Annotated in this window: 53 protein-coding genes and 11 pseudogenes (1 of these 64 running past the window's edge); 36 read left to right on the top strand and 28 right to left on the bottom strand. The window is 60.5% G+C overall.

The features are described 5' to 3' along the window. Window positions 1-120 precede the first annotated feature (120 nt). The 4 genes from MUN79_RS22155 to MUN79_RS30290 all read right to left on the bottom strand — a co-directional run bounded on the left by MUN79_RS22155 (window position 121) and on the right by MUN79_RS30290 (window position 2,620). Complete coding sequence (locus tag MUN79_RS22155; protein WP_244674717.1) at window positions 121-330, bottom strand: hypothetical protein; 210 nt, start codon at window positions 328-330, stop codon at window positions 121-123. A 401-nt stretch (window positions 331-731) separates the two neighbouring features. After that, entirely contained in the window at window positions 732-1,289 is a 558-nt protein-coding gene (locus MUN79_RS22150) for a hypothetical protein (RefSeq protein ID WP_244674716.1), read from the bottom strand. Window positions 1,290-1,545: 256 nt separating this feature from the next. Next, window positions 1,546-2,142 carry a hypothetical protein gene (locus tag MUN79_RS30295; RefSeq protein WP_262922921.1) on the bottom strand — a complete coding sequence of 199 codons (597 nt, stop codon included), beginning with the start codon at window positions 2,140-2,142 and terminating at the stop codon, window positions 1,546-1,548. Further along, a complete protein-coding gene (locus MUN79_RS30290; RefSeq protein WP_262922920.1) occupies window positions 2,042-2,620 on the bottom strand; it encodes a chemotaxis protein CheB in 579 nt (192 codons plus the stop codon). Before MUN79_RS30290 ends, MUN79_RS30295 begins: the two co-directional genes overlap by 101 nt. A gap of 252 nt (window positions 2,621-2,872) precedes the next feature. Between MUN79_RS30290 and MUN79_RS22140 the strand changes: the two genes are divergently transcribed. The 7 genes and pseudogenes from MUN79_RS22140 (at window position 2,873) to MUN79_RS22105 (ending at window position 7,961) form a co-directional block, all read left to right on the top strand. After that, complete coding sequence (locus MUN79_RS22140) at window positions 2,873-3,121, top strand: hypothetical protein (RefSeq protein ID WP_244674715.1); 249 nt, start codon at window positions 2,873-2,875, stop codon at window positions 3,119-3,121. After that, entirely contained in the window at window positions 3,103-3,408 is a 306-nt protein-coding gene (locus tag MUN79_RS22135; protein WP_262922919.1) for a chemotaxis protein CheB, read from the top strand. Before MUN79_RS22140 ends, MUN79_RS22135 begins: the two co-directional genes overlap by 19 nt. Further along, window positions 3,306-4,385 carry a CheR family methyltransferase gene (locus MUN79_RS22130; RefSeq protein ID WP_311136795.1) on the top strand — a complete coding sequence of 360 codons (1,080 nt, stop codon included), beginning with the start codon at window positions 3,306-3,308 and terminating at the stop codon, window positions 4,383-4,385. Before MUN79_RS22135 ends, MUN79_RS22130 begins: the two co-directional genes overlap by 103 nt. Before the next feature lie 109 nt (window positions 4,386-4,494). Further along, a complete protein-coding gene (locus tag MUN79_RS22125) occupies window positions 4,495-5,772 on the top strand; it encodes a PAS domain-containing protein (RefSeq protein WP_244674714.1) in 1,278 nt (425 codons plus the stop codon). A gap of 206 nt (window positions 5,773-5,978) precedes the next feature. After that, window positions 5,979-6,929, top strand: coding sequence for a PAS domain-containing protein (locus MUN79_RS22120; RefSeq protein WP_244674713.1), 951 nt, complete (start codon window positions 5,979-5,981; stop codon window positions 6,927-6,929). Beyond that, window positions 6,911-7,584 (top strand): annotated as a pseudogene (locus MUN79_RS22110) (PAS domain-containing protein). The gene MUN79_RS22120 and the pseudogene MUN79_RS22110 overlap by 19 nt, the downstream one beginning before the upstream one ends. A 50-nt stretch (window positions 7,585-7,634) precedes the next feature. Next, window positions 7,635-7,961, top strand: a complete 327-nt coding sequence (locus MUN79_RS22105; RefSeq protein WP_244674711.1) for a sensor histidine kinase — start codon at window positions 7,635-7,637, stop codon at window positions 7,959-7,961. Window positions 7,962-8,017: 56 nt separating this feature from the next. On the opposite strand, the pseudogene MUN79_RS32010 reads toward MUN79_RS22105, so the two are convergent. From MUN79_RS32010 to MUN79_RS22065, 10 genes and pseudogenes are all read right to left on the bottom strand, one after another. Beyond that, window positions 8,018-8,610 (bottom strand): annotated as a pseudogene (locus MUN79_RS32010) (putative immunity protein). Between the two features lie 34 nt (window positions 8,611-8,644). Further along, window positions 8,645-9,037, bottom strand: coding sequence for a RidA family protein (locus MUN79_RS22095; protein WP_244674709.1), 393 nt, complete (start codon window positions 9,035-9,037; stop codon window positions 8,645-8,647). Window positions 9,038-9,118: 81 nt separating this feature from the next. After that, window positions 9,119-9,547 (bottom strand): WYL domain-containing protein, encoded by a 429-nt coding sequence (locus tag MUN79_RS22090; protein WP_244678416.1) that lies wholly within the window; start codon window positions 9,545-9,547, stop codon window positions 9,119-9,121. Window positions 9,548-9,564: 17 nt separating this feature from the next. Next, a pseudogene (locus MUN79_RS32295) lies at window positions 9,565-9,609 on the bottom strand (hypothetical protein); the annotation flags it as partial. 44 nt (window positions 9,610-9,653) lie between these two features. Next, window positions 9,654-9,779: a hypothetical protein gene (locus MUN79_RS30285; RefSeq protein ID WP_262922918.1), complete on the bottom strand. Its 126-nt coding sequence runs from the start codon at window positions 9,777-9,779 to the stop codon at window positions 9,654-9,656. A gap of 196 nt (window positions 9,780-9,975) precedes the next feature. Continuing rightward, a pseudogene (locus MUN79_RS22085) lies at window positions 9,976-10,080 on the bottom strand (hypothetical protein); the annotation flags it as partial. A 510-nt stretch (window positions 10,081-10,590) separates the two neighbouring features. Continuing rightward, the gene (locus tag MUN79_RS22080; RefSeq protein ID WP_244674708.1) at window positions 10,591-11,019 is read right to left on the bottom strand and encodes a hypothetical protein; all 429 of its coding nucleotides are present in this window, start codon (window positions 11,017-11,019) and stop codon (window positions 10,591-10,593) included. A 5-nt stretch (window positions 11,020-11,024) separates the two neighbouring features. Next, a complete protein-coding gene (locus MUN79_RS22075) occupies window positions 11,025-12,548 on the bottom strand; it encodes a hypothetical protein (protein ID WP_244674707.1) in 1,524 nt (507 codons plus the stop codon). Window positions 12,549-12,694: 146 nt separating this feature from the next. Then, complete coding sequence (locus MUN79_RS22070) at window positions 12,695-12,931, bottom strand: TVP38/TMEM64 family protein (protein ID WP_244674706.1); 237 nt, start codon at window positions 12,929-12,931, stop codon at window positions 12,695-12,697. Between the two features lie 100 nt (window positions 12,932-13,031). Next, window positions 13,032-13,346 (bottom strand): TVP38/TMEM64 family protein, encoded by a 315-nt coding sequence (locus tag MUN79_RS22065; RefSeq protein ID WP_244674705.1) that lies wholly within the window; start codon window positions 13,344-13,346, stop codon window positions 13,032-13,034. A 273-nt stretch (window positions 13,347-13,619) separates the two neighbouring features. Here MUN79_RS22065 and MUN79_RS31375 point away from each other — a divergent pair, with 273 nt between their 5' ends. From MUN79_RS31375 to rpiA, 8 genes and pseudogenes are all read left to right on the top strand, one after another. Then, window positions 13,620-13,934 (top strand): trehalase-like domain-containing protein, encoded by a 315-nt coding sequence (locus MUN79_RS31375; RefSeq protein WP_311136563.1) that lies wholly within the window; start codon window positions 13,620-13,622, stop codon window positions 13,932-13,934. After that, window positions 13,934-14,899: a glycoside hydrolase family 15 protein gene (locus tag MUN79_RS31370; protein WP_311136562.1), complete on the top strand. Its 966-nt coding sequence runs from the start codon at window positions 13,934-13,936 to the stop codon at window positions 14,897-14,899. Before MUN79_RS31375 ends, MUN79_RS31370 begins: the two co-directional genes overlap by 1 nt. Then, on the top strand, window positions 14,868-15,401 hold the full coding sequence (locus MUN79_RS31365; protein WP_311136561.1) for a glycoside hydrolase family 15 protein: 534 nt from the start codon (window positions 14,868-14,870) through the stop codon (window positions 15,399-15,401). Before MUN79_RS31370 ends, MUN79_RS31365 begins: the two co-directional genes overlap by 32 nt. A gap of 111 nt (window positions 15,402-15,512) precedes the next feature. Next, a pseudogene (locus tag MUN79_RS22055) lies at window positions 15,513-16,039 on the top strand (beta/alpha barrel domain-containing protein); the annotation flags it as partial. Between the two features lie 328 nt (window positions 16,040-16,367). Then, a pseudogene (locus MUN79_RS32000) lies at window positions 16,368-17,203 on the top strand (endo-1,4-beta-xylanase); the annotation flags it as partial. Continuing rightward, on the top strand, window positions 17,110-17,409 hold the full coding sequence (locus MUN79_RS22045) for an endo-1,4-beta-xylanase (RefSeq protein WP_244678376.1): 300 nt from the start codon (window positions 17,110-17,112) through the stop codon (window positions 17,407-17,409). The pseudogene MUN79_RS32000 and the gene MUN79_RS22045, both read left to right, overlap by 94 nt. Beyond that, a complete protein-coding gene (locus MUN79_RS22040) occupies window positions 17,409-17,867 on the top strand; it encodes a hypothetical protein (protein WP_244674703.1) in 459 nt (152 codons plus the stop codon). The genes MUN79_RS22045 and MUN79_RS22040 overlap by 1 nt, the downstream gene beginning before the upstream one ends. A gap of 35 nt (window positions 17,868-17,902) precedes the next feature. Further along, window positions 17,903-18,658: a ribose-5-phosphate isomerase RpiA gene (rpiA, locus tag MUN79_RS22035; protein ID WP_244674702.1), complete on the top strand. Its 756-nt coding sequence runs from the start codon at window positions 17,903-17,905 to the stop codon at window positions 18,656-18,658. Between the two features lie 14 nt (window positions 18,659-18,672). Here rpiA and pgl read toward each other — a convergent pair whose 3' ends face one another. The 6 genes from pgl to MUN79_RS22010 all read right to left on the bottom strand — a co-directional run bounded on the left by pgl (window position 18,673) and on the right by MUN79_RS22010 (window position 25,530). Beyond that, window positions 18,673-19,404 (bottom strand): 6-phosphogluconolactonase, encoded by a 732-nt coding sequence (gene pgl / locus MUN79_RS22030; RefSeq protein ID WP_244674701.1) that lies wholly within the window; start codon window positions 19,402-19,404, stop codon window positions 18,673-18,675. Window positions 19,405-19,409: 5 nt separating this feature from the next. Then, a complete protein-coding gene (gene zwf, locus MUN79_RS22025) occupies window positions 19,410-20,864 on the bottom strand; it encodes a glucose-6-phosphate dehydrogenase (protein WP_311136559.1) in 1,455 nt (484 codons plus the stop codon). A gap of 221 nt (window positions 20,865-21,085) precedes the next feature. Then, on the bottom strand, window positions 21,086-21,904 hold the full coding sequence (locus tag MUN79_RS31350) for an NADP(+)-dependent, decarboxylating phosphogluconate dehydrogenase (RefSeq protein ID WP_311136558.1): 819 nt from the start codon (window positions 21,902-21,904) through the stop codon (window positions 21,086-21,088). Between the two features lie 2 nt (window positions 21,905-21,906). Next, on the bottom strand, window positions 21,907-22,461 hold the full coding sequence (locus tag MUN79_RS31345) for an NAD(P)-binding domain-containing protein (protein WP_311136557.1): 555 nt from the start codon (window positions 22,459-22,461) through the stop codon (window positions 21,907-21,909). A 368-nt stretch (window positions 22,462-22,829) separates the two neighbouring features. After that, window positions 22,830-25,010, bottom strand: a complete 2,181-nt coding sequence (locus MUN79_RS22015; RefSeq protein WP_244674700.1) for a bifunctional alpha,alpha-trehalose-phosphate synthase (UDP-forming)/trehalose-phosphatase — start codon at window positions 25,008-25,010, stop codon at window positions 22,830-22,832. A gap of 193 nt (window positions 25,011-25,203) precedes the next feature. Beyond that, window positions 25,204-25,530 (bottom strand): DUF6686 family protein, encoded by a 327-nt coding sequence (locus tag MUN79_RS22010; RefSeq protein ID WP_244674699.1) that lies wholly within the window; start codon window positions 25,528-25,530, stop codon window positions 25,204-25,206. 491 nt (window positions 25,531-26,021) lie between these two features. On the opposite strand from MUN79_RS22010, the gene MUN79_RS22005 reads away from it, so the two are divergent. The 5 genes and pseudogenes from MUN79_RS22005 (at window position 26,022) to MUN79_RS21985 (ending at window position 33,613) form a co-directional block, all read left to right on the top strand. Further along, complete coding sequence (locus MUN79_RS22005) at window positions 26,022-27,683, top strand: glycoside hydrolase family 28 protein (protein ID WP_244674698.1); 1,662 nt, start codon at window positions 26,022-26,024, stop codon at window positions 27,681-27,683. A 60-nt stretch (window positions 27,684-27,743) separates the two neighbouring features. Beyond that, window positions 27,744-29,676, top strand: a pseudogene (locus MUN79_RS31995) (glycoside hydrolase family 88 protein). 285 nt (window positions 29,677-29,961) lie between these two features. After that, window positions 29,962-31,008: a pectate lyase family protein gene (locus MUN79_RS21995; RefSeq protein ID WP_311136794.1), complete on the top strand. Its 1,047-nt coding sequence runs from the start codon at window positions 29,962-29,964 to the stop codon at window positions 31,006-31,008. A 325-nt stretch (window positions 31,009-31,333) separates the two neighbouring features. Continuing rightward, complete coding sequence (locus MUN79_RS21990) at window positions 31,334-32,266, top strand: T9SS type A sorting domain-containing protein (protein WP_244674696.1); 933 nt, start codon at window positions 31,334-31,336, stop codon at window positions 32,264-32,266. Between the two features lie 159 nt (window positions 32,267-32,425). Then, entirely contained in the window at window positions 32,426-33,613 is a 1,188-nt protein-coding gene (locus tag MUN79_RS21985; protein WP_244674695.1) for an MFS transporter, read from the top strand. A 72-nt stretch (window positions 33,614-33,685) separates the two neighbouring features. Here the strand turns inward: MUN79_RS21985 and MUN79_RS21980 are convergent, their stop codons facing one another. The 5 genes from MUN79_RS21980 to MUN79_RS21960 form a co-directional block, all read right to left on the bottom strand. Then, window positions 33,686-34,072: a T9SS type A sorting domain-containing protein gene (locus MUN79_RS21980; RefSeq protein WP_244674694.1), complete on the bottom strand. Its 387-nt coding sequence runs from the start codon at window positions 34,070-34,072 to the stop codon at window positions 33,686-33,688. After that, entirely contained in the window at window positions 34,039-34,470 is a 432-nt protein-coding gene (locus MUN79_RS21975) for a hypothetical protein (RefSeq protein ID WP_244674693.1), read from the bottom strand. The genes MUN79_RS21980 and MUN79_RS21975 overlap by 34 nt, the downstream gene beginning before the upstream one ends. A gap of 35 nt (window positions 34,471-34,505) precedes the next feature. Continuing rightward, window positions 34,506-34,979: a hypothetical protein gene (locus tag MUN79_RS21970; RefSeq protein ID WP_244674692.1), complete on the bottom strand. Its 474-nt coding sequence runs from the start codon at window positions 34,977-34,979 to the stop codon at window positions 34,506-34,508. 256 nt (window positions 34,980-35,235) lie between these two features. Next, on the bottom strand, window positions 35,236-35,394 hold the full coding sequence (locus tag MUN79_RS21965; RefSeq protein WP_244674691.1) for a hypothetical protein: 159 nt from the start codon (window positions 35,392-35,394) through the stop codon (window positions 35,236-35,238). Between the two features lie 227 nt (window positions 35,395-35,621). Then, complete coding sequence (locus tag MUN79_RS21960; protein WP_244674690.1) at window positions 35,622-36,644, bottom strand: LacI family DNA-binding transcriptional regulator; 1,023 nt, start codon at window positions 36,642-36,644, stop codon at window positions 35,622-35,624. A 278-nt stretch (window positions 36,645-36,922) separates the two neighbouring features. Here MUN79_RS21960 and kduD point away from each other — a divergent pair, with 278 nt between their 5' ends. From kduD to MUN79_RS21885, 16 genes and pseudogenes are all read left to right on the top strand, one after another. Next, window positions 36,923-37,693 carry a 2-dehydro-3-deoxy-D-gluconate 5-dehydrogenase KduD gene (gene kduD / locus MUN79_RS21955; protein WP_244674689.1) on the top strand — a complete coding sequence of 257 codons (771 nt, stop codon included), beginning with the start codon at window positions 36,923-36,925 and terminating at the stop codon, window positions 37,691-37,693. 21 nt (window positions 37,694-37,714) lie between these two features. Further along, a complete protein-coding gene (gene kduI, locus MUN79_RS21950) occupies window positions 37,715-38,626 on the top strand; it encodes a 5-dehydro-4-deoxy-D-glucuronate isomerase (RefSeq protein ID WP_244674688.1) in 912 nt (303 codons plus the stop codon). 12 nt (window positions 38,627-38,638) lie between these two features. Further along, the gene (locus MUN79_RS21945; RefSeq protein WP_244674687.1) at window positions 38,639-38,989 is read left to right on the top strand and encodes a cupin domain-containing protein; all 351 of its coding nucleotides are present in this window, start codon (window positions 38,639-38,641) and stop codon (window positions 38,987-38,989) included. Window positions 38,990-39,103: 114 nt separating this feature from the next. Beyond that, window positions 39,104-40,084: a pectinesterase family protein gene (locus tag MUN79_RS21940; RefSeq protein ID WP_244678375.1), complete on the top strand. Its 981-nt coding sequence runs from the start codon at window positions 39,104-39,106 to the stop codon at window positions 40,082-40,084. 2 nt (window positions 40,085-40,086) lie between these two features. Next, window positions 40,087-41,090: pseudogene (gene pelA, locus MUN79_RS31990) on the top strand (pectate lyase). A gap of 10 nt (window positions 41,091-41,100) precedes the next feature. Beyond that, the gene (locus MUN79_RS31330) at window positions 41,101-41,649 is read left to right on the top strand and encodes a hypothetical protein (protein ID WP_311136554.1); all 549 of its coding nucleotides are present in this window, start codon (window positions 41,101-41,103) and stop codon (window positions 41,647-41,649) included. Beyond that, complete coding sequence (locus MUN79_RS21925; RefSeq protein WP_311136553.1) at window positions 41,577-42,755, top strand: mannitol dehydrogenase family protein; 1,179 nt, start codon at window positions 41,577-41,579, stop codon at window positions 42,753-42,755. Before MUN79_RS31330 ends, MUN79_RS21925 begins: the two co-directional genes overlap by 73 nt. Further along, window positions 42,643-44,277: a UxaA family hydrolase gene (locus tag MUN79_RS21920; RefSeq protein WP_311136793.1), complete on the top strand. Its 1,635-nt coding sequence runs from the start codon at window positions 42,643-42,645 to the stop codon at window positions 44,275-44,277. The genes MUN79_RS21925 and MUN79_RS21920 overlap by 113 nt, the downstream gene beginning before the upstream one ends. A gap of 135 nt (window positions 44,278-44,412) precedes the next feature. Then, window positions 44,413-45,863 (top strand): annotated as a pseudogene (gene uxaC / locus MUN79_RS21915) (glucuronate isomerase). 67 nt (window positions 45,864-45,930) lie between these two features. Then, window positions 45,931-46,941, top strand: coding sequence for a sugar kinase (locus tag MUN79_RS21910; protein WP_244674684.1), 1,011 nt, complete (start codon window positions 45,931-45,933; stop codon window positions 46,939-46,941). A gap of 89 nt (window positions 46,942-47,030) precedes the next feature. Continuing rightward, complete coding sequence (locus MUN79_RS21905; protein WP_244674683.1) at window positions 47,031-47,687, top strand: beta/alpha barrel domain-containing protein; 657 nt, start codon at window positions 47,031-47,033, stop codon at window positions 47,685-47,687. A 29-nt stretch (window positions 47,688-47,716) separates the two neighbouring features. Beyond that, entirely contained in the window at window positions 47,717-49,054 is a 1,338-nt protein-coding gene (locus MUN79_RS21900) for an MFS transporter (RefSeq protein ID WP_244674682.1), read from the top strand. A 13-nt stretch (window positions 49,055-49,067) separates the two neighbouring features. Beyond that, on the top strand, window positions 49,068-49,544 hold the full coding sequence (locus MUN79_RS21895) for a nuclear transport factor 2 family protein (protein WP_244674681.1): 477 nt from the start codon (window positions 49,068-49,070) through the stop codon (window positions 49,542-49,544). Window positions 49,545-49,824: 280 nt separating this feature from the next. Beyond that, window positions 49,825-50,373 (top strand): annotated as a pseudogene (locus MUN79_RS31985) (class 1 fructose-bisphosphatase); the annotation flags it as partial. Next, window positions 50,356-50,855 (top strand): annotated as a pseudogene (locus tag MUN79_RS31980) (hypothetical protein). The pseudogenes MUN79_RS31985 and MUN79_RS31980, both read left to right, overlap by 18 nt. Window positions 50,856-50,957: 102 nt before the next feature. Beyond that, window positions 50,958-52,502 (top strand): aldehyde dehydrogenase family protein, encoded by a 1,545-nt coding sequence (locus MUN79_RS21885; RefSeq protein ID WP_244674680.1) that lies wholly within the window; start codon window positions 50,958-50,960, stop codon window positions 52,500-52,502. 111 nt (window positions 52,503-52,613) lie between these two features. Here MUN79_RS21885 and MUN79_RS21880 read toward each other — a convergent pair whose 3' ends face one another. The 3 genes in view from MUN79_RS21880 to MUN79_RS21870 are tightly spaced (at most 24 nt apart) and all read right to left on the bottom strand, a layout consistent with a single transcriptional unit that may run on beyond the window. Beyond that, the gene (locus MUN79_RS21880; protein ID WP_244674679.1) at window positions 52,614-55,070 is read right to left on the bottom strand and encodes a hypothetical protein; all 2,457 of its coding nucleotides are present in this window, start codon (window positions 55,068-55,070) and stop codon (window positions 52,614-52,616) included. A 24-nt stretch (window positions 55,071-55,094) separates the two neighbouring features. Next, window positions 55,095-56,228: a DUF4249 domain-containing protein gene (locus MUN79_RS21875; protein WP_244674678.1), complete on the bottom strand. Its 1,134-nt coding sequence runs from the start codon at window positions 56,226-56,228 to the stop codon at window positions 55,095-55,097. Further along, a protein-coding gene (locus tag MUN79_RS21870; protein ID WP_244674677.1) for a TonB-dependent receptor crosses the window boundary here: on the bottom strand, window positions 56,229-57,091 show its end. Its footprint extends 1,909 nt past the window's final position; only the last 863 of its 2,772 coding nucleotides appear in the window; the start codon falls outside the window, past its right edge — the gene reads right to left on this strand; the stop codon is at window positions 56,229-56,231. It abuts the gene before it with no gap.

The following is a 57,091-nucleotide window of genomic DNA, read 5'->3' as shown; positions in this document are numbered from 1 at the left end:
TAACCGGTAATCAGGCTAGGTGCCAGACTATCGGGCGCTCAACTTGCTGGGAGCAGTTGAACCGGCTCCGCGCAATAGGTCGTGTAAGGGTAAGAAAAGGCAAATAGAACGGTCAAAACTCTAGGCCTGGGCCGCCGCGCCGTAGGGCAGCAATTCATTCGACCAGGCCACGCTGCGCTGGTCAGCGGTGGAGTCTTCCTGGTCAATCTGGAATACTTTGTCGAGGTGGAGCACGCGCAGGGCGCGCAGCAGCCGCGAATCCACGTTGCGCAGCAGCACCCGGGCCCCGGACGCCTGCAGGGTGAGCAGCTGGGAGGTGAAGTAGGCCACGCCCCGGGTGCGCAGGCAGCGCAGGTTCTGGCAGTCGATGAGCAGGCGGGGCGGCGCAGCTTGTTGTAGCGCATCAGCAGGCGGGCCAGCTCCATGGGCTTGATTTCGTCGAAGTTCACCCGGATTAAATAGGGCGTGAAATCGTTGGCGGCGGAGTTTGCTAAGTTGTTCATGGTTGTGGCGGGTGAAAGGGCGGAAAGACAGTTCCCACTGGGCTCCAGAAGCAAGGAACCCAACCCCTACGGTCGGTACAGTTGAGGTCGTAACTGTCGGAAAGTAAAAATAGTCAACACGTTACGAAAATAACAGGGTATTTACCGCATTTCGCGCTGTGGTTACTACGGATTAGCTTATCCGGGTTTGGCGTAACCAGACTCGGGCCGGCAAAGCCCTAGACCAGGCTAGGCCAGGGCCTGAGCCAGGCGGGCCGGACGCACGCGCATGCGGCCCAGCTCCCAGGTGTGGCTGCCGGTGTGCAGGCGGTCCAGACTGAACGCCCCGCGCAGGCTGCGGCCCGCGAAGGTGAGCTGCAGGTGGCCGGCGCGCAGTTCTTTCTCCAGGTGCCGGGCCTGGTCGGCGGGGCATTTGCGCAGCAGGCAGGTGCCTTCGTCGATAATCTGGGCGGGTAGGGGCAGCGTGCCGGTAGCTTCTACCAGGTAGGCCGAGGGCATCGATTGAGATTGGGTCAGGGAGGAGGCCGGCAGAATCCAGTGGGCCAGCTGCCGCTCCCGGCAAAACAGGGTCAGGTGCAGGTAGGAAGCCTCCTGGGCGGACTGGCGCAGCACAAACCGCAGCGTATCGGTGGCCAGGCTGCAAGGATTCACTATCGAAGGAGTGTCGAAGGAGTAGGCCGGGCGCCGGCCGGCTTCGGGCTGACGGCGCCGAGTTACCGGGGATAAGTCCAGAAAGGAAACCTGACCCAGGCAGCTGGGTAATGCCGTAGTAAACTGGTGATTCATAGCTTCAAAGTGTGTGTAGGGTACTAACGAGGGCGGCGGGTAGCAACACGAAGTAGAGAAAAGAGAGACTACCGAAAAAAAGTAAACTGGGGGAGGGAATTGTTCAAAGTAAACGAGGGGCAGCCTTTTTTTGCTCAGGGTATTCTACGGAAAAGCTGCGCCGTAAACACTGATTTTCAGCTCCGTACTAGGCGCACTTCTGCAATAGGCACAAAAAAAAGCCCGAGGCTGGCCCCGGGGCTTTCATAGTAAACGCTTACTGACTGAGCCGGCACTGGCTAGGTGCGCGGGTCGCCAGGCCGTTGGTGTCGGCTGGGTGGTCGGGCCCGCTTGTCCCGTTGGAAGAGCCCGAGTGCTTGGGAGTCCCGTTGAGCAAAAACTCGCGCAGGCGGTTGATGTGCATCTTCATTTCCTCGATGCGTTCCTCCTGCTGCACGCCGTAGGGGCCTTCGCTGCGGCTGGCCATGTTGGTGAGCAGGTTTTTGCGCTCCTCTAGCATGCGCAGGGCCACCCACAGGCTTTCTTCCAGCCCGTGCTGGGTGCGCTGCAGCAGCATGTCGGCCGTGAAGGCGTGACCCGTGTGGCAGCGGTAGCGCAGCAGCTTGCCGTGCTTGAGCTCGAAGAGGGAGCCCCCGCAGTCGGGGCAGGTCATGGGCACGGGGCGGGCCAGGCGCGTTACTTCATCAATAGTTCCCACAACTCTTTCCGCAATAGCGGCCTCCAGTTTGATGTCCTCCGGAATGTTCTGAACACTAGCTAAGGGCATGCGGGTCAGGCGGGTGAGCAAAAATCCCATTTCCTTCAACGGCACCACATAGTCGATGTCTACGTTGCTGAGCGCACTCTCGGGCATGCTCGGAAACTCGGCCTCGTGCGGGTCCTGCACCACCGTCAGGCCCCGCTGCGCTTGACGAACTCCAGGCCGGCCGTGCCGTCGTGGAGCATGCCGGTGAGCACCACCCGATAACGTTGGGGCCGTAGTAAGCCGCCGCTGAGCGAAACAGGGCGTCGGCGGCCGGGCGGTAGTGGTTTTCGTGCGGGCCTTTGGTTACCAGGATGTAGCCGTCCTTTACCAGCAGGTGCCGGTCGGGCGGGGCCAGGTACACGGTGTTGGGCTCAATCAACTCGCCGCCCTGGGGCAGCAGGCAGCGTAGGTCGGTTTGGCGGGAGAGGCGGTCTACCAGGTGCTCACCCGAAGAATCGGGGGCAAAGTGCTGCACGATGAGTACGGCCGCCGGCAAGTCGGCCGGAAGCTGGGCCACCAACTGGCAGAGTGCCGGCATACCGCCGGCCGAGGCACCAATAACGATGACGTGGGTAGGATGGTCCACGAAGTAGAAATAAGAGGATGAAAGGCAGTGGCAAGCCACCGACAAAAGCAGGAAAGTCTTTTAGATGTACGCAGCCCCACGCCTTCTGGATATGGTGGCGCTTGCCGATGTGTAGCAGGCGGAAGCAGCCTTTGAAACCCCACCAGTGACTTTTTTGTGCGTACTTTTGAAGAATTGTCGTAAGCCCTTAGTGCGCGCAAACCCTCAGCGGACGCTTGACCGAAGCCGCCTCAGCTACGACTCCGCTCAAAGATGAAGACACCCGCCCAAGCCAATTCCGACGAGGAGGAAACCATCCTGCCCGTTGACCCCGCCGACTTACCCCTGGAGCCCCAGCCTTCGCCGCAGCAGCTGCGTGAGGTGGAGCGCCAGGAAAAGCCGAACGAAAAGTTTACCATCGTGGGGCTAGGCGGCTCGGCAGGCTCGGTAGGGGCGCTGGAAAAGTTTTTCCAACACATGCCCCCGGCAGTGGCATTGCCTTCGTGGTGGTGCTGCACCTGATGCCCGATCAGCCCAGTCAGCTGGCCCAGGTGCTGCAGCAAAGCACGAGCATGCCGGTGCTGGAAGCTACCGACGGGCAGAAGGTGCGGCCCAATCACGTTTACGTGATTCCGCCCGACCGTGACTTGAGCATTCTGCACGGCACGCTGCTGCTGTTTGCCCCGAACAGCCCCGGGGCAAGCGCCTGCCCATCGACTACTTCTTCCAGAGCCTGGCCAAGGACGCCCGGGAGCGGGCCGTGTGCATCGTCTTGTCGGGCCTGGGCACCGACGGCACCGTGGGGCTGAAAATGGTGATGGAAAACTTCGGGATGGTGATGGTGCAGGCTCCCGATACGGCCGAGTACGACAGCATGCCCCGCTCGGCCATTGCCACCGAGTTTGTGGACTACGTGCTGCCCGCCGAGCAGCTGCCGGCCAAGCTCCTCGAATACGTAAACAAGCCCCTGGGAGCCCGGCCCCGGCGCGAAGTGGCCGAGTCGGCCTCCCAGCCGGCCCACGCCCTGCAGAAAATCTTTACCCTGATCCGGACCCAGACCGGGCACGACTTCAGCTTCTACAAGCGCAATACCGTGTTTCGGCGCATCGAGCGGCGCATGAACTCCCACCAGATTCAGGAGTTTACCCACTACGTGCGCTTTTTGCAGGAAACTCCCTCGGAGGTAGAGGCCCTGTTCAAGGAGCTGCTGATCGGCGTCACCAAGTTTTTCCGCGACAAGGAGGCTTTCGATTTGCTGAAGGTGCGGCTGCTGCCCGTTCTGCGCGCCAAGCCCGCCGACAGCGTGGTGCGGGTGTGGGCCCCGGGCTGCTCTACCGGGGAGGAAGCCTATTCCCTGGCCATGACCCTGCTCGAAGCCCTGGACGGCATCGACCCCACGCGCCACCTCAAAATCCAGATTTTCGCCACCGACATCAACAACGAGGGCATTGACTTTGCCCGCGCGGGCCTGTACCCGGCCAACATCGAAGCCGACGTGAGCCCGGCGCGGCTGGAGCGGTTTTTTCAGAAAACCGACGGCCACTACCTGATTCGTAAGGAAGTGCGCGACCTGGTCATCTTTGCCCTGCACAACCTGAACAAGGATGCCCCCTTCACCAGGCTTGATTTGGTATGCTGCCGCAACCTGCTGATTTACCTCTCGGCCGAGCTGCAGAAAAACATTATTCCCATCTTTCACTACGCCCTCAACCCCAACGGCTTGCTGTTCCTGGGCCGTCCGAGAACCTCACCGGGTTTCAGGATCTTTTTCAGCCCCTGGACGTGAAGTGGAAGATTTCGCGCCGCTCCGAAACTACTTCGCCCCTGCCGCGCATCGTTAATTTCCCTTTTTCCCTGACCCCCAAACGGCCTCCAACGCCCCCGCCAACAGCGCTATGCACCCTATTGCTCCCCGTAAAGACGGCCCATTCGCTTCCTTGGTGCAGAAAGTGCTGCTGCGCACCTACACGCCGCCGGCCGTGGTCATCAATGCCCGGGGCGAAATCCTGTACGTGAACGGGCGCACCGGCCGCTACCTGGAGCCAGCCCCGGGCCTGGGCAGCATGAACCTGTTTGAAATGGCCCGCGAAGACCTCAACTACGAGCTTAGCGGCCTGGTGCACAAGGCCAACGCCACCCACGAAGACGCCGTGGCCGACAACGTGCGGGTCAAGACCGAAAGCGGCTACCAGCTGCTGCGCATCACGGTGAAGTACCTGGAGGAAGTCGACACGCTGGCCGGCCTGCTGCTGGTCGTGTTCGAGGACCAGCCCACGCCCCGCAAGGTGCGCCTGAGCAAAACCAGCCTCGGCGACGGAATGAACAAGGATGCGGCAGCCGCCCTGGAAAAAGAGCTGCACTACACCAAGCGCCGCCTACAAATCACCATCGAGGAAATGGAAAGCAGCGTGGAGGAGCTCAAAAGCACCAATGAGGAACTGCAAAGTGCCAACGAGGAACTGCAAAGCACCAACGAGGAGGCCATGACCAACAAGAAGGAAATGCAGAGCCTCAACGAGGAGCTCATGACCCTGAACATGCAGTACCTGAGCAAGACCGAGGAACTCTCGATGGCCGCCAACGACATGAAAAACCTGCTCGACGCCACCGAAATTGCCACCATCTTCCTCGACAATGACATGGTCATCAAGCGGTTTACGCCCTCGGTAAGCCGTATCATCAAGCTGCTGCCCTCGGATGCGGGCCGGCCCATCACGCACTTTGCCAGCAACCTGCGCCACGAAAACCTGGCCGCCGACATTCAGCAGGTGCTCGACCGGCTGGTGAGCATCGATTCCAACATCCAGACCACTACGGGCGAGTGGTACGCCATGCGCATTCTGCCCTACCGCACCCTCGACAACTACATCAGCGGCACGGTCATCACCTTCACCGATATTTCGGGCCTGAAGCACCTGGAGGAGCAGTTGCAGGAAACCTCGCGCTTTGCCAACAGCATCATCGAAACCGTGCGGGAGCCCCTGCTCGTGCTCGACCAGCACCTGCATATTCTCACGGCCAGCCGCTCGTTTGCCCAGATTTTTGGGGTGGATGCCGACGCCGTGCGCCACCTTTCCCTCGCCAAGCTGCAGGGGGCGCCTGGAACCAGCCCGAGCTGCGCCGCCACCTGCAAACCCTGCTGGATAAACAGGCCGAGGAGTTTAACAACCTGACCCTGACGCTGCACCTACCCGGAGCCGAGCCGCAGGAAGTACTGGTGCACGGCCGCCGGATCATGAGTGAGGGGCACGAAACCGGCCGCCTGCTGCTGGGCGTGGAGCCCCGGGAAGCCCAGCACTAGGTGGCGTACTTGAGCGGCAATAACTCATTCAATAAGGCGGAGCTTCCGTAGTACAGGTAATTTCCCTAGCTTGACTGTATGAACACGCCTGATTCCCCGTCGGCCGCCTCGGCGCACGCGGCCCTGCAAGAGCTGCGGAGTCAGGCCGAAAAGCGCAAAAGCCTGCTGACCCAGAGCCTGAGCGAAGGACTGCCCGAAGACGTGCAGCGCCTCGTGCAGGACTTGCAGGTGCATCAGATTGAGCTGGAAATGCAGTACGAGGAGCTGCTGCTGGCCCAGGCCGAGCTCGAAACCATGCGCGCCCAGTACGTAGACCTCTACGACTTCGCGCCGGTGGGCTACTTCAGCCTCGACCTGCACGGCGTTATCACCCAACTTAACCTGAAGGGCAGCCAGCAGCTGAGTTCGGTGCGCCAGCGCCTGATCGGGCGGCGCTTCGCCTGGTTTGTCGACCCGGAGTACCGCGCGGAGTTTCAGGAGTTGCTGCTTCGGGTGCAGGCCAGCGAGCAGCGCCAGACGCTGGAGCTGATTTTGCGGCGGGAAGACGGCACCGTGTTTTACGCCCTGCTCGAAGGCCTGGCCGTGGCCCGGGAGCCCGAGGCGCAGCCCACCCACTGCCGCGTGGTCGTTATCGACATTACCCGGCAGCATGAAGCCAAAAAGGCCCTGGAAGCCAGCGAAGCCCGGTTTCGGCGGCTCTTTGAGCACAGCTCCGACGCGGTGGTGCTGCTCCAGGACAACTACTACCTCGACTGCAACACGGCGGCCATGCAGCTGCTCGCCGCCCTGGACCGGGAGGAAGTAGTGGGCCACCACATCACCGATTTTTTCCCGGAACGCCAGCCCGACGGTACCCTCAGCCTGCAGCTCATCAACGCGGTGGTGCAGGAAGCCATGCGGCAGGGCTCGGCCAAAATGGAGCTGCTCATGCAGCGCATCACCGGCGAGGAAGTGTGGGTAGAGGCCGTTATTACCCTGTTTGCCCTCCAGAATAAGGCCCCTTGCTGCACGTGGCCTGGCGCGACGTGACGGCCGCCCGCGCCGCCCGGGTGGAGCTGCTGCGCCAGAAGGAATTCTCGGAAAGCCTGCTCGACAACAGCGTGGACGGCATTCTGGCCTTCGACCAGGAGTTGCGCATTACGGCCTGGAACCGGGTGCAGGAAGAGTTTTCGGGCCGCTCCGAAGCCCAGGTGCTGGGCAGGGCGTGCTGGAGCTTTTCCCCGAATACGCCGGCGGCGAGCAAGAAGAAGGAATGCGCCAGGTGCTGCAGGGCCGGCGCATGATGCGCCAGGACATGCCGTTTCATTCCAGCCAGGGCTATTTCGAGTCGTATTTCGTGCCTTTGGCCTCGCCCGAGGGCCACATCAGCGGGGCCCTGGTCCACATCCGCGACGTGACCGAGCGGGTGCGCCTGGCCGAGGAAGCCACGGCCCTGAAGCTGCGCCAGCAGCAGGAAGTGCTGGCCGCCATCCTGACCACCCAGGAGGAGGAGCGCAAGCGTATTGCCGAGGCCCTGCACAACGGCGTGGGCCAGCTGCTGTACGCGGCTAAGCTCAACCTGGAAAACCGCTCGGGCACCGGCCAGAACCGTGAAGCCGCTCTGAGCTTGATTGACGAAGGCATCAAGGCCACGCGCACCATCTCGCACGAGCTGACCCGGGCATCCTCGAAGACTTCGGCCTGAAAATAGCCCTGGAGGAGCTCACCAAGCGGATTCCCAAGCAGCAGCTGCACGTGCACCTGCAGCTGCACGGCCTGGAGCAGGAGCGCCCCCGCCTCTACGACGTGGCTGCCTACCGCATCGTGCAGGAGCTGCTGGCCAACATCATCAAGCACGCCAAAGCCCACGAAGCCTACGTGTACGTGGTGTACGAAGAAGGCCACCTGCACATTTCGGCCGAGGACGACGGGGTGGGCTTTACCCAGCCCGCCGCCAACGAAAAAACCGCCAAGGGCATCGGCCTGGCCGGCATCCGCAACCGCCTCGACCTGCTGGGCGGTACCCTTACCGTGGATTCCCGCCCGGCAAAGGCTCCATTATCACCATCGAAATCGAGGTAAAGTAGAGACTTGTACAGGCTGAGGCGCCGGTAGCTTCCTAACCTGTTACCGCCCCGTCAGCAGCTGAATGCAAACCAGCAGATGGGGTTTCGTAGCCTTTGGTCGTCCAGCACCAGCTCCCGAATAGCGTCCGGCAGCTGGTCGCGCTGCCACTGGCACTCCTGCTGCCCAATGCTGTCCTTCTCCTTGTCTAATACCGTTTCTCTTACTGCCTTGATGGCGTAGGCCGCGGCTCCCAGCTCATGCGCCGCCACGTGCGCTACCGCCACTGCCTGTCCGGCTGCCAGGGCGGCAAACCGGGCCGCTTCCGGCATTCCTTTGCCCGCGGCATTGGCGGCAAAAGCAGCCTGGTGCGCCTGTTTCATGGTCGCCTCGCCTCTGACCCAGGCCCGCGCTAGCTCCAGGGCTTGCCGGGCCGCTGGTCGTCGGGGTTGGCCTGCTCAAAGAGGTGGAGTACGTGCTCGGCACAAGCTACTGCCCACTCGGCCAGCAGCTGATGGTGGGCATCGGTGAGCGTACCGCCCGGCGGATGGTGATAAATCGAGGGTCTCTTTCTTTCGGTAAAATCATAGCGGCTAGCGTAATAGGCCGGTTGGCAACGCCTAAAGTACCGGATAAAGCACAGCAACGCTCCCCAGGGCCGACCCACTAGCCAGCCCTGGGGAGCGTTTTTGGTCAGGAGCTTACTTTACTACAGTAGCTTCCAGCTCCACGGTGAGGCCCGCAAACAGGCCCTGCACTTCCAGCAGCGTCGTGGCTTGCTTCACGCCGTGCCGGGCTATCCAGGCCTGGTACACATCCGAGCAGGTCGTGAAAAACTCCGTTACGGAAGTGGTGTACACGTTCAGCCGCACGATGCCCGAGCATTCATACCCCGCTTCGCCGATGAGCTGCTCCAGGTTCTGGAAGGTTTGCTGCAGCTGGCTGCGCATATCGGCCGAGCTGGGCCGGCCCTCCGCGTCGAGAGCCACCTGCCCGGAGCAGTAAAGGGTGCCGGCGGGCTGTTTGATTTCGACGGCCTGAACCGAATTGGTTTGCTCTCCCCATTTCCACGGGTCTACGGTGCGCTTTTCCATTTTTTTACTTTGTGAGTTGGGGTAAAAAGGTGTTTGTCACTTGACTCTACAAAGGTCTCGGCGCCTACTGACAGCCCTGTGTCAGCATGTTTTGGGGGTACAAAATATTTCATACACCCGCCGGGCCAGCTCGCGCAGGTGCTCTTCCAGCACGGCGGGCTCTAGGATGGTAACGGCCCCGGCGTAGGGCAGCAGCCAGGTGGCCAGGTAGGGCAGGTCCCCGATTAGAAAGCTCATTTCCAGGCTGCCATCCGGCAAAATGTGCTCCTGGGTCCAGCCGTACTGGTACTTGGTATCCTGCAGCTGTCGGGCCAGGGCGGGCAGCACCGCGTCCGGCTGAAAGCGGAGCACGACCTTTTCCCGGGCTGGCGCTTGGCTTGTTTGGCCCAGTGCTGCTGCAGGGTTTCGGGCGGGGGTAAAGACTTCCTCCCGCAGCTCCAGCGCTTCGATACGGTCGAGGCGGAAATCCGGAAGGTCTTGCGCAGCCGGCAATACGCCAGCACGTGCCACACCCGGCTGCGGTACAGGCTGACGGGCTCAATGTCGCGGGCGGAGGGAGCCTGAGCGTCGGCGGAGTGGTAGCGCAGGTGCACCACGCGGCTGGCGGCCACGGCCGTCACCAGCAGCTGGTAGGCCGCCGGAAAGCCGGCCGGGTCGCGGGGCTGAGCACATGGATGCGGGGCGCCAGGGTTTCGAGGTGGTCCCGGTCGGGGCGGCGCAGCACGGCACGCAGCTTGTCCATGGCCGCCCGCTGAGCTGGGCCGTGGGCGCGTCGGTGAGCTGGGCGGCCAGCTTTTCGGCTGTGAGCAGGGCCGTAGCTTCTTCGCGGGAAAACATGACCGGCGGCAAACGGTAGCCTTCCACCAGCGAGTACCCGATTCCCTGCTCGCCAATGAGGGTACACCGGCTTCTTCCAGGGTGCGCAGGTCGCGGTAGATGGTGCGTAAGCTCACGCCAAACTGCGCGGCCAAAGCCGGCCCCGTCACGGTGCGCTTGGCCTGCAGCTGGATCAGAATAGCCGTTACCCGGTCAAATCGGTTCATCGCCTGGATATAAAAATAAGAGGTATTACTTCGGGAGGCAGTTGCTGCTAAGCAAGGCAAACAAGTCCCGGCTATAAGATTGCCAGAAACGCGTTTGGAATACCATAGTACCCATCAGGGCCAGGCATGCTATACTGCAAAAGAACAGTGTCATTGCGAGCAAGACGAAGCAATCCGTCCTCTAAAATGTGCTGAGTTACCTGAAGTGAAAAGCTCTTTACTATTGCGGTAGTAAAGGGCTTTCTGGGTAAAGGATGTTTGTCACTAGTAGAGGACGGATTGCTTCGCAAGCTCGCAATGACACGGGTTAGCTGAACATCAAACTCGCCATTTCACCAACTCACCTTACAGCCGCACGCCGATGCCGGGCCGAGGAGGAAGAAGGGCTTGCCGGCGGAAAGCAGGTAGCCGCCGCCCAGGTAAAGCGGGAAGGTGAGCTTAGCGTCGCGGCGAGTGGGTAGATGGAGCCCAGAATAACCACGCCCAAGTCCCGGTTGCCGCCGTTTTTGCTTAGGTCGAAGGCGTTGAGGGCCACGAAGCCGGCTCCCACTTTATACGGGCGCAGGCGGTTGATTTTCTCGGGTGGTAAAAGCTCAGCTGCCCCAGCATGGCCAGCGAGATACCGCCGAAGGAAGTGTAGCTCGACTCGCCCTTGTACTTGGTAAGCAGGCCGCCGGGGAAGCTCACGTCGATGTCGAACTTGATGCGGCGCTTAAGCACCAGTTCCAGCTTCTGGGTGAAGCCCGGCTCCTGGTACTGGCTCTGGTTGTGCTTGATGGTGATGATAATTGTGCTCCAGTCGTCCAGGTCGTAGGTTTTGCGGGAGCTCAGGATGTTGTTGAGGCTGATGTTGCCCACCTGGCACTGCTTGTCCTGGTAGAAGGCGGCCCGCACCGAGTTGTCGCCGGGGCAGACCACCACGTTGTCGATGGTGCGCATCTCAATCAGCTCCCCTTGGCGTTCTGGGTCCGGATGTCGAAGGTCAGGTACTGCTTGCCGTAGAGCTGGGCTTCGGTGTCGATGCCGTTGGGGTTGAAGCTGAAGACCACGTCACTGATGGTCCGGTCGTAGAGCACCGGCCCGTTGAGGCGGTTGATTACCCGCGGGCTTTCCCCGAAGTTGACAGCCACGAAATCGAGCGGGTGGGGGCGCTGAAACTCCTTCACGGCCAACGCATAGCCTGTGGGTTGGCCGGCGTTGAAGATGGTGATGCGGCGCTTGTCAATAGTCTGAGGCACCTGCACGCGGTACACCACGGCCGCGTCCGAGCGGATCGACGAGTCGGAAGGCACCACGGTCAGGTCCTCGAAGTGGAAGCGGGCCTTCTGCAAGGACTCGCCCTCCAGGCGCACGTCCACGGTTTCGCCGGGGTTCACGTTGAGGCTGGAGCTCCAGTCGCCGCCCCGGTGCCGCACCTGCACGCTGCTGATGGCCGTTTTGGGCGAGATGTTGAAGTTGGTAATGTACTTGGGCTGGTCGTTTTCCTTGATGTAGAGGTAGCTGTCCGTCTGCCGGTGGGTGTTGTACACGCGCAGCCAGCACAGCACCCGGTCGTTGGTCAGGTACTGGCGGGTAAAGAGCTCGGCCATCAAAGCGCCGCCGGCTTCTTCTTGATCCTCAATGCGGTAGGTGCGCTTCAGGTCAAAGGTGCGGCCGTTGTCGAGGATGATTTCCACGCCCTTGCGGCGGGCGGCCTCGTCCATGGTTATTTCCTTTTTATCGACGCTCAGAAAGCGCAGCCGCGAGGCCTTCACCGTAAATTCCTGGCGCAGCGGAGCCAGGGCGTAGCTCAGGCGGCGGTTGTTGTCGGTCAGGAAGGGCCGCTCGGTCTGGGGGCGCACCGTGAGCAGGCGGGTGCCTAGCTCGTTGGGAACCACGCGCAGGCGCAGCTGGCCTTTTTCCTGCACAATGCGGTAGTCGATGTCCTGGCCCTTGGTCCACTCCGTCGAGACGCGGATGTTCTTGGGGTTATTGCTGCTCAAATCGAACACCTTTTCCTCGCCCACAAACAGCTCCGTGTCGTTGGGCTTAAACTCCAGGGTGGTGCGCGTAATGGGCAGCAGGCTTACCGTCTGGGTCAGCGGAGGCCGGCCGGCACTGTCGCTGGCCTGGGTGAAGGTGAGCTGCAGGAAGCGGGCCGCGGGCAAGTCCTTGAACCGGATTTTGGTGCGGTAATACTGGTTGCCGACGGCCGTAAGCGAGTCGAGCAGCACGAAGTCAGCGGATCGGCGCAGGCGCACGGGTGCTTTGGTCTGCCAGCTCAGCGGGTAGAGCAGCAGCTCGGCGGTTTCATCGTCCTGCCGGTAGTAGAAGTACAGGTTAGGCTCGCCCTGCACGGCAATGGTGTGGCGGCTCAGCGAGTAGCGCGTGGTGTCGGTGCGCAGCGTCAGCTCGCGCAGCAGGGGAGTAGAAGGGAACGGAGTTGTTTGGGCCTGGCCCGGCAAGGAGAGGCACAGGAGGGCGGCCAAGCCGGCAAGCCAGCTAAAACCCGGAAGAAAACGCACGGGGCACTGCATCAGAAGTGAGGGGAGCGGGAAACCGGCAATTCGGCCCCCATTTAAGCTCGCAAAGGTAGCAGCCGCCGAATCCTATTCCGGGGTTTTCGTCCAATTTGTTAGTTTTTCTGGGCCAACGCCGATTCTGGCCGTTTTTTGCCCCGGCGCTTGTCCCACCACACGTAGGCCCCAAACAGCAGAATGCTGATGCCCGACACCCAGAGCAGGCCACTTTTGAGCCGGTCACTGTTTTCGCCCAGCCAGGCCAGCAGGGCAATAAGGGGCGCTACGCCGGCCACCGTAGCCAGCATAAACCGCCAGTAGCCCAGGCGGGCCACCCCGGCCACAAAGCTCACCGCGTCGTCGGACAGAGCGGGGAGAGGCGGGCAATGACGACGGCCCAGGTGCCATAGCGCTGCACTTCCTCCACCATCTTCTTCTCGTTTTTCTCGCCAATCAGTCGGCCAATAAATGCCTCCCGGCCGAGTGGCCCAGCCAGTAGCCCACCGACGAGGCCACCACAATGCCAGCCAGGGCCAGCAAGGAGCCCCACCAGGGCCCATAAGCCAGAATAGCCACCAGAATCAGTAGCACCACGTTTACCACGACCAGAAACATCTGGGCCACCATGCCGGCCACAATCACCACCGGGCCCCAGTAGCCGAACTGCTTGATCCAGGCCGATACCTTCTCTTGCTCGCCGCTCTTGAGCACGGTGAAGGCTTCCTTGGCCCCGGTTTGAAACGCGGGCCACAGGAAATAGCAGGCCACCAGGGCCAGCAGCAGGCCCCGGCCAGGTAGAGCGGCAGGCGGCTGGATTTTTTGGACGGGGCAGAAGACGCGGAGTTAACCAACAGAGCAGGGACGAAAGGTGAGCAAATAGCGCCGAAACGGCCGGGTGAGCGGCCCGCCGACGCGGGGTGCTTGGTCTTTACGCAGCGCCTCGTTGGTGGTTGGCGGCAACCCGACCGGCGCCAATGGGTACTAAGGAGCTCCAAACTCCGTGACAAGCGCCCCGATGGGCCTTCACCTGACTTCTCGGCCATGAGCAAACATACCTACGACATGGGCCTGGTGGGCAACTGCGCCTACCTCGCCCTGATCAAGCAAGACACCTCCGTTTCCTGGCTCTGCTGGCCCCGCTTCGACAGCAGCTTCGTTTTTGGCCCCCTGCTCGACACCCGCAAGGGCGGCGAGTTCAGCATCAAGCCTGCCGAAGACGCCGACTACCGCACCCGGCAGTACTACCTGGAAAACACCAACGTGCTGTGCACCGAAATCGAAAACGCCGAGGGCCGCTACCGCGTCACCGACTTTGCCCCGCGCTTTGCCCAGTACGACCGGCACTACAAGCCCTGATGTTTATCCGTAAGATCGAGCCCCTGGCCGGCTTGCCGCGGGTAAAGGTGGTTTGCAACCCCGTGGCCGAGTATGGGGAGCAGCAGCTCACGCGCCGCCGCAGCTCCAACCACATTGCCTTCCTGGGCATGGAGGAGGAAGTGCGCCTGACTACCGACATTCCCCTGACGTATATTCTCGACGGCGAAGGATTCGTGCTCAACGAAACCCGCTATTTGGTCCTGACGTACGGAGCTCCGCTGGAAGCCAGTCTGCACAGCACAGTCGAGGAGTTTTTGCGCAAAACCGTGCAACACTGGCAGCACTGGGTGAAAAGCACCAGCATCAGCAACTTCTACCAGACCCAGGTGATTCGCTCGGCTCTGGCTTTGAAGCTACACCAGTACGAAGACACCGGCGCTATCATTGCCGCCACGACTACGAGTTTGCCCGAAGCGCCCGGCAGCACCCGCAACTGGGACTACCGCTTCTGCTGGATGCGCGACACGTACTACATCCTGACGGCCTTCAACAACATCGGGCACTTCGAGGAGATGGAGAAGTACTTCCACTACATCGCCAATATCTCGACCAAGGTGCGCGACAAATACCAGCCGCTCTACAGCATCAGCGGGGCCGCTAAGCTGGTGGAAAAAGAGCTGCCGCTGGAAGGCTACCTCGGCAACCAGCCCGTGCGCATCGGCAACGACGCCTACACCCACATTCAGAATGACGTCTACGGGCAGGTACTGGTGGCCTTGCTGCCGCTCTACGTGGATCGGCGCTTCGTGGGCAAGGAGCGGGCCGACTCCGAGCGGATGATGTACGACGCGCTGCGCCTGATCAAGGAAACCATGGACATGCCCGACGCCGGGCTCTGGAGTTCCGCCACATTGCGCAGCACCACTGTTACACCTTCCTCTTTCACTGGGCCGGGCCCACGCGGCCCGCAAGGTGGCGCGCTACCTCGGCAACCGGGACATTGAGGACATGGCCGAGCAACTGGCCCACACCGCGGCCCAGAAAATCGAGGAGTGCTACGATGCCGAGCGGGGCGTGTACACCAACGCCATTGGCTCGCCCCACCTCGATGCCAGCGGCCTGCAGCTGATTCTGATGGGCTACCTCGACCCCAACTCTGACCGGGCCAAAACCCACCTGCGGGAGTTGGAAAAGGAGCTGAAGACGCCCGAGGGCCTGTTTTACCGCTACCGCCACCCCGACGACTTCGGTACGCCCGAAACCACCTTCCTGATCTGCTCTTTCTGGTATGTGGAGGCCCTAGCCTGCGTCGGCCGCCTCGACGATGCGGCCCGGGAGTTTGAAAAGCTGCTAGGCTACACCAACCACCTGGGCTTGCTCAGCGAAGACGTGGACGCCCGCACTGGTTCGCAGTGGGGCAATTTCCCCCAGGCCTATAGCCATGTAGGCTTGGTCAACGCGGCTTACCGCATTTCCAAAAAGCTCGACCGGCCTAATTTCCTGTAGCCCTCCGGCAGTCGGAGGCCGGGCAGCAGTCGAGTGCGAAGCGCTTATGCTAGGCCCGGCCTCTGCTGAGGCTATTTGCCTGGCTTTCCCATTTCGTTGTTTTCATTCTCTATGGCTCGTTTTACCAAGGCAGATGCCGTGAACCAGGCCCTGCAAAGCCCGCTGATTCCGGTATTTTACCACGCCGAAGAACCTTACGCCCGGCGCGTCCTGCAGGCTTGCTACGAAGGCGGCGTGCGGCTCTTTGAGTTTACCAACCGTGGTCCAAATGCCTTCGACATCTTCACCGATTTGCAGCAGTTCGTGGAAGCCGAGTACCCGGACCTGCTACTCGGGGCCGGCACCATCTACACGGTGGAAGAAGCCGAGCGGTTCATCAGCGCCGGCGCCGACTACATCGTGCAGCCCGTCATCGGCGCTGAAGTAGCCGCGCTGTGCCAGCAGTACGATTTGGCCTGGCTACCCGGGGTTTCTACCCTGAATGAAGTATACCAGGCTAGCCAGCTCGGGCCACGTTTGCCAAGCTGTTTCCCTCCGCCATCCTCGGGCCCGACTACCTCAAGGCCATCAGCGCCCCGTTGCCGAAAGTGCGCTTTATGGCCACCGGCGGCATTCAGCCCGCCCCCGAAACCATGGCCGCCTGGATGCAGGCCGGCGCCACCTGCGTAGGCGTTGATTCACGTTTGTTGAAAACCGAGGACCCGGCGGCCTTGACGGCCCAGGTGCGGGAGTTGCTGGCTGCCATGCAGCCCCCGACTGCTGCAACGGCTCAATAGGGCACAAACAGCAATTCTTTGCTCAGGAAAATGAGCTGGGGAGCGACAATATCCCCTGTGCGCGTAGTGGATTTAACCCCGTTTCAGAATAGCTTTAAGGCGAGGGCGGCTTTCAGCAAAGAAGGCCGCTGCTTGGTAGTTATTTTAAAACAAGCCACCGGCCGTTCCAGCCCCTTCCAGTAGCTTTCCTGTGGTCCGACTTCGCCTTTTACTGCTGCTGTTAAGTGGGTTTGTGTTGGGCGCTTGCCGCAAAACTACCGTCGGGCAGTGCGACACCGCGCACCGGCTGTACGCGCAATACTCGTTTCCCGTAGGCGTCGCCATCAATCCCAATGAGCTGTATCCCGGCTCGCCTTACCAGGAGCTGGCTATTGCGCAGTTCAACAGTGTCACGCCGGAGTTTACGTTTAAACCCAACGTGTTGCACCCCGCCCCAGCCGACTACGACTGGGCGGGAGCGGATACACTAGCGGCATTCTGCCAAACGCACAATAAGCGCCTGCACGGCCATACGCTGCTCTGGCACCAGGCCCTGCCCCGCTGGATGGAGAAGTTCGAGGGCAGCCAGGCACAGTGGGAGGCCCTGTTTAAAGACCATATTCAAACCATTTGCCGCCACTTTAAGGGCAGGTGAGCAGTTGGGATGTGGTCAATGAAGCTTTTGAGGCCGACGGCACCCTGCGCAATACAATCTGGAAAGCGCACCTGGGCAGCAACTACCTGGAAAAAGCCTTCCGCTACGCCCACGAGGCTGACCCCAACGCGCTGCTTTTCTACAACGATTACGATCTGGAATCCAATCCGGTGAAGCGTCGGGCGGTGCTAACCTGGCTGCAAGCCATGCGGCAGCGCGGGGTGCCGGTGCACGGCCTGGGCCTACAGCTACATATCTCCATTGTTCACCCCGAAAACACCCAGATAGCCGAAGCGTTGTGGGAGGTGCAGAGAGCCGGCCTACGAATTCATCTCTCGGAAGTAGACGTGTCGGTGAACCCGCTGGGCCAGGCCTCCGCGTCCACACCCGAGCTGTTGCAGCGCCAGGCCGACAAGCTGACCTTCGTTGTGCGCACGTATCAGCAACTGCCCGGGCTCAGCAATATGGCATTACTTTCTGGGGCGTCAGTGACCAGAATTCCTGGCTGCGCAGCTACTACCAGCGCGCCGACTACCCCTTGCTGTTTGACGACAATTACCAACCCAAGCCCGCCTACTGCCGGCTGATTCTGCCCTAATGAAACTACTCTTTTCTCTGCTCGGGGCCCTGACTTTTGCCCAGTCGGCGGCGGCGCAGGTGGCCGTTACCTACTTCCCGTTTCAATCGGTGCTAGGCGTAAGCTCCGACACCGAGCGGCGCGTATGGGCCGGTTTGAATGCCGAAACCAACACGTTTATTTCCAATGTAAACCTGGAGCTGCACGCCCTGGTGAATGTGAAGAAGGGCGAACTGGTAAACTATTACACTGGGCTGGGCGTCAATACCAATCCGTTTTCGGCCTTCAATGAGCTGCCCCTGGTAAACGGCTACTCCCTGACCCTGGGGGCCCGGATCAAGCCCTTGGCGGCGCGCCGCAACGTGCAGGTGGTTTTCGAGCTTGCGCCCTACACAAATCAGTACTTGGATGGGGCTACCTGCGTACGATGCTGGGCCTGGCTTACAACTTTCGCAAGCAGCAGTAGAATAAGCAAGTAGCGGCAAAACGCGTAAAGACCAACAACCGCCCGACTATGGCTTTCGCTAAACATTCCGGAAATGACATAACCCGGCAGGAAAAGCAACAAGCCGCTGCCGCCGCCCTGCGCTGGGTGCGTAGCGGCATGCAGCTGGGCTTGGGCACGGGCAGCACCGCCGCCGAATTCATTACGCTGCTCGGTCAGGCCGTGCGGAACGGTGAATTGCAAGTAGAAGCCGTGGCAACTTCCCTGGCCAGTGAGAAGCTGGCCCGCGCAGTTGGGATTCCGCTGCTGCCACCCCGGCGCGGCCTGCGCCTCGACCTAACCATCGACGGGGCCGACGAGCTGGACAACCAACTGCAACTCATCAAAGGCGGAGGCGGAGCTTTGCTGCGCGAGAAAGTGGTAGCCACCGCCTCCGACTATCTGCTCATCATTGCCGACGCAAGCAAGCACGTGGCGCAGCTGGGCCGGTTTCCATTGCCCCTCGAAGTCGTGCCGTTTGCATTGCCCTGGGTGCTCGACGCCGTAGCCGACCTGGGTGGCGCGCCCAAATTGCGCCTGGATAAAACCAACCCCGCGGAGCCAGCCCGTTCCGACCAGGGCAACCTGCTCGTCGATTGTTACTTCGGTGCGCTGCTCAACCCACCGGAACTAGCCCAGCAGCTGCAACAGATTCCCGGTATCGTGGAGCACGGACTGTTTTTAGGTTTGGCCCGGGCCGCCGTAGTAGCCCAAGCCGATACTACGCTGGTCCTTCAGCCCGGCATGGCGCCTGCTTCCGCCGCCGACTTTACGGATTTGCCCTAAAGCCGCGGCTGGTATCAGGAAGCGGCTGGCGGCAGGGCAGCCGCGGCGGCCATATCCAGAAACCAGTGTAGCTCACCAGCCGGGGCAATAAGCTGGGCCGGAAACTCGTCTACGTTGCGCGTCCCCTGAATTACCTGGTGCACGGCCGCGGCTTTGTCGGCCCCATACACCAGGAAGGCCACGGCCCGGGCCTGGTTGAGCAGCGGGGCCGTCAGCGTGATACGGAAGGCCTTTTTCTCTTCCACAAATACTTCCCGGGCTCCTACGCTGGTTTCGTGGAGCACGGGCGTGTGGGGAAACAGCGAAGCCGTGTGCGAATTATCTCCCAAGCCCAGCAGCACCAGGTCGAATATGGCTTCTTCAGGAGCAAAAAACGCCTGAATGGTGCGTGTGTAAGCCTCTGCGGCTTCGGCTGGCGGTAGCGCCGTATCGACTGGGAAAACCTGCGAATCGGCAATAGTTAGCGGGTCGAGCAGGGCTTCACGGGCCATGCGGTAGTTGCTTTCCGGGTCGGTCGGTGGCACGTTCCGCTCGTCGCCGAAGAAGAAGTACACTTGGTCCCAGGCGACCTGCTCACGGTAGGGCGTGGTGGCCAGCAGCTCGTAAAGCTTCCGCGGAGAATTGCCGCCCGAAAGAGCCACCGAAAACCGGCCGCGGTCGGCAACGGCATGTTGGGCCTGAGCTACGAAATACTCGGCTAGGCTGTGCAAAACGGCCTCGGCCGAAGCGTGAACGTGAAGCGGCATAGAGGCTATTTTTTGCTGTTGAGCGGCAGCGTAAACCAGTGAAATCCGTCGCGGGCCACCAGAGCATCGGCCGTCTGCGGGCCCCAGGAGTCGGCCGAGTAGTTGGGAAAACTCTGGCTGGCCCGGCTTTCCCAAGAGTGCAGAATGGGCATAATTAGGTCCCAGGCGGCCTCCACCTGGTCGCCGCGCATGAAGAGCGTCTGGTCGCCGAGCATGGTGTCGAGCAGCAGGGTTTCGTAGGCTTCCGGCGCGGCGGTGGTGTAGGTGCCCTTGTAGTCGAAGACCATGTCCACCGTGTTGAGCATCATATCCAGGCCGGGGCGTTTGGCTTGCACCTGCAAACGGATGCTCATTTCGGGCTGAATGCTGATAATGAGGCGGTTTTGCTGCCAGTTTTCGGCCGTTTCGGGCGGGAAGATGTAGTGCGGCGCGTCCTTGAACTGAATCGTGATAATGGAAGCCGAGCGGTGCATGCGCTTGCCCGTGCGCAGGTAAAACGGCACGCCCTGCCAGCGCCAGTTGTCCACGAAAAACTTCACGGCGGCAAACGTCTCGGTGTTGGACGGCACTTCGGAATCTACCTCTTCGCGGTAGCCGGGCACTTTCTCGCCTTCCATCCAGCCCTCACCATACTGCCCCCGCACCGCCGACTCGCGCACGTCTTCGGGTCCGAAGCGACGCATGGCCCGGAGCACGTCCACCTTGCGGTTGCGCACCTCGTCGGCCGTAAAATTGACCGGCGGCTCCATAGCCACCAGGCACAGCAGCTGTAGCAAGTGGTTCTGAATCATGTCGCGCAGGGCTCCGGCGCCGTCGTAGTAGCCGCTCCGCTCGCCCACGCCGAGCTGCTCGGTCACCGAAATCTGCACGTGCTCGATGTAGTTGCGGTTCCAGAGCGGCTCGAGCAGGGCGTTGGCAAAGCGGAAAGCCATGATGTTCTGCACCGTTTCCTTGCCCAGATAGTGGTCGATGCGGTAAATCTGGCGCTCCTGGAAGGTTTGGCCCAGCAGCTGATTCAGTTCCCGGGCCGAGTCCAGGTCGTGGCCGAAGGGCTTCTCGATGACGATGCGCGTGCGGTCAGCGTCGGTAGCCAGGTCGGCTTTGGCAATATTGGCGGCAATGATGGGGAAGAACTCGGGCGCCACGGCCAGGTAGTAAATCACGTTGACCGGACCCTGCCACTCTTTCTCATAGGCCTTGATGCGCTTGCCAAACTCCTGGTAGGTGGCGGCATCGTTCACGTCGGCGGCCTGGTAGACCACATGCTGGCTAAATTCGCTCCACTTGGCCTTAGCCGCTTTGCCGTTGCGGGAAAACTGGTTGATGCCGTCCAGCAGCCGGCCGCGAAACTCCTCGTCCGAGAGGGGCGTGCGGCCCGTGCCGATGATGGCAAACTCGGCCGGCAGCCAGTTGTCCAGAAACAGGTTATAGAGGGCCGGGGCCAGCTTGCGGGCGTTCAAATCACCGGTGCCCCGAATATGACAAAGACGGTAGGCTGCACTTGTTGGTTAGAGCTCATGCGGAAGGGTGTGGCAGGAAGTAGATGGAAAGCAGGCCGCTTACTTGTTGGGAATTACCGGCTGCTCGTTCTGGTTGGCCGGGCCCGTAAAGGTGTCCTGCTTGTTGGCGGCATCCTCGTGGGCAGGCGTCCACTGGGTGTGAAACACGCCTTCGTGCCCGATCAGCTCGTAGGTGTGGGCCCGAAGAAGTCGCGCTGGGCCTGAATCAGGTTCGAGGGCATGCGGGCACTGCGGAACGTATCGAAGTAGCTCAGCGAGGCGGCGTAAGCCGGGGCGGCAATACCGGCAGTGACGGCGGCAGCTACCACGGTGCGGGCGCCGGGCACGGCCGCGCTGACCAGCCCGCGAACCTGCTCATCAAGCAACAGGTGGGGCAGGTCGGGAGTTTGCTGGAAGGCGTTGAAAATTTCGCTCAAAAAGCTGGAGCGGATAATGCAGCCGCCCCGCCAGATCTTGGCAATTTCGGCCAGCTGCAGCCCGTAGCCGTAGTCCTTCGATGCCTTGGCCAGCAAGTGCATGCCCTGGGCGTAGGTAATAACCATGTTGAAGTAAAACGCCTGCTCCAGGCTTGCCAGGAAAGCTTCCTGGTCGACGCTCAGTGCGGCCGGCTCGGGACCATACAGGGTAGCCAGCTTTTCGCGTAGGGCTTTGTACTTCGACAAATCGCGCATGGCCACGGCCGTATCGATGGTGGGAATGGCCATTTCCAGCTCCTGGGCTACCTGCGAAGTCCATTTGCCGGTGCCTTTGGAGCGGGCCTCGTCCTTGATGTCGTCGAGCAGGAGATGGTCGGTGCCCGGGGCCTGGAAGGTGAAGATGTCCTTGGTGATGTCGAGCAGGAAGGACTGCAGCCGGCCGCTGTTCCACTGGGCGAATACCTCGCCGATGGCCGCGTTATCCAGGCCCAGACCGCGCTTCATGAGCTCGTAGGTTTCGGCAATGAGCTGCATCAGCCCATACTCGATGCCGTTGTGCACCATTTTCACGAAGTGCCCCGAGGCCCGGGCCCAATGTAGGTCACGCAGGGCTCGTCGCCGACGCGGGCGGCAATGGCCTCAAACATGGGCTGCACCACCTGGTAGGCCTGCTGGTCGCCGCCGGGCATCATGCTGGGTCCGAAGCGCGCCCCTTCTTCCCCGCCCGAAATACCCATGCCGAAAAAGTGGAAGCCGGCCGCTGCCAGGGCCGCGTCGCGGCGGTTGGTATCGGTGAAGTGGGAGTTGCCGCCGTCGATGATGATGTCGCCGGGTTGCAGCAGGGGCCGCAACTCCTCAATCACGCTGTCGACGATGGGGCCGGCCGGTACCAGCATCATAATGGCCCGCGGGGTGCTCAGGCTGCTTATAAACTCGGGCAAACTGGAAAAGCCCCGCACCGGCATCCCTGTGCCCTCCTCGGCCAGCAGGCTCACTTTGCTGGCGTCTTTGTCGTAGCCCGCCACGGCAAAGTCGTGGTCGGCTAGGTTCAGCAGCAGGTTGCGGCCCATGGTGCCCAGGCCAATCATGCCAAAGGAAAAGGAGGTCGGCGTTTCGTTCATCGGAAGTGCGTTTCGGAAGTGTATCGGGAAAACCGGTTAAGGAAAGCGGCGTCCTAAAGAAAGCAAGGAGGCCCGGCGCAAGTATAGCAGGATTCAGGCGGGCCGGCCATGAAGAATGTATGAACAACCCATAGTAGGCGGGCCGCACGGCCCGACTCAACCGTAGAATGCAGCGTAATAAGAAAAAAACCGGCCGCAGGGTTTTCGGCCGGCCCGATCCGCAGCTAGAAAGTTTGGGTTACAGCGCTAGGAAGGCCGTAATGTCTTGTTAGGCGAAAGAAGTATTGGGCTGTAACAAACAAGCCTGAGGCTCGGTCCGCGCAGTTGACGAACGGAACGAGCCTCAGGCTTTACTTGCCGACGCACTCCTAGAGCAAGGCCCGCAGGGTGCGGCGCACGTCTTGGTGGGACCTAATGTGGAAGCGGGCAAAAGAGCGGCCGGTTTCTCCTACTTTTATCGTGTAGGCATCATCGGGCAGGGCTTGGAAGGTGTCCTCATCCGTCCGGTCGTCGCCGATGGCCAGGATGAAGTCAGCGGGGTAGGTAGCCAGCCACCGAGCTGCGGCGGCCCCTTTGTTGACCCCGGCATTCTTGATTTCCACCACCTTATTGCCCTCCAACACCTGCAGATCCGTGTTGGAGGCCAGGAAGTTCAGGTGGCTGGTCAGCTCCCGGGCCCGCACGGCACCCAGCTCAACATCGGCCCGGCGGTAGTGCCACACCAGGGAATATTCCTTTTCCTCAATAAAGGAACCGGCCGTGCGGCTGACCAGCAGCTCCATGATGGGCCGGATTTCCTGCTTCCAGGTGTTGGTCATGGGCTGCAGCATGTTCCAGTCCTGGCCTTCGCCGCTGGCCCGCAGCCACACCCCGTGCTCCGTGATAAAATCTACGGGCAGGTCGCCGAGCCAGCCGAAGAGCGTTTTCCGGTCCCGCCCGCTGATGATGACCACGCGGTTGCGCGGGTCGTTGCTCAGGGCCCGGAGCAGGTGGCGCAGCTCATCGTCGGGGCGGGCGTGCTGCGGATTCTTGCTGAAGGGAACCAGGGTCCCGTCATAGTCCAGAAACAGCAGGCGCTGCTTGGCTTGCCCGAAGTCGGTGCACAGTTGCTGCAGTTCTTCCGGGCCCAGCATTTCCGTGGCCAGGGTCTGCTGCTTGATCTTGATGTAGGCCAGCCGGTCCATAAACAGCTTCACCCATTGATACACATTATACTGGCTTACCAGGGCTTGCATATTGCCCATGCGCAGGCGCTGCTCGTCTTCGGGCATCACCAGGGCCTCGTGCATGGCTTCGGCCAGCTGCCGGGTATCGGTGGGGTTAATGATAATGGCGTCCGACAACTCCCGCGCCGCGCCGGCCCGCTCACTGAGAATCAGCACGCCCGGCAGTTCGCCTTTGCTGGCAATAAACTCCTTGGCCACTAGGTTCATCCCGTCGCGCATGGGCGTCACCAGGGCAACCTCCGCCAGGCGGTACAATCCCGACAGGTGCTCCAGAGGGAAAGACCGGTAGAAATACTGAATGGGCGTCCAGCTGATGGTGCGGTACTGGGAGTTGATGCGGCCCACCAGCTCGTCGACTTCCACTTTCAGCTCCTTGTATTTCTCTACCTGGTCGCGCGAGGGCACCACCAGCATCAGCAGCGTCACCCGCTCGCGCCACTCGGGGTAGAGCTGCAGCATCTGCTCGTAGGCTCGTAGGCGTTCGGCTATGCCCTTGGTGTAGTCGAGCCGGTCAATGGACAAAATCACCCGGGCGTCGCCGGTGGCCTCCCGGTACAGCTTTTCGCTGTCCTTGGCCTCCTGCGACTCGGCCACCTGGGCATACTTGTCGTAGTCGATGCCCATCGGGAAGGCATCCACCAGCACGCTGCGCTGACCGGCCTCAATGATGCCGTTCTGGCTGGGGTAGCCCAGGCTTTGGGCTACGGCGCTCAGGAAATGGCGCATGTAGCCATAGGTGTGAAAGCCAATCAAGTCGGCGCCCAGCATACCTTCCAGCAGGGGCTTGCTCCAGGGTAGCACCCGCACCAGCTCGTGGGAAGGGAAGGGGATGTGCAAGAAAAAGCCGATGCTGCACTCGGGCCGGGCCTGGCGCAGCATCTGGGGCAGCAGCAGCAGCTGGTAGTCGTGCACCCAGATAGTGTCCTCCGGGCCGGCCAGCTCCAGAATTGCCCGGCAGAATTTCTCGTTCACGCCCACGTAGGCATCCCAGTAGGCTTGCTCATACACGGCGTACTGGCTAAAGTAGTGGAAAGTCGGCCAGAGGGTTTCATTGCTAAAACCCTCGTAGAAGTCTCGAATTTCGTCCTGGGTCAGAAACACCGGGGCCATGCTGTCGGTGCGCAGCTCCTCGGTCACGAAGCGCTGCTCCTCGGGGTCTTCAATCTCGACGCCGGGCCAGCCTACCCAAACGTTGTCATCAGCCCGGTAGATAGAGCCCAGGCCCGTGGCCAGGCCGCCTTCGCTGGGCGTAAAATGCAGTCCTTCTTCGGTGCGTTGGGCCTTCGTAGGAAGGCGGTTGGAAACAATTATAGTGCGGGACATAAGCGTTCAGCTTCGGATACTTTGAGCCTTTGCTTACGGGAAAACGGCAGGTTGTGCCAAAAAATAAAGCCCAAGCCCGACGCTTTAAGCCCTTTTGCCTCGTGCCTCACCCCAGATAAGAATATGATATCTAGATATTTCTATGCTCAAGGTTGAGCTGGCAAAATCAGCGTGGAAAGGCAGTCTATCAATCTTATTTGGTTGCGCCTCCCGCCAGGATTTGCTCGGCCTCCAACAGCAGATTGGCGCTGATAAGCAAGTCGTGCAGCAGGAATACTTCCTCCAGCGTGAAAACGAATGCCTGGCAGCTGACCGGGCTCGGAATGGTAATGCAGCGGGCAGCCGGGTCGGCTAGTTGCGGGGCGTGCTTCTGGTAGAGGCGGGCCGTCATGCCGCGCCACTCAGTCAGTTCCTGCGACTTGAGGCACAGGGCCACATTGCCAAAGTATAGGTGCAGGCAGCAGCCGCTGGGGCAACGGGAAATACAGCCAAACTCGTTGTGGTGCAGGTACTGGCGCATAATAGATCCAATGTAAAGTAAAAGGTGAATACCTTCCTGGTATTTGGAAACGTTCTAAATATGATCAAAAGTAAGAATGAAAAGCAGGGATGCAAACTTTATTTAGAATTTGTATAAATAGTATTCAGAGTCGTGGTTTGGCTGGCTGTCCTCTTCAAAAGCCAATTGCAGGCTTAACCCAGTACTGCTTATTAGGTAAGTAGGAGGGGCCTAACGCTATACTAAGTAGAGTTTGAGCTGAGAAAGTGCAAGCATAAACCAGCTCATGAGAACGTTCCCGGTAACGTTTGCATAGAAAATAGCGGCCGTTCTGCTAAGAATCCTGATTTTACTTCAATCTTACCGGTAGGAATGGGAAAAGCTCAACCTGGCCTTATTCTTGGAATAGTTTAATACGCTGCCCTCTTTGGCTTCGGCTGGCACTGATTTCCTACCTGCTTACCCCAGTCTGCTTTCCACCACTTCCGGTAGACGACGTAACCCCACCCCGTATGAAATTTCCTTTCCTTTCCACGGCCGCCCTCGGCCTGCTCTTTACGGGCTTCGGCGCCACGGCGGCCGACCAGCCCAAGCCCAACCTGCCGGCGGTAAAAACCCCGTCCTTCCGGACCGACACGCTTTCCATCACCAAGTTCGGCGCCGTGTCCGACGGCCTAACCCAGACTTCTGCCATTCAGCAGGCCATTGACGCCAGCAGCAAGGCCGGTGGCGGGGTGGTACTCGTGCCGCGCGGCCACTGGCTCACGGCGCCCATCGAGATGCGCAGCAACGTGAATCTGCACCTGGCCCAGGGCGCTTACGTGCAGTTCAGCAAGGAGCGCAAGGATTACCACCTGATTAAAACCAGCTGGGAAGGTGTGGCGGCCGTGCGCAACCAGGCCCAGATCTTCGGTAAAGACCTCGAAAACATTGCCATTACCGGCAAGGGCGTATTCGACGGCGACGGCGGCACCTGGCGCTCGGTGAAGAAAAGCAAGCTAACCGAAAGCCAGTGGAAGCGCCTAGTAGAGAGCGGCGGGGTGACCAATGAAAAGAAAGACACCTGGTATCCATCGGCGCAGTCGCTGAAGGGCTCCACCATTCCGGAGGCATTCTATCTGAAGCCGGGCAAAGACGTGAAGGACTACGAGGAAATCAAGGATTTCCTGCGGCCCGACATGCTGGTGCTCGACCATTGCAAGCGCCTGATGCTGGAGGGCGTGACCTTCCAGAACTCGCCGGCCTGGTCGTTGCACCCGCTGATGAGCGAAGATATTACCGTGCGCAACGTGACGGTGCTCAATCCCGAGTACGGGCAGAACACCGATGCCATTGATTTGGAGTCGTGCAAAAACGGCATTGTGGAAGGCTGCACCTTCGACGTGGGCGACGACGGAATCTGCATCAAAAGCGGCCGGGATGAGCAGGGCCGGCAGCGCGGCATGCCCACCGAAAACTTCATTATCCGCGACACGAAGGTGTACCACGCCCACGGCGGCTTCGTGATTGGCTCGGAAATGTCGGGCGGGGCCCGCAACATCTACGCCTACAACCTGACCTTCATGGGTACCGACGTGGGACTGCGCTTCAAGGCGGCCCGCGGCCGGGGCGGGGTGGTGGAGAACATCTTCATCAACAACGTGAATATGAAGAACATCGTGGCCCAGGCTGTGATTTTCGACCTCTACTACATGGCTAAAGATCCGGTGGCGCTGGTAGGCGAGTCGTCGGCCCCGCCCGTTATCAAGGCCGAGCCGCTGAACGAAGGCACGCCCCAGTTCCGCCACATTGATATCCGCAACATCACCTGCGACGGGGCCGACGTAGCCATCATGATGCGCGGGCTGCCCGAAATGCCCCTGCGCGACATCTCCATCGAAAACGCCGTGCTGCAGAGCGACAAAGGTTTGGTGTGCATTGAGGCCGAGAATATTCGCCTGAAAAACGTGACCCTGCTGAGCAAGAATACCATGCCCGTGATGGAAGTGCAGAACAGCAAGGACATCAGCCTCGACGGTATCAAGTACACGGCCGGGGCCACGCTGCTGATGCGCGTAACGGGCGACCGGGCCAAGAACGTGAAGCTGGTAGGCACCGATACCAAAGCCGCCAAGAAGGACGTGGAGTTCGGCGACAAAGTCTCGAAGAAAACGGTAACCATTTCTCAGCGCTAGTTCCTAGGCGGCCTCTTTTCCGGCAACGGGAGGGAGGCCGCCGTGCTACAAATCCCCCGCATGAAAGCTCCCTTTTCCCTGGCTCTGCTGGGCCTGACGCTCCTCAGTGCCGCCGCCGAAGCCCAAACCGCCGCTCCGGCTGTCAAGCCGATGTCGCAGCGCATGGCCGATTCCTTTATCGGCTGGCACCCCGATTCCATCCTGATTGGCAACCGCAAAACGGCTCGCTGGGACTACGAGCAGGGCCTGATGCTCAAAGCCCTGGAGCGCGTCTGGAACCGCACTGGCGACCCGAAGTACTTCACCTATATGCAGAAGGACCTCGACCAGTTTGTGCGCGAGGACGGCACCATTCGCACTTATAAGCTGGAGGATTACAACCTCGACAACCTGACCACCGGCCACGCCCTGCTCACAATGAGCCAGAGCTCGGTGCCCAAGCAGGAAAAGTACATCAAGGCGGCACAGCTCCTGCGCAAGCAGCTCGACGGGCAGCCCCGCACCAAGGCCGGCGGTTTCTGGCACAAGAAGGTGTATCCTAACCAGATGTGGCTCGACGGCCTCTACATGGCCGAGCCCTTCTATGCCGAGTACAGTGCCGTCTTCAACCAGCCCCAGGGCTTCGACGATGTAGCCAAGCAGTTTGCGTTGATTGAGAAAAACTTGGTCGACCCCAAAACCGGGCTGCTCTACCACGGCTACGATGAAAGCAAGGAGCAGAAGTGGGCCAACAAAACCACTGGCCAGAGCCCCAACTTCTGGGACCGGGGCATGGGCTGGTACGCCATGGCCTTGGTCGACGTGCTCGACTACTTCCCCAGAACCACCCCAGCGCCAGCAGCTTATTAAGGACGTGCAGCGCCTGGCCCCGGTGCTGGTTAAGTATCAGGACGCCAAAACCGGCACCTGGTCGTTGGTGGTGGACCAGGCTTCGCGCAAGGGCAACTACGTCGAGGCTTCGGGCAGCAGCATGTTTGTGTACTTCCTGCAAAAGGGCGTGCGCATGGGCTACCTGGATAAAAAGTACGCCGATGCGGCCAAGAAGGGCTACGACGGGCTGGTAAAAACCTTCGTGGCCGAGGAAAATGGCGCCCTGGCTTTCAACGGCACGGTGAGCGTGGGCGGTCTGGGCGGCAACCCCTACCGGGACGGCAGCTTCGAATACTACCTCTCGGAGCCCCTGCGCAAAAACGATTTGAAAGGCGTGGGTCCCTTCATCCTGGCCAGCCTGGAAATGGAAATTGCCGCCACCCAGAACGTGGGCAAGGACAAAACCATCGGCCTGGACTACTACTTCAACAACGAGTACCGCAAAAGTGCCATTACCGGCCAGCAGGAGCGGTTTCACTACACCTGGGAAGACCGGATGCACTCGGGCTTCTGGCTCTGGGGCAACACCTTCCGCGACTTAGGCGCCAAAACCGTTTCCATCCCCACGGCGCCCACCAAGGCTTCGCTCAAGGGCGTGGACGTCTACATCATCGTGGACCCGGACACCAAGAAGGAAACAGCCAAGCCCAACTTTATCGGCGCGGCCGATACCAAGGTGCTGACCGACTGGGTAAAAGACGGCGGCGTGCTGGTACTGATGGCCAACGACACGGCCAACTGTGAAATCAAGCACTTCAACGAGCTGGCCAAATCGTTCGGCATTCAGTTCACCGATAAGAGCGTGAACATGGTGAAGGGTAACCAGTTTGAGCAGGGCAAAGTGGCCTTGCCGGCCGGCAATTCGGTCTTTACCAAGGCCCGGGCGGCTTATATTAAGGAACTCTCACCCCTAAGCCTGCAGGCCCCGGCCAAGCCCGTCATTACTCAGGGGCAGGACAACATCGTGGCCGTGGCCAAGCTGGGCAAGGGCACCGTGCTGGCCGTGGGCGACCCTTGGCTGTACAACGAGTACGTGGACGGCCGCAAGATTCCAACTGAGTTCGAAAACTTCCAGGCAAGTAAAGATTTGGCCAACTGGTTGCTGCAGCAGGCAAAACGCTAAGCGCAGAGCGCAAATCCAACGCCGGCCTTGTGGTGAGGAAAGCCGGGCCCGTTTCCACTTTCGGAAACGGGCCCGGCCGCCGGCGAAGGATTTGCGCTTTCCCGTTTTAAATTCTGACCGAGTTGGTCACGCAGTAGTACCGCATACTCCGTCCTTTTCCTTCTTAAGCACACCCATTGTGAAGCAATATTTTCCAACCCCAACCGTCGCGGTTTTTGTTAAGCGTTCTGGCCTGCTGGTTGCAGTACCTACCGTGGCCCTAGGCCTGCTGATGGGCGCGGCGGCCTGCGCCAAAAAGCCCCTCGCCGCCGCTGCTTCGGCAAGTGCTTCAGCGGCGTCCCCAGCTCCTGCGGCAACTCCTGTGGCTGCGGCTCCTGCCAGTGCTGCCTCTTCACTGGGACTGGTGGGTTTCGCGGCCGAAAATGGGGGCACCACCGGTGGGGCCGGGGGCGCACCGTAGCCGCTACCACGCTGGCCGAGCTAACGGAGTACGCCAAAAGCAAGGAGCCGCTGATTATCACCATTGCCGGCACTATTTCGGGCGGGACGCAAGGCGCTTCGGTGCGGGTAGCTTCCAACAAAACCCTGCTGGGCGTAGGCAAAACCGGGTTTCTGGAAGGCGTGGGGCTGACCATCAGTGACCAGCGCAACATTATCGTGCAAAACCTGCGCTTCACAATGTCGACGGTGACCAACACCAAAATCAACGACGAGAAGCGCGCCCAGGTGGCCGTCAACGACGGGGACTGTGTTACCATTCAGGGCACGAGCCAGAATCTGTGGTTTGACCACTGCGAGTTCTTCAACTTGGACCCGGCCACCCAAACCAACCAGGACCTCTACGACGGCCTGATTGACGCCAAGGGAGCCAGCGCCTACATCACGATTTCCTGGAATTACTTTCACGACCACCACAAGGCTCACCTGATCGGCAATTCCGACAAGGACGCCGGGGACCGGAAAGTCACGTTTCACCACAACTACTACAACAACATCCACGAGCGGGTACCGGTCTACCGCTTCGGTACGGGCCACGTGTTCAACAACTACTACAAGCACGTATACGGCACCGGCATCAACTCCCGCATGGATGCCTGCCTGCGGGTAGAGCAAAATTACTTTGAGGACACCAAGGACCCGCTGACGACCAAAAACAGCAGCGTGCCCGGCAAGTGGGACGCCGCCGGCAACTTGTACTCAGGCAGTAAAGGCTCCCAGCCTACGACCAGCACCTGCACGTTTACGCCGCCCTACCAGTATTCCTCCGTGCTGAACGAAGCAGCTCAGGTTCGGGAAATTGTGCAACAAGGTGCCGGGGTCGGCAAGCTGTAACGCCCTGATTTGGACTGTTTAAAATCGGACTTTTCCCTTCCTTGGCCGCGGTCTGAGGCCTATTGGGGAAGGAGAGCTGGGAACCGGCAACGTTCCCGGTAACGTTTGCGCAAATTAAAATCGACTTCCGCTTCCCATTTCGCTGCGAATAGTGAAAATTGGAGGAGCATTGAACAGCTTGCGGCTTTGGCTGCCCTGCTCGCGTTATCTCTACAATTCCCACAAACAGTTCTCCTTCGTTATGAAGAAAAATTTACTCGCAGGTTTTGCTCTCACCGCTGCTCTGTTCACAGCGGAGCAGGCATCAGCCCAAACCCAAGGTTTTGTGCAGTGGCCTCTTCAGGTTAACAACCAGGATAACCCCGCTGTGCGTTCGGCTGGCCTGACTGGTGCGCCTTCGACTTTCAAGCGCCTGGTGCTTTCTGATGGCTTGGTGCCAACCAATGCTACTGCCTACGCACCCTACACCCCCGGTATTGGGCAGGCGTTTGCCGTACTGTCTAACGGTGGTGGCTGGAGCTCCACAGGTACGCCTCCCGGCCCCGGTGCCAACCCCCGTCGTACCTACTATGAGCAATTTCAGGTTTCTGCCACGGCTGCTACCCGCCTCGACTCCCTGATCCTGGACGCTGCCGTTACCAGCTCTGCCGCCGGCAAGATTGTGGTGCTGTATTCGTTCAGCAACTTCACCAGCGACTCGACCAGCATTACGGGTGGTAAAGGTCCAACGGGCGTGCTGCCTGCGAGTGCAAATGGCTCGTTTGGCAACGGTACGAGTGCCAATATTTCTACTGCGGGTGCCGTACTACCCCAGTACGCGACGGGTGGCGTGCCCAGCAACTTCCGCTTCGCCCTGAATGAGGCTACTGGCCTAACGGTAGCCGCCGGCCAGACCCTGACGGTGCGCCTGTACTTTGGTGTTGGCAGCAGCAGCGTGGGCCGCTACGTATTGCTGAAAAACGTGACGCTGAAGAGCAAGCAGGCCGTAACCCTAGCCAGCAAGCAAGCCGTGGCTAAGCAGAGCCTGAACGTGTACCCCAATCCCGCCCAGGACTTCCTGGCCGTGGCTCACCCCGCCGCTGTAAAAGGCGCCACGGTAGCCGTATATGCCTCGAACGGCCAGAAAGTAGCCACGTTGGCCGCCCAGCCCAACTCGACGGCTACGGAAGTGCGCCTGTCGGCCCTGACGGCCGGTATCTACATGGTAGAGTACAACGACGGTCAGCAGCGCATCACGTCCAAAGTTGTGAAGCAGTAACTGCCTCTCAATTATAGCCGTTTAATGAGCGACGCCCGGTGTATGCCGGGCGTCGTTTTGTTTGTATAGGTCTTATGGTCATTGGGTTGGTGCAAAACCTGAGCTGGTATGCCCTGACTCCGGAGCCCACCCGGTGGGAAGTGTGCAGAAGTTTCGAGTATGAGTGTTTCGCAAAAAATAGCTCCGCCCGCCGAAGCGGCAGCGGCGTCGAGCCCGGCCTCGGCGCGCCTGGCTATTGCCGTGTTCTTTCTGGCTTCGGGCTTTGGCTATGCTACCTGGGCTTCCCGAATTCCCACCATTCAGCAATACCTGGGCCTCGATGAAGCCGAGCTAGGTGGGGTGCTGCTGGCATTGCCCACCGGTCTGCTGCTCACCCTGCCCGTGACGGGCTACCTGCTGCAGCGCTTCAGTAGCCGGCAAATCATGCTCATTGGGGCCGTGCTCTACAACGCGGCGCTGGGCTTGCTGGGCTTTGCCGCTTACACCTGGCAGCTGGTGGTACTGCTGTTTTTCTTTGGCTGCTCCCGCAACCTGCTCAACATCTCCATGAACGCGCAGTCGGTGGGCGTGCAGGCCCTGTACAGCCGCTCCATTATTGCTACTTTTCACGGCGTGTGGAGCGTGGCGGGCTTCGCGGCTGCCGCGGTAGGAGCGGGGCTAATCAGTTTGAACATTGCGCCGGGCTACCATTTCGTGGCCGTGGGCCTGGTACTCACGGGGCTGGCGTTTGCCTTCTTTCCGCGCAGCCTGGACCTGCCACCGGCCCCGCCGGCCGAGGGGCAGCCCTCCAAGCCGCGCTTTGCCCTGCCCGACAAGCACCTGCTCAAGTTTGGCCTGATCTGCTTTGCCTCCATGGCCTGCGAGGGCACGATGTATGACTGGAGCGGGGTGTATTTCGACAAGGCCGTGCACGCGCCCAAAAACTGGGTGGCGGCGGGCTTTGCCACCTACATGGTCGCCATGACCACCGGCCGCTTCCTCGGCGACTGGCTCGTGAACCGCTACGGCGTAAAGCCTCTGCTGCGCCTGAGCGGTCTGCTGATGACCTCGGGCCTGGTGTTGGCGGCCCTGCTGCCGTTGCCGCTTACGGCCGCCCTGGGCTTTGCCCTGGTGGGGCTGGGCGTGTCGTGCGTGGTGCCGATGGTGTTCAGCATGGTGGGCCGCTCCACTACGCTCAGCTCTGGGGCGGCCATTGCGGGCGTGTCCACGGTGGGCTACATTGGCTTTTTGATTGTGCCGCCGCTGGTAGGCTTCATTGCTTCCGCGGCCGACCTGCGCTGGTCGTTTGCCCTGATGGCCACGCTGGGCATTGTGGTAGTGCTGCTGGTTTCCCGGCTGGACGAGTAGCCTGCTGCCCAGAGACACAAAACGCCCGGATAGCTCCGGGCGTTTTGTGTCTCTGGGCAGGCTGAGGGCCAACTATAGCTTGATAATTTTGGCGGTAAGCTGCTGTTGGCCATCGGTATAGCGCACGAGGTAGTTGCCGCCGGCCAGCTGGCGTAGGGAAAGCAACGTTTGCTGCTGCCCGGCGGGGCTGGCAAAGGCCGCCACGCGCTGCCCGGCAAAGTTGTAGACCTCCACTACGGCCGTGCGGCTGGCGACTGGGTGCACAATAAGCAACTGGTCCTGCGCCGGGTTGGGATACACGCCCAGCTGCAGGCCAGCTGCCGACGACGTGGCCGTTACGGTAGCAGTTATGCCATTAATGTAGGTTTCGAGCATGGTATAGCCGCTGCTGGCCAGCGTATTGCGGTCCGAAGCGTCGTTGGGGTTCAGGCCGCGGGCCGTTTCCCAGGCGTCGGGCATACCGTCGTGGTCGGTGTCGGTGGGCGCGGGGCAGCAGTGTATACGGGCCAGCCGCCCACAGCGCTCTGCGAGTCGATAATGCCCTGGTTTGGGCCGTAGGTAGCACTGCCGTCGGGGCTGCCGCCACTCACAGTGCCGGTGGCCGTTTCCTGCACCACCCGGCTGTCTACCGCGTCGCGGCGGGGCAGCGTGGCGCCAGCCCCGGCCAATACCGAGGCGTAGGCATCGGTGGCCGTTTGAGTCGTGATGGGGGCTAGGTTGGTAGTTGGCGCTGCCTGCCGGAACTGACTCAGGGCCGTGGCCGGGTAATATTTAACCCGCAGCCCGCCGGCCCAGTTGTCGGCCGTGACGGCGGCGTTGGCCGTTACGTGGTTGCCGTTGGCGTACACGGTGGCCACGGGCTTGTTGGGCGTGGCGGCGTTGTAGGCTTCCGTTATTTCAAAGATGTTGGCTGCCCGGTTGGCCGGGTGGCGGGCCCGGCTTTGTAGTAGTTGTTTACCAGATTCAGCTGGCCCGAGCCGCCCTTTATTTCAATTTCGTTGCCGTAGGCCGCGTTGCTGTTGCCCCAGTTGTAGATAACGTTGTTGCGGTAATCCACCACGGCGGTGGTGTCGTGGGCCCGGGCTCCGTTGAAGCGGATGGCCCGGCTGTGGTGGTGGGCAATGAGGTTGTGGTGGTAGGAGGCGTACTGCCCGCCCCATACCCCGGCGTAGCCATGGTCGCCCTTGCCGTTGAAGGATGAGTTCAAGCTCTCGCTCAGCAGGCACCACTGCACCGTGGAGTTCTTGTTGTCGTAAAACGTGGCAACTTCCTCAATGGCCCAGCTAAAGGAGCAGTGGTCCACGATGAAGTTCTTGCAGTTCTCCATGTTGATGCCGTACACGGCCGGGGAGTTGGAGCCCGACACGTCGCCGGGCGGGAGCGGAGGTAGCGCACGATGATGTTGTTGCCAAACAGCTTGAACGTGTGCTTTTTCAGGCAGATTCCGTCGCCGGGCGCCGTCTGGCCCGCAATGGTCACGTTGGAGCGCGACGGGCGTAGGGGCGTGTTGAGCTCAATAATGCCGCCTACCCGGAATACGATGGTAATAGGCTGACCCGGAAACTCATTGAAGGCCTGCCGGAAGCTGCCCGGCCCCGAGTCGTTCAGGTTGGTGACTTCTACTACCTGCCCGCCCGGCCACCGGTGGCGTTTTGGCCGAAGCCCTCGGCCCCTGGGAAAGCAGGCAGCTGCTGGGCGTGGCTAGCCGAGGCCGTTAGTAACACGGCGGCCAGCGCGGCGGTAAAGGATGAAACAGGCTGGATTGTACAAGTTTTGCGCATACGGAACAGAGTTGGGTGGAAAGTAGGAGCAGTAGTCTACTTTAAATTCCCTGTTCGGCGTGGTACAATTCCGGTCTTTATTTGCGCAAACGTTGCCGGGAACGTTCTCGGAACCAAGGGCTTGCTTCGGTGCCTATCCGTGTAATAACCCAAACCAAAAAGCGGCGCCCCGGTCAAGCCGGAGCGCCGCTTTTACAAGCTGGTGCCAGTAGCAAGGAACTCGTTGCCTAGCCTACCACCGTGCGGGTCGACTCCCGGGCAATAAGGGTCGTCGGGATTTTGATGACGCTTGGCGGGGCGGCTTTCTGCTTGCGCTCAATCAGCTCGATAAGGCGCTCTACGGCCACCTGTCCGATTTCCTGGGCGGGCTGTACCACCGTGCTCATGGCGGGCGAAAGCAGCTCGGCCACGTTCATGTTGGTAAAGCCAATCAGGGCCACATCCTCGGGAATGCGCAGTTTACGCTTCTGCAAGGCCCCCAGGCAGCCGGCCGCGAGCCGGTCGCTGGCCGTAAAGAAGGCATCGGGGCGCGGGTCCAGGGCCAGCAGCTCATCCACCATGGGGCCTACCTCATCGGGCCCGAAGGTGCCGTAGCGAATCAGGTTTTCGTCGTAGGGAATGCCGTGCTTTTCCAGGGCGGCGCGGTAGCCGGCCAGGCGCTCCTGGGTGATGGACAAAAATGGCGGAATAGTCAGGTGGGCAATGCGCCGCCGGCCCGACCAGATCAGGTGCTCGGTGGCTTCGAAAGCCCCCTTAAAATTGTCAGCCACGACCTGGGTAGCGTTCAGCTCCGAGGAAACCCGGTCGAACAACACCACCGGCATGCCCTGGTCCTGCAGCTCGCGCAGGTGGGTCACGTCGGAGGTTTCGCTGGAAAGTGAAATTAGCAGCCCATCCACCCGCCGCGACACGGCCTGCTGCATGTTGACCACTTCCCGCTCGTAGGACTCGTGGGTCTGGAAGATGATAACGTGGTAGCCGCGGTTGTAGGCAATGGCCTCAATGCCGTTGATGGCCTGGGAGAAGAAGTAGTTGGCAATCTGCGGAACGATGACGCCGATGGCGCGGCTGCGGTTTTCCTTTAAGCTGAGCGCAATCGGGTTGGGCCGGTAGTTGAGCCGCTCGGCGTATTCCATGACCAGCCGTTTGGTCTCAGCGTTAATCTCGTAGCTCCCGCGCAGGGCCCGCGACACTGTGGAGGTGGACAGGTTCAGGGCCTTGGCAATATCCTTTATGGTAACGTTATCCAAGTGGTGGGCTTGTTAAAGTGCAATTGGTTGAAAGGCGGGAAAGCAGGCCGTTTCGGGGCCTAAAGTAGAGTTCTATTCCGAATTTCTCTTCATCCCGGTTTTGACCCTACGCAAAAAGCGCTATCGGCAACGTTCCCGATAACGTTTGCACAAATAAACATTGTGCTATTCTTCCTTTTGCCTGTGCAGTCGTGTAAACTTATCAAACCGGTTTCTGGGCAGATAGTGCCCAAAACCGGAAGTCATTCCTTAAAAAGTTACGAAACTACCTTCGCCCTATGAGTACTGCCCCTTCCTTCAGCCTTGCCGGTAAACTTGCCATTGTCACGGGCTGTAATCGGGGTATCGGGCAGGCTATGGCCCTGGGCCTGGCCGAAGCCGGCGCCGACATCATCGGCGTGTCGGCCACGCTGGCGTTGAGCGGATCCGAAACCGAGCAGCAGGTGCAGGCCCTGGGCCGCAACTTCCACGCCTACCAGGCCGACTTCAGCAACCGCGCCGCAGTGGATGCCTTTATTGACAAGGTGCAGCAGGATTTTCCCCGCATCGATATCCTGATCAACAACGCCGGCACCATCAAGCGCGCCCCGGCCACCGAGCACTCGGATGAGCTGTGGGACGAGGTACTCCATATTAATCTGGACGCGCCCTTCCGCCTGGCCCGCGCCATTGGCAAGCGCATGCTGGAGCAGGGCTCGGGCAAAATCATCTTCACGGCCTCGCTCTTGACTTTCCAGGGTGGTATCAACGTGCCGGGCTACGCGGCCAGCAAGGGCGCCATCGGCAGCCTGGTAAAGGCCCTGGCCAACGAGTGGGCCGGCCGCGGCGTCAACGTCAACGCCATTGCCCCCGGCTACATTGCCACCGACAACACCGAGGCCCTGCGCAACGACCCGGACCGCAGCCAGAGCATTCTGGCCCGCATTCCGGCCGGCCGCTGGGGCACGCCCGACGACTTTAAAGGGCCCACGGTTTTCCTGGCTTCCCCGGCCGCCGACTACATCCACGGCACCATCCTTACCGTCGACGGCGGCTGGATGGGCCGCTAGGTGAAATTGTGAAGTGGTGAAATGGTGAGTTTTTCGTTCAACTACTCCTACTTCGCTACCTCAATCAACTCACAATTTCATCATCTCACCTTTCACTACTTCCCCGATGACCCAACGCTATGCCGTCAGCCCCGCGAAACTGCGGGCATGAACACCACCGAACTGCGGGAGCATTTCCTGATTGAGCGCCTGTTTGTGGCCGACGATATTACCCTGGTCTATACCCACTACGACCGGATGATTGTGGGCGGCGCCGTGCCAACCGACAAGCCCCTGGCCTTGCCCTGCCCGCCCAACCTGAAGGCTGACTACTTCCTAGAGCGCCGGGAGCTGGGCATCCTCAACGTGGGCGGCGCCGGCCAGGTAACGGTAGACGGCACAACCTACGAGCTGGGCAACCAAGACTGCCTCTACGTGGGCAAGGGCAGCCAGGACGTGCAGTTTCTGAGCTCTTCGGCCGATGAGCCGGCCCGCTATTACCTGCTGTCGGCCCCGGCTCACGCCCAGCACCCGACCACGCTCAAAACCCAGGCCGACGCGACGCCGGTGGAAATGGGCGCGGTGGAAACGGCTAATCAGCGCACGATTTACAAGTACATCTACTCCGAAGGCATTCAGAGCTGCCAGCTGGTCATGGGCCTCACCCAGCTCAAAACCGGCTCGGTGTGGAACACGATGCCCTCGCACACCCACGACCGGCGCATGGAGGCCTACCTCTATTTCAACATGCCCGGCCAGCGCGTGCTGCACATGATGGGGGAGCCCACCGAAACCCGCCCGCTGTGGGTGAGCAACGAGCAGGCCATTCTGTCGCCGCCGTGGTCTATTCATACTGGCTGCGGCTCCAGCAACTACGCTTTCATCTGGGGTATGGCCGGCGAAAACCGCGAGTACACCGACATGGACGCCGTAGCCCTCGACCAACTGCGCTAACCGTTTGCTAGCATGACAACAGACACTAAGGACATTCCGGCCAGCTTCATTTCGGAAGAAGGCGCCGACTGGAAAGACGTCGGGCCCGGCATGCGCCGCCGCATCATTTCCTACGACGCGCAGATGATGCTGGTAAAGGTCACCTTCGAAACCGGCGGGGTAGGGGCCATGCACCACCACGTGCACGTGCAGCAGAGCTACATCCAAAGCGGGGTGTTCGAAGTGACCCTGGGCGAGGAAAAGCAGGTGCTGCGGGCCGGCGACGCGTTTTATGTGCCCTCCGATGTGTGGCACGGCGTGGTGTGTCTGGAGGCCGGCGTGCTGCTTGACGCGTTTTCGCCGATGCGGGAAGATTTTGTGTAGACCTGCAAAGGCGACTTGAAAGAAGAAAGAATGAAAGGGTATTTGAAGGCAATGCTTGTGCTGGCTGGGGCAATTTTGGGAGAGGTTTCCTCGGCCTACGCACAGCATTTGACGGTGGCACTGGATGGCTCGGGCGACTTCCCGACCATTCAGGCCGCCGTCAACAGCCTGCCCGCCAGCGCCACCCAGCAACGGGTGATTCGCATCAAGAAAGGCACCTATAAGGAAAAGGTCTTTATCGACGGCAAAGACCATATTACCCTGCAGGGTGAGTCGGAAAAGGGCGTGGTCATCACCATTGCCCAGGCCAACGCCATCTTCCGCTGCGACCCGGCTACCGCCAACGACTGGACTATTGCTACGCTGAGCCTGCGCAACAGCCCCGACATCACGCTCGAAAAGCTGACGGTGCTGAACACCTACGGCGCCGAAGCCACGGGACCCGTCACCATCGACTGCCCCTCGGACCCGACGGGCAAGAAGGTTATTAAGAAGTCGGACCACCAGATGGCGCTCTACACCGGCAAGGGCACGACCCGGCTAACGGTGAAGAACTGCACCTTCCGGACCCTGGGCAATGACACGGTGAGCCCCTGGGACGCCGAAGCCGGCGTGTACTACTTCAAGGACTGCACCATGGAAGGCAGCGTGGATTTTTACTGTCCGCGCGGCTGGGCGTTTGCCGAGAATTGCCGCTTCATCTGCCACAATATGAATGCCGCCATCTGGCACGACGGCTCGGGCAGCAAAGACGCCAAAACGGTGCTCAAAAACTGCACCTTCGAGGGCGACGACAACTTCAAGCTGGGCCGCTACCACACCGAGTCGCAGTTCTACCTGATTGACTGCCAATTTCCTAAAAATATGGCCGACGCGGATATCTACGCCGCGCAGTCGGGCAAGGGCACGCCGCAGTGGGGCCGCCGGGTATACTACGCCGGCTGCCACCGTCAGGGCGGCGACTACGCCTGGCACCGCGACAACCTGAACACCGCCGAAAATGCGCCCAAAGCCAAGCAGATTGACGCCGCCTGGACCTTCGGGGAGCAGTGGAAGCAGTTTGGGGCCGCGCGGCTTCGGCTTCCCAAACCCTGAAAATGGGCGGGCTGCTGGCCGAAGCCATTGACACCACGGCCGAAAAAATGCTGGTCTACCAGCGCAGTATCGGGGGCTGGCCCAAGGCCGTGAAGGAAAAAAAGGTGGACTACAAAGCTCCGCTGAGTGCCGCCGTGAAAGCCGCTACCCTGGCTGCCGCCAACGCCAAGGACGCCACCATCGACAACAACGCCACGACCCGGGAAATCGAGTACCTGGCTAAGGCCTACAAAGCTACCGGCAATCCGGCCTACCGCCAGAGCGCCGAAAAGGGCATCCGCTACCTGCTCAAAATGCAGCACAAAAACGGCGGCTTCCCCAGTTTTACCCCGACAGCAGCGGCTACCGCGCCCAGATTACCTACAACGATAACGCTATGGTGCGGGTGTTGAACCTGCTTAAGGCCGTGGCCGAAAAGCAGGGCGAGTACGCTGCCCTGGACCCAACGCTGGCCTCAGCCGCCAAGCTGGCCGTGGACAAGGGGGTGAGCTGCATTCTCAAAACCCAGTACGTGCAGAACGGCAAGCTTACCGCCTGGTGCGCCCAGCACGACCGCAAAACCCTGCTGCCGGTGAAGGCCCGGGCCTTTGAGCTGGCCTCGCTCAGCGGCGCCGAAAGCGTGGGCATCGTCCAGTTTCTAATGAGTCTGGATAATCCTTCGCCCGAGGTGAAAAAGTCGATTCAGGCGGCGGTGGCCTGGTTTCAGGCAGTGAAGATGGAAGGCTACGTGCTCAAGGACGTTGTGGACGCCGCGCAGCCCACTGGTCGCGACCGGGTGATTGTGCCCGAAGCCGGCGCCGTACTCTGGGCCCGCTTCTACGACCTGGAAACCAACAAGCCAATTTACGTGGGGCGCGACGGGCAGAAGCGCAGCCAACTCAGCGAGATTGAGAATGAGCGCCGGGCCGGCTACGTGTACGCCAGCACCTGGCCGCAAAAATTGCTGACCAAGGACTATCCGAAGTGGCAGCAGAAGTGGGAGAAGAAAGAAGGAAGCAAAATATAAGGCGCTGATTATGGCCAATCTATCCAAACAAGCGGCACTCGCCCTCTCGTCCTCGGTGGTAGCAATGCCCGAGGCGAAACACGTTGAACTGCCCGAAAAAGTGCTGCAGTTCGGTACCGGCGTGCTGCTGCGCGGCCTACCCGACTACCTTATCGACAAAGCCAACCGCCAGGGTATTTTCAACGGCCGCATTGTGGTGGTCAAGTCGACTGACGGGGGCGACGCTACGGCTTTCGACCGGCAGGACGGGCTCTACACCCTCAGCATCCGCGGTGTGGCCGATGGGCAGACCGTTGAAGAAAATGTAGTCTGCTCGGCTATCAGCCGGGTGCTGTCGGCCAAAAGCCAGTGGGAGCAGGTGCTGGACGTAGCCCGCAATCCGGAGCTGACGGTGGTCATTTCCAACACCACCGAAGTCGGCATTCAGCTGGTTTCGGAGTCTATCAAGCAAAGCCCGCCCAGTCGTTTCCCGGCAAGCTGCTGGCCGTGCTCTACGCCCGCTACCAGGCGTTCAACGGCGCTGCCGACAAAGGTTTGGTCATTGTGCCCACCGAACTGATTCCCAACAACGGCACGAAGCTGGAAAGCATCGTGCTGGAGCTGGCCCACCTCAACGGCCTCGACGCCGAGTTCATTGAGTGGCTGGAATCGGCCAATTCGTTCTGCAACTCTCTCGTGGACCGCATCGTGCCCGGCCGCCCCGACGCTGCCACTCAGGCTGCCCTGGAAGCCGAGCTGGGCTATTCCGACGACTTGCTCACGATGTCGGAAGCCTACTTGCTCTGGGCCATTGAGGGTGATGCCCGCGTCAAGTCGGTGCTGTCGTTTGAGCAGGCCGATGCCGGCGTCATCGTGCAGCCCAACATCGACTTGTTCCGCGAATTGAAGCTGCGTTTGCTCAACGGCACCCACACGCTCAGCTGCGGCCTGGCGTATCTGGCCGGTTTCGACACCGTGCGCGGGGCCATGGACGACGCGGCTATGGCCGGCTTTATCCAGAACCTGATGCTGGCTGATCTGCTGCCCGGCATTCCCTACAACGTAGATGAAAAAGTGGGGCAGCGCTTCGGCATGCAGGTGCTGGACCGGTTCCGCAACCCTTACATCGAGCACCGGTGGCTGGGCATCACGCTCAACTACACCATGAAAATTCAGATGCGCAACGTGCCTACGCTGCTGCATTACTACAAGAAGCTGGCCGTGGTGCCCGACTACATGGCTCTGGGTTTTGCCGCTTACCTGCTCTTTATGCGCGGCACTCAGCAGCACGACGACGTGTGGTACGGCGAAGCAAATGGCCAGGCTTACCCGATTCAGGACGAGAAGGCCGGCTACTTTGCCGACCTCTGGCAGCGCCAGGCTCCGGCGGAATTAATCGGGACCGTCCTGCGTAATAAAACCCTCTGGGCCATGACCTGGCCCAACTGCCTGGCTTCGCGGCCCGCGTCGAGAAGTACCTGCACAAGCTGTTGCAGGACGGCGCGGCCACTACGCTGGCCAGCTATTTCACCCAAAAGGTTTCCCTTGCCTCATGAAGCATTTAGTAGCCCAGATTCATCCGCACGACAACGTCCTGGTAGCCCTCACGGACCTGCCTATCGGTACGCCCGTGCCGTGGAAGGACGGCATGATTACGACTACCCAGGCCATTCCGGCCAAGCATAAAGTAGCGCCCCACGCCTTCGAGCCCGGCGACTTGGTCCACATGTACGGTGTACTCGTGGGCAAAGTCCGCCAGCCGATTCCGCTCGGCGGCCTGCTCACCACGTCCAACATTCAGCACGCCACCGACTCATTTGACCAAACCTCCGGCATGCACCGCCTGAACTGGCCCGTGCCCGACGTGTCCAAGTGGCAGGAGCGCACCTTCATGGGCTTCCACCGCGCCGACGGCCGCGTGGGCACGGCCAACTACTGGCTGGTGATTCCGCTGGTATTCTGCGAAAACCGCAACATTCAGGTGCTCGAAGCAGCCTTGGTGGACGACCTGGGCTACGGCCGGAAGAAAAGCTACCAGCCCCAGACCCAGGAGCTGATTTCGCTGATGCAGGCCGGCAAAACGGTGGAGGAAATCCTGGCTACTGACCTGCACTCGGCTGAAACCAGCCGGCAGAAGCCCCGCCTGTTCCCCAACGTAGACGGCGTGCGGTTTTTGCAGCACGAAGGTGGCTGCGGCGGTATCCGCCAGGATGCCCAGACGCTTTGCGGCCTGCTGGCTGGCTACATCACCCACCCTAACGTGGCCGGCGCTACGGTGCTGAGTCTGGGTTGCCAGAACGCCCAGGTGAGCATGCTCCAGGACGAAATCAACAAGCGCAGTCCCCAGTTCTACAAGCCGCTCTACATTCTGGAGCAGCAGAAAATCGGCACGGAAGAGGCCCTGATCAGCACGGCGTTGCGCCAGACCTTCGCCGGCCTGATGCAGGCCAACGCCCAGCACCGCCAGCCCGCCCCGTTGAGCAAGCTCACCATTGGCCTGGAGTGCGGCGGCTCGGACGGATTCTCGGGTATTTCGGCCAACCCCGCCGTGGGTCACGTCTCGGATATGCTCGTGGCCCTCGGCGGCTCGGTTATTCTGGCCGAGTTTCCCGAGCTCTGCGGCGTGGAACAGGAACTCGTCGACCGCTCGGTAGACCAGCCGACAGCCGAGCGGTTTAGCTCCCTGATGAAAGCCTACGGCGAATCGGCAGTAGCCGTGGGTTCGGGCTTCGACATGAACCCCTCGCCGGGCAACATCCGCGACGGTCTGATTACCGACGCCATGAAATCGGCGGGTGCCGCGCGCAAGGGTGGCTCTTCGCCGGTCGTGGCCGTGCTCGACTACCCCGAATTGGTGACCAAGCCCGGCCTGAACCTGCTTTGCACGCCCGGCAACGACGTGGAGTCGACCACCGCTGAGGTAGGTTCGGGGGCCAATATCGTGCTCTTTACCACCGGTCTGGGTACGCCTACCGGCAACCCGATTGCGCCCGTGGTGAAGATTTCGAGCAACACGGCCCTGGCCAACCGCATGCCCGACATCATTGACATCAACACTGGCACCGTTATCGACGGCGAAGAAACCATTGAGCAGGCCGGGGAGCGGATTCTGGACTACGTCATCCGCGTCGCCAGCGGCGAGGAAGTGGCCGCCGTGCGCCACGGCCAAACCGACTTCATTCCCTGGAAGCGCGGCGTGTCGCTCTAAACTCGCGGCAGGCGTGGCATTCCGAATTCTTCTTCGCAGGAGAGTTCAGGAGGCCGGCCTGGCTTTCTGTCATTTTTTTGCCTTTGTAACCCGACCACACTCTTATAAGCCGACTTCCCACCCGGCCTTGTGATTATGAAAAAGCCTTTCCTCGACGCGGATTTTCTGCTGCAGACCGAAACGGCCCGCACGCTGTACCACCAGTTTGCGGCCCGCAGCCCATCATCGACTACCACAACCACTTGCTGCCCGACCAGATTGCCGAAGACAAGCAGTTTGAGAACCTGACGCAGATCTGGCTCTACGGCGACCATTACAAGTGGCGGGCCATGCGCACCAACGGCATCGATGAGCGCTACATCACCGGCGACGCGTCGGACTGGGAGAAGTTTGAGAAGTGGGCCGAAACCGTGCCCTACACCCTGCGCAACCCGCTCTACCACTGGACTCACCTGGAGCTGCAGCGCTACTTCGGCGTCACAGAGCTGCTCAACAAGGAGTCGGCCCGCCGCATCTACGACCACTGCTCAGCCTTGCTGCGTACCCCGGAATACTCGGTGCGCAACCTGCTGCGCAAGATGAACGTGCAGACCCTGTGCACCACCGACGACCCTTCGGACTCTTTGGAGCACCACCGCGCCCTGGCCGCCGCTGATTTCGGCGTGCAGGTACTGCCTACGTTCCGGGCCGATAAAGCCATGTCGCCGGAAGACCCCGCGGGCTATAATGCCTACCTCGACAAGCTGGGTACTTCGGCCGCCGTGGAAATCCTGACCTACCAGGACCTGCTCACGGCCCTGCGCGTGCGCCACGACTACTTTGCCGCCCTGGGTTGCCGCTTGTCGGACCACGGCCTAGAGCAAATCTACGCCGCCGACTACACCGACGCCGACATCAGCCGCATCTTCGCCAAAGTGCGCGGCGGCGAAACATTGGAGCAAAGCGAAATCCTGCAATTCAAGTCGGCCATGCTGGTATTCCTGGCGGAGCTCGACTGGGAGAAAAGCTGGACCCAGCAGTACCACGTGGGTGCCTTGCGCAACAACAACGCCCGGCAGCTGCGGCAGCTCGGCCCTGATACCGGTTGGGACTCTATCGGCGACTTCGCCCAGGGCCAGGCCATGAGCAAGTTTCTCGACCGCCTCGACACCCAGGACAAACTGGCTAAAACCATTCTCTACAACCTGAACCCAGCCGACAACGAGCTGTTTGCCACCATGATTGGCAACTTCCAGGACGGCACTGTGCCCGGTAAGCTGCAGTTCGGCTCGGGCTGGTGGTTTCTCGACCAAAAAGACGGTATGGAGCGGCAAATCAACGCCCTGTCGAACCTGGGCCTGCTGAGCCGCTTCGTGGGCATGCTCACCGACTCGCGTTCCTTCCTCTCGTACCCGCGCCACGAGTACTTCCGCCGCATTTTGTGCAACATCCTCGGCAACGACGTGGAAAACGGAGAGCTGCCCGACGATATGGAGCTGGTTGGCACGATGGTACAGAACATCTGCTTCCACAACGCCCGCCAATACTTCGGCTTCGAAACCCGGGCTGAGGCTGTCGAAGCAGCCAGCTTAGCCGAGAAAGCCTAGCTTGCGGTGGGCCGGCTCACGGCCGGCCCGCTCTTTCCTCATTACTCTACTCAACAACCACCCCTAGATGAAGCAGGTAGTAACGTTCGGCGAAATTATGCTGCGGTTGTCTCCGCCGCTGAACTACCGCTTAACCCAAACCGCCACCTTCGAGGCAACCTACGGCGGCGGCGAAGCCAACGTGGCCGCGTCCCTGACCCAGCTGGGCATGCCCGCAGCCCACGTTACCTGCTTCCCTGCAAACGAATTAGGCCAGGCCGCCACCCAGCACTTTCAGCGCTACGGCGTGAATATGGAGCACACCGTGTTTCGCGGCGAGCGGCTGGGTTTATACTTTCTAGAAGTCGGAGCCTCGATGCGGCCCAGCAAAGTGGTGTACGACCGGTTCGACTCGGCTTTTGCCAACCTGCGGCCCGAGGACTTCAACTGGGAAGAAATTCTGAAAGACGCCAGCTGGTTTCACTGGACGGGTATCACCCCGGCCATTTCGGCCGCGGCCGCCCAGGCCTGTCAGGATGCCATTCAAACTGCCCGCCGCCTGGGCATCACCGTATCGGGCGACGTAAACTACCGCCGCAACCTGTGGCAGTACGGGCAGAAAGCCCAGGACGTCATGCCCGCCCTGGTCGAAGGCTGCGACGTAATCGTGGCTTCCGAAAACGATTCCGAAGATTTATTTGGCATTGTACCGCAAGAAGGTGCTGCGCATAGCTTTACTTCGATGGCTGAACAGCTGATTGCGCGCTTCCCCAACGTGAAGCAGGTGATTACGACCCGGCGCGAAACCCTGAGTGCCTCGCATAACCAGCTCAAAGGCATTCTCTACGACGGCCAGAACTTCGTGGAAAGCCCCAGCTACGACATCGTGCCCATCGTGGACCGCATCGGGGGCGGCGACGCCTTCATTGCGGGCTTCATTTACGGCTCGCTGACTTCCAACGACCAGCAGCAGGCCCTGACTTTCGGGGTTGCTTCTTCCGCCCTCAAGCATACGATTCACGGCGACTTTAATCTGGCCACCAAGGCCGAGGTAGAGGAAGTCGTGAAAGGCAATACCTCGGGGCGCCTGCTCCGCTAGGGGAGTTGTTAGGTGCTGGCTGTCAGTTGTTAGAAGCAGACGCCAGCTCAAAGTTAACAACTGACAACCAACAACTAATAACCAGATTCATGTCCCGATACTCTTCCGCCGAAGTTCTGGAGCGCGTGCTGCAAGCGCCTTTGGTGCCGGTCTTCTTCCACGCCGATGCCGCCTACGCCCAGCGCGTGGTGCAGGCCTGCTACGAAGGCGGCGTCCGCGTCTTTGAATTCACGAACCGCGGCACCAACGCCCTGGAAGTTTTCACCGAGTTGCAGCGCTACGTGCAGGAGCACCTGCCCGAAATGGTCCTGGGCATCGGCACCATCTACACCGCCGCCCAGGCCGAGGAGTTCATCAGCGCCGGCGCTGCCTTCGTGGTGCAGCCCATCATGACGGCTGAAGTGGGCGAGGCCTGCCGCCTTCAGGACGTGGCCTGGGTGCCCGGAGCCATGACGCTCACCGAGGTCTACAACGCCCAGCGACTGGGTGCGGGCTTAGTGAAAATCTTCCCCGGCAACGTACTCGGGCCCGACTTTATCAAGAGCCTGCGCGGGCCTATGCCCACGGTGAAGCTCATGGTAACCGGTGGGGTAGAGCCCACCGAGGCCAGCCTCACCGAGTGGTTTGGGGCCGGTGTGAATGTGGTTGGGATTGGCTCCCAGCTCTTTAAAGGTGCCGATGACGTGGCCGTCATCGCGCCGCGTATTGCGCCGCTCATGCAATTTCTCACCTCTCGCGCTTCGTGATGAAAACAGCCTCGGTTATCCCCCCAGCCGTGCCCAACCCGCCCTCGTTGGATAATACCATCGGTAAGTACCGCTGGACCATCTGCTCCCTGGTGTTTTTTGCCACCACGGTCAATTACCTCGACCGGGCGGTAATCTCGCTGCTGAAGCCCTACCTCGAAACCGAGTTTAAGTGGAGCGACGCCGATTACGCCGACATTGAAATTGCCTTCAAGCTGGCCTATTCGCTCGGCATGCTGGGCGTGGGGCGCATCATCGACAAGCTCGGCACCAAGATGGGCTACGCCTTGTCGACGTTTCTGTGGAGCCTGGCCGCCATCGGGCACGCCTTCGTGACCAGCACGCTGGGCTTTTCGGTAGCCCGGGCATTTTTGGGCGTGACGGAGGCCGGCAACTTTCCGGCCGCCATCAAAACCACGGCCGAGTGGTTTCCGCAGAAGGAGCGGGCATTGGCGACGGGTATTTTCAACTCCGGCTCTAACGTGGGCGCCATCATTGCCCCGCTAACCGTACCGCTTATTGCCGAAACCATCGGCTGGCAGTGGGCCTTCATCATCACCGGGGCCCTGGGCTTCGTGTGGCTGATACTGTGGTTTTACTTCTACGAAGTGCCTGCCCGCCACGCCAAGCTGACCAAAGCCGAATTTGAGTACATCCACTCGGATGTGGATGACTTGGCCGCCGCTTCTATCGAGACTCTGCCTAAAGTGTCGTGGTTTAAGCTGCTCACTTTCCGCCAAACCTGGGCCTTCGTGCTCGGCAAGTTCCTGACCGACCCGATCTGGTGGTTTTACCTGTTCTGGTTGCCCGACTTCCTCAACAAGCAATACGGCCTGAAAGGCACCGCTGTGGCTGTTCCGGTAGCTATGGTGTACGTACTATCGAGCATTGGCAGCGTGGGCGGCGGCTGGATTCCGCTGAACTTTATCCGCAAAGGCTGGGAGCCATTCCGAGCCCGCAAAACCTCTATGCTGCTCATTGCCCTGTGCGTGTTCCCCATCGTATTTGCCCAGTATCTGGGGCAGATCAATATGTGGCTGGCCGTCATTGTAATCGGTATTGCGGCGGCGGCTCACCAGGCCTGGAGCGCCAACATCTTCACTACGGTGTCGGACATGTTCCCCAAGCGGGCTGTGGCCTCGGTGACGGGTATCGGCGGCATGGCCGGCGGCTTGGGCGGTATTCTGCTCTCGGCCCTGGTGCAGAAGCGCATGTTTGTGTACTACGAAAGCATCGGCGAGAAGGAAACGGCCTACTTCATCATGTTCCTGATCTGCGGGGGCGCTTACCTGTTTGCCTGGGTGCTTATGCACTTCCTGGTGCCCCGCATGAAGCCGATTGATCTTGATTCCCAACCCGCTGCTTAACCCGCTGCCCACCATGAAACGACTCCTCACCTTTGCCCTGCTGCTCGTGCTCGGCGTGGCGGCATTCGCCCAATCGGGTGCTAATAAAAAAGATATGGCCGCTGTGAAAGAAGTGGAAGCCCTGGAACGGCAGCGCTTCGAGGCTCAGGTCAAGAAAGACTACGCCTTCCTGGAAAAAGTCTTTGCCGACGACCTGGTTTATACCCATTCCAACGGCAAGCAAAACGGCAAAACGGACTACATCCAGTCGATTCGGGACGGTAAGAGCGTCTACGACAAGATTGACGTGGAAGCCCTGAACGTGCGGGCCTACAACGACGGCAAAGCAGCCGTGGTCAACGGGACTATCACCATTTACCAGCCCAACAAGCCCGACGGTACGCCCAACGTGGCCCACCTCAAGTACGTGGTGGTACAGGTGAAAGACGCCAAAAAAGGCTGGCAGGTAGTGCTCTGGCAAAGCCAGAAGCAGCCCGAAGCCAAAAGCTAAGTTCCTGGTTACGCGTGGTTCCCCGCCTTGGCAGAGGTGGGGAACCCGCTGGGCAACCGCCCATTCTCTTCTCCTTGGTTCGGCAGCTTTGCGCCGCGCATAACCTCTTGTCTGCGCAAACGTTTCCACAGCCTTGGTCTGGCCGCCTCCGCCGGACCCAATGAGCTAACCTTCCTGCTGCCGTTCAATTTTGCCTTTCAATCCTCCTCAATACCGCCCGAATAGGAGCGGAACGCTAGCCTATTGCCCGAATTTTCCTCCCAATTCCTGATTCTCACCCATGAGTGCCCCTAACGAAAACACACTTGCCAGCCCCGTCGGAACCACGCTGGACCGCTATATCATGCGCAAGCAGGCGGAATTCCCCTTTGCAACCGGTGAACTCAGCCAGTTGCTGCGCGACATTGCCCTAGCCGCCAAAATCGTGAACCGGGAAATCAACCGGGCCGGCCTGATGGACATTACCGGCAACTACGGTGCCCAGAACGTGCAGGGCGAGCAGCAGCAGAAGCTCGACGTGGTAGCCAACATCCGCTTTATCCGGGCCCTGAAAAACGGGGGCGAGGCCTGCGCCATTCTCTCCGAGGAAGACGACGAAATCATCCACACCGGCAACGACCAGGGCCGCTACGTAGTGGCCATGGACCCGCTCGATGGCTCCTCCAACATTGACGTGAACGTCAGCATCGGTACCATCTTCAGCATCTACCGCCGCGTCTCACCGATGGGTTCCAAGGCTACTCCCGAGGATTTTCTGCAGGGTGGGCGCAAGCAGGTAGCGGCCGGCTACATCCTGTACGGTTCCAGCACGATGCTCGTGTATAGCACCGGGCACGGGGTGGCTTGCTTCACCTACGAGAATTCCCTGGGCGAATTCTTCCTCTCCCACGACGGCGTAAAAATTCCGGAGCAGGGTACCACCTTCTCCTGCAATGAAGGCAACTGGTTTGACTACCCCGAGTGGGTGCGCAGCTACTTGACCGAGTGCAAGGAGCGCCGCTACAGTGGGCGCTACATTGGCTCCCTGGTGGCTGATTACCACCGCAACCTCTTTAAAGGGGCATTTATCTGTACCCGCCCACGGCCAAGAACCTCAACGGCAAGCTGCGCCTGCTGTATGAAGGCTACCCCTTGGCCTTCCTCATTGAGCAGGCCGGGGGCAAAGCGCTGGCTGGTGCCGAGGCCGTGCTCGACATTGTGCCTACCGATTACCATCAGCGCGCCCCGCTCTTTATCGGCTCCTCGGGCATGGTCGATGACCTAGTGACGTGCATGGTGCAGCAGGGGGTAGCTCCGGCTAAGGTTGCCTAATCCAATCCAAACAACTTCCTTAGGCCCCGGCTTATACTAGCTCAACCCGCTCTGTCTGCTCCCACCCGCTTAGTCCAACCCAACATCCTCACACATTCTTTCATGCCCAAATTCATTTCACCCGCGGTAGAGTTCGGCTCTTTGCTGAACCAGGTTAAGCAGCTCACGCCCGAGATTTTTACTTCGGACGGCAAGTTTCAGAACCTGATGGAAGGTCAGTGGCAGCAGCCCGGCTCGCCCCGCGAGTTTACTTCGCCCATCGACGGCACCCAGCTGGCCGCAATGCCCATGCTCAACCGGGAGCAGGCCCTCAAGGCCGTGCAGTTTGCCAAGCAGGAAGCTGCTGCCTGGGCCGCCACCGACCTGGATGAGCGCCGCAACAAAGTGCAGGAATGCCTCAACCAACTGCGCCCCCACGTAGAGCTGGTAGGCAAGCTGCTGATGTGGGAAATCGGCAAAACCTACAAGCTGGGCTTTACCGACATTGACCGCGCCATCGAGGGCGTGCAGTGGTACGTCGACAACATCGAGGAAATGCTGGGCAACCGCACGCCGCTGGGCTTGGTGTCGAACATTGCCTCCTGGAACTATCCGCACTCGGTCCTCTTGCACGCGGTGCTGGTGCAGGCCTTGTGCGGCAACTCGGTTATTGCCAAAACGCCTACCGACGGCGGCTTTATTTCCCTGAGCTTTGCCTTCGCCATTGCCCGCCGCTGCGGCCTGCCCGTAACGCTGGTCAGCGGCCCCGGCGGAGAGCTCAGCGACGTGCTGGTGAAAAACGAAGCCGTGGATTGCCTCAGCTTCGTGGGTGGCCGCTACAATGGCCGCAACATCGCCGACGCCCTAAGCCAGGAGCACAAGCGCTACATGCTGGAAATGGAGGGCGTAAACACCTACGGCATCTGGGATTACTCGGACTGGAACTCGTTGGCCGACCAGCTCAAGAAGGGCTACGACTACGGCAAGCAGCGCTGCACGGCCTACGTGCGCTTCGTGGTGCAGCGCAGCCTGTTTCCGCAGTTTCTGGAAACCTATTGGGAAGCAGTAAAAAGCCTGAAAGTAGGCAACCCCACTCTCGTCGACAACCCCGGCGACAAGCTGCCCGAGCTGGCCTTTGGTCCGGTTATCAATAAAAACCAGGCGGAAGACCTCGACCGGCTCTACGAAAATGCCCTCAAGACCGGCGCTACGCCCATTTTTGAAGGCAAGCTGGATGAGAGTCTGTTTTTGCCTGGCCAGGACATGAGTGCCTACCGCGCCCCGCGGGCCCTGGTTAACCTGCCCCGGCAGAGCGAGCTGTACTTCAAGGAGCCCTTCGGCCCGATTGACTCCATCGTGCTCGTCGACCGGGTTGAAGAGCTGGTGGGCGAGATGAACATCAGCAACGGGGCCCTGGTTGGGGCTCTGGCCTCGGATGACGAGAAGTGGGCTCAGCGTACGGCCAAGGAAGTGCGGGCCTTCAAGATGGGCGTCAACAAGCTCCGCTCCCGCGGCGACCGGGAAGAAGTTTTCGGTGGCCTGGGCGAATCCTGGAAAGGCGCGTTTGTGGGTGGTAAGCTGCTGGTAGAAGCCGTAACGGAAGGCGTTCCTGCCCAGCCCGTGCTCGGCAACTACCCCGAAGCCACGCTGTTGCCCGAAAAGATTTAACGCCAAGCTTGGTCTATATCACGAAAGAGGGGCTTTTCCGGGCATGACGCCGGGAAAGGCCCCTCTTCTTTGTTGAGCCAGCTACGCGGGTAAGTCTAGCTGCTAGCCCGGCTATAGGGCCGACTTGACCTGTAGAAAAGTACGGTAGCTCCCGGCCAGCCCCGTGGTCGACAAGCCCTGTACCACCACCACATATTTGCCGGGCTGGTCAGCGGTATAAAAGCTCAGAGCTGAGGGGCCGGCGGCTGTGGTAGTCACCTGCGGATTCCAGTACAGCAAGTTGCGAAAGTCGGGCAGGCGGCTCTGCTGGGCCTGGGGCGTATCGTAGCGGGGCGAATAGAATTCGCGCTGCCGCTGTAGGCCTTCGTACTCCTGCAGCAGGGCGTGGGCATCGAGCTTATAGCTGCCCAGGTCGCCCTTGTAGGTGGTGTAGCTTACCAGGCCCTGATGAATCTGGCGGCCGTGAAAGTAGCGGCTGGTAATGACGTCCAGTTTCTGAATTTTCAACGGGTCGAGGGCCACCACCTTGTTGATATTGAAAACCGGTACCCCGTCTAGCAGCACCAGCGGGTCGTCCGTCATGGGCTGATTGTTCAGGTGGTCAATTACCTGAAAGTGAAACTGGCCTTTGCGAATCCGGACCAGCACACCGGGCACGTACTCGCGCATGACCTCCTCCATCACCTTGAACCGGGTGTAGGCATCGAGCATATACTGCTCACTGGGCTTGCCGTAGAAAGGCAGGCTGTCGGTTTGGGACAGGGCGTATTGGTTGGTAAACTTTTTAAAATAAGCCGTTTGCACCTGGGCCTGCAAATGGCGCTGAGCCAGCTCGGGCCTTAGCGACTCGGGCAGCTGCAAGGCCGCCTGCTGGGTAGGAGCGTAGGCCGTGGAGAAGGGCGAGTAAACCTCCACTTGGTAGGTGCTGTCGACCTGGGTATTGGTTTGCACCACTATTTCCTTGGGCCCGTAGAAGTCGCGCATGTCGAACTGCACCCGGCCGTCGGGCTGACTTATGCTGCTGTAGAGGCGGGGCTGCCGGCTGGGGCTGGCCAAATACACCGGAATGCCCGGCGCCGCCTGCCCGGTGCCGCGGTGGGTCAACTTTCCCTGAATCCAGTGGCCGCTCGTTTCGGGGTAGAAGGCGGGGGCCGGCCGGGAACTGCCTACCACGTCGGCCCAGCGGAAACGGCTCCAGCCCTGGGTCAGCATCAGGTTGTCGGCGGCCTGGGCAACTTCCGCGGAGTTGGCCGAGAAGTAGTAGTCGGGATTTTCAATGCGGCCTTTCAGGTCGGAGGCCAGCCACAGGTAGCTGTTGATGGAGGTACCGGCCGCCGCCGACAGGGAGTCGAGGCGGTACACGGCCACCGAGGCATTGGCTGGCAGGGGCCGGGCGCCCGGTCCGGCCGCGGATAGCTGCAAACTCACTTTTTCCCGGACCGAGTACTCTTTCTTGTCGGTCGAGGCCCGCAACGTCAGCTGCTGGGTGGGTGGGGTAAAATAAAGCCGTTCACAGAGCGGCTTGCGGGCCGCATTGAATACGGTAAAGTGCGCAATGCCTTCGGGCAGGTCTTTCTTATCGAGGGTAAAAACGGCCTTATTGTCCCGGAACCGGCCCATGGTGGCTACGAATGGCTGCTGGCGGGCATGGCCCAGCAGCAGAATGTCGTCGGCTCCCGCAACCGTGGTCTGGACCGTAACGCTCAGGCCATTGGCGGTGGACGCCAGGTGCAGCACGTAGCCTTGTTCCTGCACGGCGGGCAGCTTGCGGGTGAGTGTCTGGTTATTGGGCAGCTGAAGAATAGCGCTGTAACTAGCTCCGGTCTCGGTGGGCGTAAAGGCAAAGGAGCCCAAGCCAAACTTGAGGGTGCTGAGCTGCGCCACATTCCGCCCGCGCTGGTCCACGATGATGCCCGAGGCGGCTACGCCCTGGCCGCGCTGGTCGGTTACTTGAAAGGCCACGGTGCTGGTCAGGCCCTTGACCAGATGCCCGCCCTCGGGAAAGAACTGCGCGTCGGTGCCCGCGGTGGTCGGGGTCGGTGCAGCTTTGGTAACGCTGCCAAAGGTGTTGACGACGGTGATGGTGCTGTGGAAGTAATACTCGGGCGGGAAGTTCTTCATCCAGTTGGTGTAGGCCCGCACCGTGTAGGTGCCCGAAGCCAGGGATTTAGGCAGCACAAAGGTGCCCTGACCCGCGGCGTTCAGCAGCTTTATCTTGCCCTGCAGCACCGGCTTCTGCTCCCGGTCTAGCAGCTCCACATACGCCACTTTGCTCACCATAAGAGGCTTGTGCTGCACCCCATCGACGGCGTAGACCTTAAACCACATAATTTCGCCACTGACGTAAAAAGGCCGGTCGACGTGCAGAAACAGCTTTTCCGGGAGCCGCTGCTGGCTGTAGCGGCTCAGTTGCCGGTCCAGGGTGCGCAGCGAGTCGGACTGGGCGTGGGCAGAGCTTAGGCTCCCGGACCAGAGCAGGCCGCCCGCAAGCAGGCCGGCCCCGGCGCGGGCTACCCAGCGAGACAGAAAGTGGAAGGCAGACAAATCAGCGGTGTACAGGTGCGGCACGGACAGAGGAGCTTAAAGCAAGAGTTACTTCCAGAAGGTGGGCTGGACATTGGTGCCCCGCCGCCGGCAGTCGACGCAGTCGGCATACTGGGCAGTGTACCTTCCTTCTAAGTCTTCCAAGGGCAGGTAGTTAGGCGTCAGGAAGGCCACATCCTTATAGAAGCCAGATACAGTATCGGGTACCCCACACGTTTCGTAGCCGGTTTCAAATTTCCAGTCAGCGGGCAGCTGGTCGCGGCTGATAAAAAGGCGCTGTTCCTGCACGGAGTAGGCCCCGATGTAGCCCAGCACAAGCTCCGCGGGGTCGGTGACACAATGGATGTTGCCCGTGAGCTGGCTGGGCAGCGGGTCGAAGAGGGTGCCGATGTTCTCCGTGTTTTTGCGCAGGGCCTCCCAGTAGGCAAACTCCTCCACGGTCTGGGCATACTGCTTGACCAGCACGCTGTACTTGTAGCGCAGCTTTACCGAGTTCGATGGCAGCATTAGCACCGGGTAATCCGCCACCACGTCCTGGCTCAGCTTCGTGGTCGTAAAAAGTTTGATGAGGCCACTAGGCTGGGTACCCCAGCAGCGGTAGATATCCACTGCCCGGGGCCGGATCTTTCCATTGCTGTACTCCAGGTAGCTGTGGTAGGCGGAGGTAAACTCCCAGGTTTCGTCCATGTCCCAGCGGTAGTACCGGGTCTGGTTGGCAGCGTCGTGGGCACTGACCAAGATGCGCACACTGTTGCCCTCGACCTGCCAGTTTACTTTGTCGATGGGCGGGGTGCGCTTGGCCTGGGTATAGTCGGTGATGTACTCGCGGTTGTTGGCCGTGTTGAAGTGCAGGCGGTAGCGCTTGGCCGGGTTCAGCGTGAGCCGGGGCGAGACGTAGGTGCCGGCTTGGGTTTCGGGCAGGGCGTAGCGCGGCCCGTTTTCCTCTTCCATAAACACCTTGGCCTTGGCCTCCACCGGCGGGGCCGTTTTGGCTTTCAGGCCCAGGCTGCGGGTGAGCTTGATGGTAGTCACCCCTTCGCTGTTCAGGAAACCGTCCACCACCAGAAAGTTCTGGGTTACGGGGCCGTCACTAGGCTCGAAACTTTCGATGCAGCCACTCAGACTTAGCAGCAGCGCGCAGCACAGCAGCAGACCGGCCCGCAGGTTCACGTGGGTATTCATCTAGAATTTGAAGTTGTAGGTGATGGTTGGGATGGGCCGGCCGAAGATGGACAGCTGATACCCGTTGATTTGCCCGTTTTCGGCCTTGTAGTACACCGAATACGGGTTTTTTCGGCCCGTCAAATTGTATACTGCAATGGTCCAGGAACCGTGGGCCAGCTTCTTGATCTTGTGGTTGCCTTCAATGTTGAGGGCCAGGTCGGCGCGGTAATAATCAGGCACGCGGTAGGCATTGCGCTCCGAGTAGTACACCCGCATGGAGTTGCCCACGTAGTACTTCACCAGGGGCAGGGTAATGGGTCGGCCTGTGTTGTAAGTGAAGTTGAGCGAGGTGCTGAACCGCCGGCTGAAGCGGTAGTTGCCAATCATGGTCACGTCGTGGGGCTTGTCGAAGTTGCTGGGGTAGAACTTGCCGCCGTTGATGATGTCCCCGTTCGGGCCGGTATCGACCCGCACCAGGGAGCGGGAGTAGGTGTAGCTTACCCAGCCGTTGAGCTTGCCGGTCAGCTTTTTCACCATTACCTCCACGCCGTAGGCTTTCCCTTCGGCATTCACCACGTCGGTTTCGATGTGGCGGTTGAGCAGCAGCGTAGCCCCGCTCTTGTAGTCCACGAAGTCGTGCATGGCCTTGTAGTAGGTCTCCACCGACGTTTCAATCGTGTTACTCTTGAAATTGCGGTAGAAGCCGATGGAATACTGGTCGCCCACCTGGGGCCGGACGTGGTCGTCGCTGAGCTTCCAAGTGTCGGTCGGCGACATGGAGGCCGTGTTCGAAAGCATGTGAATGTACTGGCGCATGCGGTTGTAGCTGGCTTTCACCGAGGCGTTGTCCGACAGGGAGTACTTGGCCGACAGCCGGTATT

This window comes from Hymenobacter cellulosilyticus (genome assembly GCF_022919215.1).
In the GTDB taxonomy this organism is placed as follows: domain Bacteria; phylum Bacteroidota; class Bacteroidia; order Cytophagales; family Hymenobacteraceae; genus Hymenobacter; species Hymenobacter cellulosilyticus.
The sequence above is the reverse complement of the archived record's forward strand: the minus strand, read 5'-3'. Positions and strand labels throughout refer to the sequence as shown.

Bases quoted from the DNA above. Each gene is read 5' to 3' on its own strand.
- MUN79_RS22150 (WP_244674716.1), bottom strand. From the start codon at position 1,289: ATGAATCACCAGTTTACTACGGCATTACCCAGCTGCCTGGGTCAGGTT.
- MUN79_RS30295 (WP_262922921.1), bottom strand. From the start codon at position 2,142: ATGCCCGAGAGTGCGCTCAGCAACGTAGACATCGACTATGTGGTGCCG.
- MUN79_RS22140 (WP_244674715.1), top strand. From the start codon at position 2,873: ATGAAGACACCCGCCCAAGCCAATTCCGACGAGGAGGAAACCATCCTG.
- MUN79_RS22125 (WP_244674714.1), top strand. From the start codon at position 4,495: ATGCACCCTATTGCTCCCCGTAAAGACGGCCCATTCGCTTCCTTGGTG.
- MUN79_RS22120 (WP_244674713.1), top strand. From the start codon at position 5,979: ATGAACACGCCTGATTCCCCGTCGGCCGCCTCGGCGCACGCGGCCCTG.
- MUN79_RS22095 (WP_244674709.1), bottom strand. From the start codon at position 9,037: ATGGAAAAGCGCACCGTAGACCCGTGGAAATGGGGAGAGCAAACCAAT.
- MUN79_RS30285 (WP_262922918.1), bottom strand. From the start codon at position 9,779: ATGGACAAGCTGCGTGCCGTGCTGCGCCGCCCCGACCGGGACCACCTC.
- MUN79_RS22080 (WP_244674708.1), bottom strand. From the start codon at position 11,019: ATGCGCACCATCGACAACGTGGTGGTCTGCCCCGGCGACAACTCGGTG.
- MUN79_RS31375 (WP_311136563.1), top strand. From the start codon at position 13,620: ATGAGCAAACATACCTACGACATGGGCCTGGTGGGCAACTGCGCCTAC.
- MUN79_RS31370 (WP_311136562.1), top strand. From the start codon at position 13,934: ATGTTTATCCGTAAGATCGAGCCCCTGGCCGGCTTGCCGCGGGTAAAG.
- MUN79_RS22040 (WP_244674703.1), top strand. From the start codon at position 17,409: ATGAAACTACTCTTTTCTCTGCTCGGGGCCCTGACTTTTGCCCAGTCG.
- rpiA (WP_244674702.1), top strand. From the start codon at position 17,903: ATGGCTTTCGCTAAACATTCCGGAAATGACATAACCCGGCAGGAAAAG.
- pgl (WP_244674701.1), bottom strand. From the start codon at position 19,404: ATGCCGCTTCACGTTCACGCTTCGGCCGAGGCCGTTTTGCACAGCCTA.
- MUN79_RS31350 (WP_311136558.1), bottom strand. From the start codon at position 21,904: ATGGTGCACAACGGCATCGAGTATGGGCTGATGCAGCTCATTGCCGAA.
- MUN79_RS31345 (WP_311136557.1), bottom strand. From the start codon at position 22,461: ATGAACGAAACGCCGACCTCCTTTTCCTTTGGCATGATTGGCCTGGGC.
- MUN79_RS22015 (WP_244674700.1), bottom strand. From the start codon at position 25,010: ATGTCCCGCACTATAATTGTTTCCAACCGCCTTCCTACGAAGGCCCAA.
- MUN79_RS22010 (WP_244674699.1), bottom strand. From the start codon at position 25,530: ATGCGCCAGTACCTGCACCACAACGAGTTTGGCTGTATTTCCCGTTGC.
- MUN79_RS22005 (WP_244674698.1), top strand. From the start codon at position 26,022: ATGAAATTTCCTTTCCTTTCCACGGCCGCCCTCGGCCTGCTCTTTACG.
- MUN79_RS21985 (WP_244674695.1), top strand. From the start codon at position 32,426: ATGAGTGTTTCGCAAAAAATAGCTCCGCCCGCCGAAGCGGCAGCGGCG.
- MUN79_RS21980 (WP_244674694.1), bottom strand. From the start codon at position 34,072: ATGCCCGACGCCTGGGAAACGGCCCGCGGCCTGAACCCCAACGACGCT.
- MUN79_RS21965 (WP_244674691.1), bottom strand. From the start codon at position 35,394: ATGCGCAAAACTTGTACAATCCAGCCTGTTTCATCCTTTACCGCCGCG.
- kduD (WP_244674689.1), top strand. From the start codon at position 36,923: ATGAGTACTGCCCCTTCCTTCAGCCTTGCCGGTAAACTTGCCATTGTC.
- kduI (WP_244674688.1), top strand. From the start codon at position 37,715: ATGGTGAGTTTTTCGTTCAACTACTCCTACTTCGCTACCTCAATCAAC.
- MUN79_RS21945 (WP_244674687.1), top strand. From the start codon at position 38,639: ATGACAACAGACACTAAGGACATTCCGGCCAGCTTCATTTCGGAAGAA.
- MUN79_RS31330 (WP_311136554.1), top strand. From the start codon at position 41,101: ATGGCCAATCTATCCAAACAAGCGGCACTCGCCCTCTCGTCCTCGGTG.
- MUN79_RS21910 (WP_244674684.1), top strand. From the start codon at position 45,931: ATGAAGCAGGTAGTAACGTTCGGCGAAATTATGCTGCGGTTGTCTCCG.
- MUN79_RS21905 (WP_244674683.1), top strand. From the start codon at position 47,031: ATGTCCCGATACTCTTCCGCCGAAGTTCTGGAGCGCGTGCTGCAAGCG.
- MUN79_RS21895 (WP_244674681.1), top strand. From the start codon at position 49,068: ATGAAACGACTCCTCACCTTTGCCCTGCTGCTCGTGCTCGGCGTGGCG.
- MUN79_RS21885 (WP_244674680.1), top strand. From the start codon at position 50,958: ATGCCCAAATTCATTTCACCCGCGGTAGAGTTCGGCTCTTTGCTGAAC.
- MUN79_RS21875 (WP_244674678.1), bottom strand. From the start codon at position 56,228: ATGAATACCCACGTGAACCTGCGGGCCGGTCTGCTGCTGTGCTGCGCG.